Raw genomic sequence first — 55,727 nt, 5'->3', positions numbered from 1 at the left:
CGCATGAGCACCCCCACCGCACGCGGAGGAACGCTTCCCGTCGCACCGCCGGCATCGATGAGGGCGAGCGTGCTCATCCGGCCGGAACACATCGAGACGCAGAACCGACCGGTCCCGGTCCCGCGCTCGGATGAGGTCCTCGTACGCGTCTCCGCCGTGGGGGTCTGCGGATCCGACGTGCACTTCTATCGGGACGGCCATCTCGGGGACTGGAAGGCGAGCGATCCCCTCGTGCTCGGGCACGAGTCGGGCGGGACCATCGTCGCCGTGGGCGACGCGACCGATCCGGGGCGCGTCGGCGAGAGGGTGTCGATCGAACCGCAGCATCCTTCACCCTCCTCGCCCGAGACGCTGCGCGGTGACTACAACCTCGACCCGCACATGAGGTTCTACGCCGTGCCCGGAACCGACGGCGCCTTCCGGGAGTATGTGACGATCCAGAGCCACTTCGCGCACCGCATCCCCGACTCGGTCAGCGATCACGCGGCCGCTCTGATGGAACCGCTGTCGGTAGCGATCGCCACGGCACGGAAGGCGTGCTTCTCCCCCGGGGCGCGCGTCCTGATCGCCGGTTCGGGTCCGATCGGCATCGCCCTGGTTCAGGTCGCGCGCGCGTTCGGCGTCACCGAGGTGATCGTGTCGGATCTCGCACCGGAGCGGCGCCAGACGGCGCTCCGCTTCGGTGCGCACGTGGTCCTCGATCCACGCGCAACGCCTCCGCCCGAGGTGTCGACCGTTGACGCCTTCGTCGACGCGTCCGGTGCCGATTCCGCCGTGCGCGAGGGCATCACGGCGGTACGGCCCGGGGGAAGGGTCGTCCTGGTGGGCATGGGCCTTTCCGAGATGCCCCTGCCGATCACGATCATCCAGAACCGGGAGCTGATCGTCACCGGGGTCTTCCGCTATGCCAACACCTGGCCAACCGCGATCGCGCTCGTCGCCGGAGGACACGTCGACCTGGATGCGATGGTCACCGCAACCTTCGGCCTCAGCGAGGTCGCGCGTGCCCTGGAATCTACCGCGGACCCCTCGACGATCAAGGCCATCGTGGAACCCACCCGCCCCTGACCGCTGCACACCCACCCGACCTGAGCCTGCGACCGCGCCAGGCCGTCACCATCCCGCCACGCACCCCACCCCTCCCGATGTCGGAGAATCGGCCCGAGGTCGGAGAATCGACGCCTCATCCTCCGACATCGGCGCGAATCTCCGACGAAGGTGAGCTGCATCGACGCGAGAAAGCGATTTCTTGTAGGGTGGGAGCATGCGCGATGACGGGCTGAATGGCCCGCCTCCCCTGGCTCTCCGTCTCCGGCGACCGCATCGTCGACGACACCGGACGGACCGTGCGGCTGACCGGCGTCGGCCTCGGCGGGTGGATGAACATGGAGAACTTCATCACGGGCTATCCCGGCAACGAGGAGAACATCCGTCGCGTGATGCGCGAGCGCATGGGCGCGGACGCCTATGAGGCATTCTTCGACAGCTTCTACACGGCCTTCTTCGACGACGCCGACGCGGCGTTCATCGCTTCGGTGGGGATGAACTCCGTGCGCATCCCGGTGAACTACCGGCACTTCGAGGATGACGCGCGTCCGTTCGAGCTCAAGGAGGAAGGGTTCGCGCGACTCGACCGGGTTGTCTCCTCCCTCGCCCGCCACGGCGTGTACTCGATCATCGACCTTCATGCCCTGCCGGGTCGGCAGAACCAGCACTGGCACAGCGACAACCCGACCCACATCGCGGAGTTCTGGAATCACCCTCACTTCCAGGACCGGGTCGTGCACCTGTGGGAGGCCCTCGCCGACCGGTACAAGGACCGGCCGGAGGTCGCGGGCTACAACCCGATCAACGAGCCGTCCGACCCGACCGGTGTCGCCCTCCCGGCCTTCTACGATCGCCTCGAGCGGGCCATTCGCGCCATCGATCAGCGCCACATCCTCTTCCTCGACGGCAACAAGTACTCCACCGATTTCTCGTTCCTCGACGACCGCACCGATCCACTCCCGAACGCCGTCTACACCGCTCACGACTACGCCCTCCCCGGCATCACGAGCGCCACCCAGTACCCCGGGATCACGCGCGGCGAGTACTTCGATCGGGATGTGGTCGAGCAGACCTTCCTGCGCCGGACCGAGTACATGCGCCGCACGGGCACACCGATCTGGATCGGCGAGTTCGGTCCCGTGTACTCAGACGACAGGTCACAGGATCCGTGGCGCCTTCAGCTGCTGCGCGACCAGCTCGACATCTATCGCGATCACGGGGCGAGCTGGGCCCTGTGGACCTACAAGGACATCGGGCTGCAAGGACTCCGCTACGCGGACTCCTCGTCGGACTACATGGTCCGCACCGCTGATGTGCGCGCGAAGAAGGCGCGACTCGGTGCAGACTCGTGGGGCGGATCGGATGCCGGGGTCCGCGACGTGCTCGACCCGATCGACGCCCTCTTCGACCGCGAGTTCCCCGACTTCGCGCCCTGGCCCTGGGGCCGTCAGCCGCACGTCGCGGTGCTCGTGCGACACATCCTCTTCGCGGAGCCGCTCGCCGAAGAGTTCGGCGCCGTCTTCGCCGACGTCGATCCGACGCAGGCCGCCGATCTCGCGCGCGCGTTCGCCTTCACGCAGACGGTCGAGCGCAGCGGGCTGACCGATCTGCTGCGCGAACACCTCGCGGAGTGAGCGGCAGCTCAGCGTCGCGGCGTGACCACGCCGGGGCCCGATGCCCGTGACTGCTCGGGCGAGAGCGAGAGCCGGTCGTTCGGACGGAGCGTGACGATCGCGCTCATCCCCTGCAGGCGCACCCGGCCGGTCACGACACCGGTGGATACGTTGACCATCTCGAAGGCTTCCTTCGCGGGCATCCACACCAACCGCAGCCCGCGTGGGAAGCTCGCCCATTCCGCGCCGTTGCGATGGAGCACCACAGCGGCGTCGTCTCCGGCCAGCTCGAAGGTGTCGCCGCCGACGGCGCGCGAGGCGGCGACCGCCGTCGGGGCGAGACCGTGCTCGATCCGCGTGGGGATCAATCCCGAGAACCACACCTCTCCGTCAGGTCGGACAAGGACCCCGAACCAACGCTCGACCGCATCCAGAAGCCAGAGGATCGCGGGCGAGTAAGACGAGGTGTATCCCGCATCGCCGGACCACGGGTCGAGGCACTGGGGGAACCGGTCCGCGCGTGCCAGCGCCTCCAGAATCCGGCCCGACACCAGCCCGAGCTCGGCGTGATGCCCGTGCCGCTCGAACGCGTGCGGGGCACGGATCTGGGTGAGGAAGTTCACCGGCCCACCCCAGGAGTTGCGGGTGAAGTCGTGGTCGAAGCGCGGATCGGACAGCGCGAGCGACGTGAAGCCGTAGTGCGCAAGGAATCCGCGCGTGTTCATGAGGTGCCGACGGAGCGAGGTCTCGAACGCCTCATCCTCGCCGGCCTCGCTCGCCCAGACGCGCAGCAGCACGTCGGAGAGGACTCGGACGTGCTCGCCATCGCGGTCGCGGTCGTAGAATGTGGCGTCCTCGGCGTTCCAGCACTCCGACCAGAGCGCCCGATACGACTCGTCCGACCGGGTCGACCAGGCGCTGCCGTCCTCCCCGAGCTCCTCGGCCATGAGCGCGAGATAGCGACGTTGGCAGGCCACGTTCGCCGTGAGGTCCGGCGCGACGACGGGCACCACCGGAGACTCCGGATCGACCCGCGAGGCCTCGCCGCCGAAGCACCGGTCGGGAGCGAACCAGAAGCGCGGTGAGAGATCGTGCCCGGTGTCGAAGGTGCAGAACGCCTCCACTCCGCCGGTGCCGAGCGTGTCTCGATGGCGGGCGAGCCACGCGTCGTTTCGCACCATCGCGTCGAACATGCGTCGAAGGAAGAGACCGTCGCGACCCGTCAGGAGGTAGTGATGCCACACGCTGCGCGCAAGGGGAGTCACGATCTGGATCTGGCTGAACGCCGTCCCGTCGGCGGTGACCTTGTACGGGATGAGCCCGTCGTCGCGCTGCCCCGTTGCGAACTGCTCGAACGTGCTCTGCGCGACCTCCGGCGCGAACCGCGCCAGAACTTCCGCACTGATCGAACCCGTGCTCTCGATCCAGCTGCCCGGATACGGGCCGCCCTCGCGGAGCACCGCCGGTCCCCCCTCGACGAGCGGCCCGATGCACCCGTCGAGCTCGACGACCGCCTGTCGCCATCGCTCCTCGAGGACACCGCCCACTGCGGCGAAGCCGATCCCCTGTGCGGTCAGATCCGCGGCGAGGCCGGGCGCCTGATCGATCGATTCGCGCCGGCGTAGGCGCGCGAGCGCGGTTTCGCGTGGTGTCATCACGCACTCCCCTCGACGAGGGGTGGGCGGCCCCAGAGGACCGCCCACCGATGCGTACGTTCCGGCCGAGCCGGCGTCAGTCCTCCAGGTCTGCCGAGAGCTTGGCGACCCAGTCCTCAGCGGCTTCCTGGGGCGTCATCCGATCGAACAGCACCTCGGATTCGGCATCCTGGCTGTACTTGTTCATGTTCGCACCGCCGGCCGGCTGCGGCGGGGCCACGGTGCCGGAGTCCAGGGTCAGCTCGACGTACTCGGCCGCATCCTTCGAGGGCCCCTCGAGCAGGGGCGTGACGATCTCGGCCATCTCCGGATTGAAGGGCACGCCGCGCGTGTCGAGAATGAGCTCGGCGGAGGACGGCTCGTTCAAGAACCAGCTGACCAGCATGGCCGCGGCTTCGGGGTGCTCGGTCTGCGCATTGATCGACCAGAACGCCGAGGGCAGGAGGGCGACTCCGCTCGAGCCGGTGTCCGACGGCGGAGGAAGCACCAGGGTCTCGCCGGCGCCGGAGTAGGCACCCGCGAGGTTGCTGTACCCGAACGTGATGGCAGCCTGCCCCAGCGTGTAGAGCTGCTGGTCCGGGGGAAGCGCCCAGTTGGCGGTCACGATCGTGGGGTCCGGCAGCCCGCCACCGTCGAGGAGCTCGAGCTCCTTCTCGTACCAGCCGGCAATGTCGTCGGCGTCGACGGCGAGGTTGCCCTCCCAGTCGTAGAGGCCGAGCTCGGTCTCCTGTCCGGCGTAGGTGCCGATGATGTCCTGGACGCGCAGATCGACGCCGTAGATCGGCTGCCCCTGGTCATTCGTCAGACCAGCGGACCCGACGGTGTTGGCGATCTCGATGAAGTCGTCCCAGGTCCAGGATGCATCGGGCACCTCGATGCCGGCCTGCTCGAGGATGTCGACGTTGACGAACGCCGCCGTCGCGTTTCCACCGGTGGGAAGCCCGTACAGGGTGCCGTCGACGATCGCGTTCGTCGTGGACACCTCGGGATACTTGTCCACCTCGACGATGTCGGCGACCGTTCCCATGTCCAGCAGCGCGCCCACCTCGCCGTACTCCTGCGGCTTGGCGCCGCCGAGCGCGAAGACGTCCGGGGCCGTCGTCCCCCCGCCGCCGAAGTCGGTCGCAAGGCGGTTGAAGAGGTCGTCAGGGCTGCCGACGGGCGTCTGCTCGACGGTGATGTTCGGATACTCCGCCATGAAGTTCCCGATCACCTCGTCGAAGAGCGCGGCGCGATCGTCGTCACCCCACCACGAGATCTCCAGGGTGATCTCCTCGTCGGGATCGAACTCGCCGCCTCCGCCGCCGTCATCGGACGCCGAGCAGCCGGCAAGGAGGAGAGCACCGCAGGCCGCTCCCGCGGCGAGCTGTGCAGGAACCGTGTGTCGTCTACGCATCTTCGCGCCTCGTTTCCGTTCGGGTGGACCATTCCACCGAGTGCTGTGCCCCGAATCACCCGCAAACGCGGGAGCCTCGAGAAATCGTTTTCACGCAAATTAGCATCTTGGACAACAAAGAGTCAACGGAATCTCGGGGATGTTTCCGATCGTCGTTTGACAAAACCGCATCGCGGCCCGTAGAAAGGCCTCCGAACGGTGAAACCGCTTTCTCCATCGAAGTCGATGGAACTCTTCACAGCCGAAGGAGGTCGACGTGAGCAGTCTCGGTGAACTGCGCGACATCGCGCGCAGCACCCGGCGCCACCGGAACGAGACGGGTCTGCCCCACCCGAAGGAGAAACGCGACAACCTCGCCGCGTACATCTTCCTGTCGCCCTGGCTGATCGGCCTGACCGTCTTCACCCTCGGGCCGATGCTCTGGTCGCTGTGGTTCTCCTTCACGGACTACAACCTGCTGCAGTCGCCCATCCAGAGCCCGCCCGACTTCATCGGTCTCGAGAACTACACGAAGATGATCCAGGACCCCGAGTTCTGGAACTCCTTCCGCGTGACGGTCACCTACGTGCTCGCCGGCGTGCCGTTGCAGCTCGGACTCGCCCTTGCTCTGGCGCTCTTGCTCGACAAGGGGCTGCGCGGACTGTCGTTCTACCGTTCGATCTTCTACCTGCCGAGCCTCCTGGGGGGATCGGTCGCAATCGCCATCCTGTGGCGCCAGGTCTTCGGCAAGGACGGCCTGGTGAACGCGTTCCTGGCGATCTTCGGTATCGACGCTCCCGGGTGGATCGGCCACCCGGACTACGCGCTGTGGACGATCATCATCCTGCACATCTGGACGTTCGGGTCGCCGATGGTGATCTTCCTGGCGGGTCTGCGGCAGATCCCGGACATGTACTACGAGGCGGCTTCGGTCGACGGCGCATCCCGCCCGCAGCGCTTCTTCCGCATCACCCTTCCGCTCCTCACACCGATCATCTTCTTCAACCTCGTGCTGCAGGTGATCTTCGCCTTCCAGACGTTCACGCAGGCGTACGTCGTCTCCGGCGGGACCGGCGGCCCGGCCGACTCGACGATGCTGTACACCCTGCTGCTGTATCGCGTCGGCTTCCTCGAGTACGACATGGGCTACGCCTCGGCGATGGCATGGTTCCTCCTGGTCGTGATCGCGGCCTTCACCGCATTCAACTTCTGGCTCTCGAAATTCTGGGTGTTCTACGATGACTGAAACCGAGCTGATCACGACCGGCCGCACCGACCGCTCCCGTTCGCCGCGCGTGCGCGACTCCTCGTCCTTCCGCTCCCGACGCCTGGTGTCGGCGATCTTCAAACACGTCGGCCTCATCGTGCTGTCGATCACAATGATCTACCCGCTGCTGTGGCTGGTGGCATCGAGCTTCAAGCCGAACGACGACATCTTCCGCGACCTGACGATCTTCCCCACCGACATCACGTTCGAGAACTACACGAACGGGTGGAACGACCTTCAGTTCCCGTTCGGCATCTTCCTGGTCAACTCGACCGTGATCGCCCTGGGTGCGATCATCGGAAACCTGATCTCGTGCTCGCTGGCCGCGTACGCCTTCGCCCGTCTGCGGTTCGTCGGCCGCACGCTCCTGTTCGCCATCATGCTCGCCACGATCATGCTGCCCTTCCAGGTGGTGCTCGTTCCGCAGTTCACGATCTTCAAGGAGCTCGGCTGGCTCAACACCTTCCTGCCGCTGATCGTGCCGAAGTTCCTCGCCGTCGACGCCTTCTTCATCTTCCTGATGGTGCAGTTCATCCGCGCTCTTCCCAACGAGATCTTCGAAGCCGCCCGTCTGGACGGCGCCGGTCACGCCCGCCAGTTCCTGCAGATCACCCTCCCGCTCATGGTGCCGGCTCTGGCGACCGCGACGATCTTCACGTTCATCTGGACCTGGAGCGACTTCTTCTCACCGCTGATCTATCTCCGGCTCCCCGAGACCTTCCCGGCGTCGGTCGCGCTGAAGGGCTTCATCGACGCGCAGTCGACCTCGGATTACGGATCGATGTTCGCCATGTCCGTCGTCTCTCTGGTTCCCCTGTTCATCGTGTTCCTCGTCGGTCAGCGCTACCTGATCAAGGGATTCGCGACATCCGGAATCAAGTAGTCTCCCATTCAGCGTGCCGAAGGATGGTGCCCCGTGAGCAATGACCGACTCGCCGTGACGATCACCGACGTCGCCCGACGGGCCGGGGTGTCTCCCGCGACCGTGTCCCGCGTGTTCAACGACCAGTTCCGGGGGAACGTCGAGACGGCGCACCGCGTCCGGTCGGCCGCGACCGAACTCAGCTACACCCCGAATCACCTGGCGCGCAGTTTCGCCCGCGGCAAGACGAGCGCGGTCGGCTTTCTCGTTCCCGACCTGGCCAACCCGGTGTTTCAGGCGGTGCTCACCGGCCTCAGCCTCGCTGCCGGAGACGACGGCTATCGCGTGCTGGTGGCCGACTCCGCGGAATCCATCGACGACGAGCCGCTGCTCGCGGGGGAGATCCGTCGCCGATGCGACGCGTTGGTGCTGTGCGCGCCTCGCATGGAAGACGACACCCTCGCGCAGACCGTGCGGGATCTGGCCCCGGTCGTGCTGACGAACCGGTCCAATACCGTCATCGACGCGCCGACGCTGTCAGCGGACTCGCGGACCGGGTTCGAGAACATCGCGCGCCACCTCTACACCCTGGGCCACCGCCGCCTGGCCTACATCGAGGGCCCCGAGGGTTCCGCGAACCACAATCGCCTTCGCGGCCTGGAGGATTTCGTGCGCAGCGTCGAGGGCGTTTCCCTGCAGCGCGTTCCCGGCGGAGCAACCAGCACGAGCGGGATGGATGCGGTCGACGCGCTCGTGAAAACCCGCGCGACGGCCGCCATCGCGTTCAACGACCTCGTCGGCCTCGGCGTCGTCCACGGCCTGGGCGAACGTGGTCTGCGGGTACCCGACGACATCTCGGTGACGGGCTTCGACGACATCCCGTTCGCCCGCTTCATGACCCCGACCCTCACCACCGCATCCGTGCCCCACGAGATCCTCGGCGGACTGGCCTGGAGCCGGCTCCACGCGCTGATCGAAGGACGCACGCCCGAACACAACGTGGTCTTCCAACCGCGTCTGGAGGCGCGTCGCTCCACCGCCGCTCCCCCGTCGGCGTGATCCGCGCATCCACCCGCCCCTCTACCCCGCGCCTCCCCTCCCGCAGCCCGACCCATCCGTAGCCCCGCGCCTCCCGCCACCCACGCCGAGGTCGGAGAATCGGCCTGAGGTCGGAGGATCGACGCCCGAATTCTCCGACATCGGCACGAATCTCCGACGTCCGCGAGGTCAGCCGACGCCCTTGGCGCGGAGGGCCTGCTCGAAGCCGGCAACCGATCCGCCGACCGCGTCGAGCTCGTGCGCATCCAGAAGCAGAGTGAGGCCGTTTTCAGCTCGCCTGAAGACCGCGGGCGCGCCGTACTCGGCGACCGCGGCGGCGACGTCGTCGTCCATCTCGTTCAGGTGACGCAGGTCGATGGACACGTCCAATCGCTCGACCATCGCATCCCACTCGGGCTTGCGCCGCCATGTGTGCGTGATGTCGCAGAGTGCACAGTGCGCGGTGCCGAGCATGTGCCCGATCACATACCGCAGCTCCCCGAGCGGACCACCGTCGGCCCGGTAGACGCCGACGAGCATCCCGCCTCTCGGATTCGCGTCGTGGTCCACTCCCCGATCATCACCCGGATGTCGGAGCATCGACCCGATGTCGGAGAATCCGCGCTGAATCCTCCGACATCGACGCCGATTTCCGACATCGGGGCGGGCGCGCGGCGCCGACGCCCGCACGCGACGGTGCCGGATGCGGTCAGGACTCGCGGGTGATCGTCACCTTCACGTGCAGCTGGCTCTTGAACGGGCCGGCATAGACGCCGCGGAGCGGGGGGACGTCGTTGTAGTCCCGACCCCGGCCCACGAGCACGTGCCGGTCGCCGATCTCGATGTTGTTGGTCGGGTCGAACCCCTGCCACTGGTCGGCGTACCACTCCACCCACGCGTGAGACTCACCCGTCACCGGCTCGCCGACGTCGGCGTTCGGCCGCGGGTGCAGGTAGCCCGACACGTATCGGGCGGGGATCCCGACCGAGCGCAGTGCCCCGAGGGTGATGTGCGCGATGTCCTGGCACACGCCCTTGCGCGCCTCCCAGGCCTCGCTCGCGGTCGAGAGCACGCTCGTGATGCCGCTCATGTACTCGACGGCGTCACCGACGGCCACCGCGATCGCGTGCGCCGCCTCGCTCGGATTCTCGTGCTGCTGGGCGATGCCCTCGGCGAGCCTCGCCACCTCGGGATGCGGCATCGTGCGTCGCGTCTGCGTGAGCTGCTCGACGGTCTCGATGGAACGGCTCGTGGACCGCTTCAGGTCGTCCCACGTGATGTCGGGATGCTCGATCGGCCGCTCGCGCACCTCGACGAGCGACCGAGCGGTGATGGTGAGCGCACCGTGCGGCGACAGCACGTCGAACGCCGCGACACGCGTTCCGAAGTAATCGACGTACTGGTTGACCGAGGTCGACGGATCGATGTCGAGCGACGAACTGAGCACGAACTGGCTGTCGGTCGATCCCGGCAGCATGCGCGCTTCGTTGTACGACGCCGAGACATCGCCCGGGTAGGAGAAGCCGGTCTCGTGTTCGATGCGGAGTCTCTTCATGACGTCTCCCCGATCCAGCTCGGCTCGGCGTGCGTCGGGAAGAAGCGACTGCGGATCGCCTCGGACGCCTCGCGGGTCACCCGCTGCACACGATCCATGTGCAGCGGCAGCTCACTCAGGATCTCGCTCACCGGCCGGTACTCCAGGTCGTTCCGGATGCGCCCCAGCGCGCGCAGCACCGGGTTGGAATGCCCGACCCGGTCAGCACGCGGATCGATCGCGCTCATGCACTCCTCGGCCTGCTGGATGGAGAAGATGATCGAGCGGGGAAACAGGCGGTCCAGCAGCAGGAACTCGGCCGCGTTGCTGGCACTCGGCATGCCGCGGTACGTGCGGAGGTACGCCTCGTACGCGCCGCACGAGCGCAGGATGGTCGTCCACGACGGACCGGATGCTTCGGTCAGCGAGCGGGTGGCGAGCATCCGGGCGGTCATGTCGGTGCGCTCGATGCTGCGGCCCAGCGTGAAGAACTGCCACGCTTCGTCTCGGCTGGTCGACGAGTCGACGCTCCCGACGGCCAGCGACGCGCGCTCACGCACCCACTGGAAGAAGTCGTGGGCCTTGTCGGTCTGCAGCCGACGCGGCATGCGGGAGTTGGTGGTGTTCAGCGTCTCCCACAGCTCGCTCGAGACGATCTCGCGGGCACGGCGGGCGTTCTCGCGCGCGGCGCCTAGCGAGTAGGCCACCGAGGCGGGGTTCATCCGGTCGATCGCGAGACGCTGCAGCACATCGTCGCGGGTGACGGGAGTCGTCGTGTCGGACGGCAGAGACCCCATGACGTTCAGCAGCGACCGGCACGCGGTGTCCTCGTCGATCCAGGGATCCTCCAGCAGCAGCTGCAGGTGCACCTCGAGGATGCGCGCCGTGCCGTCGCTGCGCTCGATGTACCGCCCGATCCAGAACAGTGATTCTGCGATGCGACTCAGCATCGGACGTCACCTCCGTCGCGCGTATCGTCTCGTCGCTGCCCTCCTCGCCCGACGACCGGACCCCCGCCAGCCCCGGTCGTTGAGCGAGCGGAGCGAGACGAAACGCTCGTCTGCTGCTGCTGCTCGGCCTGTTCGGTGCGCGAACGCGGGCGATCCTGCGGAGCCGTGTCGGGCTCGTCGTGGTCTTCGTAGATGATCGGGATCGACTGCGTCACGGCGGCCTGGTCGGCGACCAGTCCGCCCATGCCGCTGCCCTGCCCGTACTCGACGTGAGCCGGAGCCGAACCGCCGACGACCCACGTGTCCTTCGATCCGCCGCCCTGGCTGGAGTTGACCACGAGCTGTCCCTCGGGGAGGGCGACGCGCGTCAGGCCTCCCGGAAGCACCCAGATGTCCTCGCCGTCGTTGACCGCGAACGGACGCAGGTCGGCGTGACGCGGGCGCATCCCGTCTTCGACGAGGGTCGGGATGGTCGACAGCATCACGACAGGCTGGGCGATCCATCCGCGCGGATCCGCTCGCAACCGCGTGCGGAGCGTGTCGAGTTCGCTCGGCGAGGCGTCGGGTCCGACGACGAGGCCCTTGCCGCCCGATCCGTCGACCGGCTTCACGACGAGTTCGTCGAGCCTGTCGAGCACCTCCTCGAGAGCGTCGGGCTCCTCGAGCCGCCACGTGTCGACGTTCTTGAGGATGGGCTCCTCCGCCAGGTAGTAGCGCACCAGGTCGGGCACGTAGGTGTAGAGCAGCTTGTCGTCGGCGACGCCGTTGCCGACGGCGTTGGCGATCGTGACATTGCCCAGCCGCGCCGCGAGCATGAGGCCGGGTGCGCCCAGCATCGAGTCGGCGCGGAACTGCAGCGGATCGAGGAAGTCGTCGTCGACCCGGCGGTAGATCACGTCGACGCGCTTCGGGCCGCGGGTGGTGCGCATGAACACCTTGCCGCCCATGCACAGCAGGTCGCGCCCCTCGACGAGTTCGACGCCCATGAGGCGGGCGAGCAGCGTGTGCTCGAAGTACGCCGAGTTGTACACACCCGGGGTGAGCACGACGACGTTGGGCTCCTCCACTCCGGGTGGGGCGGATGCGCGCAGCGCCGCCAGCAGCTTGTTCGGGTAGTCGCCGACCGGCCGCACCCGCATCGACACGAACAGCTCGGGAAGGGTCTGGGCCATCACGCGACGGTTCGAGATGACGTAGCTGACGCCCGAGGGCACGCGCACGTTGTCTTCGAGCACGCGCATCTCACCGTGCTCGTCGCGGATCAGGTCGATGCCCGACACCTGGATGCGCACGCCGTTCGCGGAGTGGATGCCCGCCGCCTGCCGGTAGAAGTACTGCGACGAGGCGATGAGACCGGCCGGCAGCACACCGTCGCGCACGCAGTGCTGGTGCCCGTACGCGTCATCGAGGAACGCTTCGAGCGCGCGCACGCGCTGCTTGATGCCAGCCTCGGTCTTCGACCACTCGTCGTAGTCGATCACGCGCGGGACCGCATCCAGCGGGAACGGACGCTCTTCCCCGGCGAAGTCGAAGGTCACGCCCTGCGCGAGATAGGAGGTGGCGAGCGACTCGGTGCGCCCGCGAAGCTCCTCCTGGGTCATCTGCGCGAGCGCGTGGTGCAGCTCGCGGTAGGCGTCGCGCGATCGGGAGGGCGGACCGGAGGTGGTCACGTCGCCGAACATCTCGTCGAACGCCGGAACCCCCGAGGGCGTCCGCCGGGGCGTCTGGGTGGACCCGTAGCCGTCGAAGAGATCTCCCATGGGCTTCACCCTAGCCCGCGGCGTGTTGCCGCGTTGTTTCCCCCGGGGGCTTGACGACGGCCTCGCGTGCTGACAGGCGACCGGACCGGCCGTCACGGGATCGTCACCGATTCACACCATCACCCCGTCACCCCGCGGCGTAGCCTGAACGGGTGACGACCGAGTCGAGGCTGACACGCGGTGCGGGGTGGGCCGCAGCTCTGGGCGGCGTGGCCGCCGCGAGCGCCGGGGCCGGCGCCGCGGAACTCGCCGCGGCACTCGTCGCCCCGTCGTCGAGCCCCTTCGCGGTCGTCGGCGGCGCCCTGATCGACGCCGCCCCCGCCTGGGCGAAAGACCTCGCGATCGACTGGTTCGGCCCGGCCGACAAGGTCGCCCTCACCGTGGGCATCGCCCTCGTGCTCGCGGTCGTGGCGGCGTGGGCGGGGTGGGCGGAGCTCCGGCGCCCGCCCGCCGGAGCGGTCATCGCGGTCGCCCTCGGTGCGGTCGCGGCGATCACCGCCCTTCTCAGCGACACGGGCGACCCGCTGCCTTTCCTCCCCGGCATCCTGGCCGGTGCCGTCGCCGGCGGCACGCTGCACGTGCTGGTCGGGATGCTGCGCCCGAAGCCGCCGCGCAGAGGCGCCGACACCGCCCCCGAGCTGCCGAATCGCCGGGCCTTCTTCGCCTGGACGGCCGTCGCCGCGGTCGGCGGGGCCCTCGCCGTCGCGGCGGGCAACGCCGCACGGGCCGGATCCCGTGCGATCACGACGGTGCGCGATGCCCTCGTCCTCCCGTCACCGGCGACGACTGCTCCCCCGGTACCTGCCGGGGCGGAGCTCGGCATCGACGGCCTCGCGCCGGCGGTGACCCCGAACGCGGAGTTCTACCGCATCGACACCGCCATCATCGTGCCGTCGATCGATCCCGCGGACTGGGAGCTGCGCATCCACGGCCTGGTGGAGGAGGAGGTCGTGCTCACGTGGGACGAGCTGCTCGCCCTGCCGCTGGTGGAGACGACGGTGACACTGTCGTGCGTGTCGAACGAGGTCGGCGGATCGCTCATCGGCAATGCCCGGTGGCTGGGCTACCCCATCCGCGAGCTGCTCGCGCGGGCGAAGCCCACCGGCGACGCCGACATGGTGCTCTCGCGCTCGTCGGACGGTTTCACCGCCGGCACGCCCCTGGAGGCCCTCACCGACGACCGCGACGCGATCCTCGCGGTCGCGATGAACGACGAGCCGCTGCCGCCGGAACACGGGTTCCCGGTGCGCATGGTGGTGCCGGGCCTGTACGGCTACGTGTCGGCGACGAAGTGGGTCGTCGACCTCGAGGTCACCCGGTTCGACGAGGCGACTGCCTACTGGACGGATCGCGGCTGGTCCGAGCGCGGGCCGATCAAGCTGCAGTCCCGCATCGACGTTCCGCGGCGCGGCCGGCAGCTCTCCGCCGGCGAGACGGTCATCGCCGGAATGGCCTGGCAGCCCCACACCGGCGTCGACGGCGTCGAGGTGCAGATCGACGACGGCGACTGGCAGCCCGCGACGCTCGCCGCCGCGTTCTCCGACGACACGTGGGTGCAGTGGAGTCTGCCGTGGAGCGCCGAGCCCGGCGAGCACACCCTGCGGTGCCGCGCCATCAGCGCCGATGGCCAGACCCAGACCTCGGAGTCGGCGCCACCGGCCCCGGACGGGGCCACGGGCTGGCACGAGGTCCCGGTGTCGGTGGCGTAGTCCCAGCGGGCGGCGCGGTGTCGGCGGGTGATGGGGTTGTCGTCGGTCGCGTCAGGCGGCGAGCACGACCTTCAGCTGCTCGATCGCCCAGTCCAGCTCGGTCGCGCGGATCGTCAGCGGCGGGGCGATGCGGATCGTCGACCCGTGCGTGTCCTTGACCAGCACACCCCGCCCGAGCAGGCGCTCGGCCACCTCGCGGCCGCTGCCGACGCTCGGGTCGATGTCGACGCCGGCCCAGAGGCCCGCCACGCGCACGGCGGTGACACCGTTCCCGACCAGCCCCTGCAGCTTCGCCTCGAGGTGCTCGCCGAGCGCCTTGGCGCGCGTCTGGAACTCCCCCGAGGCGAGCATCTCGACCACGCGGGCGCCGACGGCGGCGGCGAGCGGGTTGCCCCCGAAGGTCGAGCCGTGCTCGCCGGGCTTGATGACCCCGAGCACGTCGCGGTCGGCGACGACCGCCGAGACGGGCAGGATGCCGCCGCCGAGCGCCTTGCCGAGCAGGTAGACGTCGGGCACGACGCCCTCGCGGTCGCACGCGAAGGTCTCGCCGACGCGACCGAGACCGGACTGGATCTCATCCGCGATGAAGAGCACGTTCTTCTCGGTGCAGATCTCACGCACGCGGGTGAGGAACCCTTCCGGCGGGATGACGACGCCGGCCTCGCCCTGGATGGGCTCGATGAGGACGGCCGCGGTGTTCTCATCGATCGCCGCCGCGATCGCCTCGGCGTCGCCGAAGGGCACCTGCACGAAGCCGGGACCGTACGGACCGAACGCGTCGTGCGCATCCGGGTCGTCGCTGAAGCCCACGATGGTCGTGGTGCGCCCGTGGAAGTTGCCGCCCGCGACGACGATGCGGGCGGCATCCGTCTTGACGCCCTTCACCCGGTACGCCCACGCGCGGGCGACCTTGATTCCCGTCTCGACGGCCTCGGCGCCGGTGTTCATGGGCAGCACGAGGTCTTTCCGGCACAGCTTCGCCAGGCCCGACGAGAACTCGACGAGCTGATCGTTGTGGTAGGCGCGGCTCGTGAGGGTCAGGCGCTGCAGCTGCTCCTGCGCGACGGCGACGAGCGCCGGGTGCAGGTGTCCGAAGTTCAGCGCGGAGTACGCCGAGAGCAGGTCGAGGTAACGCTTGCCTTCGACGTCGGTGACCCACACGCCTTCGCCGCGCGAGATCACGACCGGCAGCGGGTTGTAGTTGTGGGCGAGGTGCTCGTCCTCCGCGCCGATGACGCGGATGGTGGCGGTGTCGAGGCTGGGCGAGGTGGCGGGGGTCATACCGGCGTTTCCTTGGATCGCAGTTCGAGGGTGCAGCACTTGATGCCGCCGCCGCCGAGCAGCAGCTCGGACAGGTCGACGAGCACCGGGTGATAGCCGCGTTCGCGCAGCTGGGTCTCGAAGCCCTTCGCGCGCGGCGAGATGATGACGTTCCGGCCGTCGGAGGCAGAGTTGAGACCGAAGACAGCGCCGTCCTCGTCGGACACGCGGATCGCATCCGGATACCGCTCGGCGAGGATCGCGCGACTGGGCTCGTCGAAGGCGCCCGGCAGGTACGCGATGTTCGCGTGGTCGACGCCGCCGGGGCCCTGCACCGGGTCGAGCACGGCGATCGCGGTGTCGAGGTGGTAGAAGCGCGGGTCGACCAGGTTGAGCGAGACGACCTCGCGGCCGAAGACCTCGCCGACCTCGCCGTGGCTGTCGCCGGTCGAGCGGAAGCCGGTGCCGGCGAGGATGGTGTCGCCGACGAGCAGGAAATCGCCCTCGCCCTCGTTGACCTCGCGCGGCGCGACGACCTCGAACCCGTTCTGCCCGAACCAGTCCATGAAGGCCGGCCCCTCGGGCACGCGCTCATCGAAGCGGAACTTCGCCCCGTAGGCGACGCCGTCGATCACGAATCCGCCGTTGGCCGTGTAGACCATGTCGGGCAGACCCTCGAGCGGATCGATCAGCTCGACCTCGTGACCCAGCTCGATGTAGGTGTCGTACAGCGCCTGCCACTGCCGCACGGCCTTGGCCGTGTCGGTGGGCTTCGCCGGCTCCATCCAGGGGTTGATGGTGTAGCTGACGGTGAAGTGCTCCGGGCGGCACATCAGGTACCGGCGGTGCTGCGCGACGCGCTCGGTGGCGGGGGCGCTGGACGAATCGGTGTGGTGCGTGGACATTTTCGCTCCTCAGTGAAGGGGGCGGCGGACGCTGTCCAGAGGCCCGGCGGTCTCGTCCCCGCCGTGGATCGCACGAGGAGAAGCGGCGGCCCGGGCACGCCGGAGTCCATTGTGGCACGATGCGCGCTCGGTCGGAGATTCACGCCGACGTCGCGCCGGACGGGCGCATCCGGCACGCGCCGTCGTCGGAGATTCGCGCCGATGTCGGAGGATCTGCGCCGAATCCTCCGACATCCGGCCGATTCTCCGACATCGGCGGGGCGGGGGCCGGGGGGCGGGGGCCGGGTGGGCCGGGGCGGGTGAGGATGCGGTCAGAGGCCGAGGGCGGCGAGGTAGGCGTTGCCGAAGCGGCGGCCGGGGTCGAGGCGGTCCCGCAGCGCGGTGAAGTCCCGCCAGCGGGGGTAGCGGGTGGCGAGGGTCGCGGCATCCATCGCGAAGACCTTGCCCCAGTGCGGGCGCGCCGAGTCCGGCAGCGCCTCCTCGATGAGCGGCAGCACCGCACCGACGGCATCCGGGTCGAGGCGCCACGTGAAGTGCAGACCGACGGTGTCGCGGGCGTACGCGGGACTCAGCCACAGGTCGTCGGCCGCCATCGTGCGCACCTCGCACACCTGCAGCGCCGGGGCGATCCGCGGCGCGAGGCGGCGAAGCGCATCGATCGCCGCAGGGGCGTCGGCGCGATCGACGAGGTACTCGCTCTGCAGCTCGTCGCCCGCCGACGGAGTGAACTCGAGGCGGAAGTGCGGCAACCGCGCGAACCACGGACCGGGTTCGCCGCCCTGCACGGTGCACGGGGCGGGGTCGATGCCCGGCAGCGGATGCCGCGGCCCGTCGGCCTCGCGCCCGCCGAGCGCGCGCAGCGCGTCGTGATCAGCGCGCCCCGGGCGGGCCTTCACCCACACCTGGTCGATCGCGTCGGCGTCCTGCCACGTCGTGAACATGCTCACACTGTCGCCGGCGCCGGTCACGGCGGAGATCTCCGGCAGCACGTCGTCCCACCGGACGCCTTCGAACACCGTCTGCGCGATCTCGTACGCCGGCTCGACCTCGAGGGTCAGGTGGGTGACCACGCCGAGTGCCCCGAGCCCCACGACGGCACCGGCGAAGTCGGCGTCGCCGCGGCGCAGCGCGAGGGTCTCCCCCTCGGCGGTCACGAGTTCCACCGCCGTCACCTGGGTGCCCAGAGTGCCGATCCGGTCGCCGGACCCGTGCGTCCCGGTCTGCACCGCACCGGCGACGGAGATGTGCGGCAGCGAGGCGAGGTTGGCGAGTGCCACACCGGCGGCGTCGAGGGCCGGCACGAGGTCGCCGTGGCGGAGACCGGCCGGCACGCGCGCGAGGCCGGCGGCCGCATCCACCTCGACCTCGCCCGGCAGGTGCGCGAGCGAGACGAGCACGCCCTCGGTGTCGGCGATGTCGGTGAAGGAGTGGCGGCTGCCGAGGGCCCGCACGCGGGGCTCCTCCACGACGATGGCAGCGAGCTCGTCGAGGCTTCGGGGTTCAGCGATGCGCCGCGCCCGGTAGGTGACGTTGCCGGCCCAGTTGCGCTCGCTCATCCCCTCATTCCAGCATGCCGCCCAGCCGCGGCGCCGCCGTTTCGAAACCGCCCCGTCGGAGATCCGCGCCGATGTCGGAGAATCTGCGCCGAATCCTCCGACATCGGGCCGATTCTCCGACATCCGGGCGGCCGGCACGGGGTCCGCGAGGCCGCCTCAGACCGAGATCCTTCACCCCGCGGGTCAGATCACCGCGTCGGACCACGGGTCGGGGTTGCCGAACCGGTGGGCGGTGATCGAGACGGCCTGCTCGTGCAGGAAGGGCAGCAGCTCGATGCGACCGGCCGTGGTGACCTCCGAGTCGTACACGGCGAGATCGGGATCGCCGCCCGTCCCCTCGGCGAGCGCGCGGTGCAGCGGCGGCAGGGAGTCGCGGGTTCCGACCAGCCGCGCCCGAGGGGGTCGGTTCGGCAGGGTCATCCGCCCGATCCACTCCGCATCGCTCTCGACGTAGACGGTCACGCCGTGGTCGTCGAGCGTGCGCCGCACTTCGGCCGGCAGCCCCACCGGCGCACTGACGGTGATCGACGAACCGGAGCGGATGCCGGCGACGATCACGCGCAGCAGCGCCTGCCAGGTCGCGTCGCCCGCCGCCCGCACCGCGACGTCGACCGGGCGATAGCGGAACAGGTTCCGCTCGATGCCGAGCCCCGACACGTCGCGCACCTGGCCGAACTCCCGACTCCACACCACCGCATCCGACAGCGCACCCCGACGCAGCCAGTCGAAGGCGTCGTACGACAGCGACGGCTGGGCGGATTCGATGACGGCGGTGATGCGGGAGTCGAGCCCCTTCAGGTGGAGCGTCTGCGAGCCGGCCCCACCGGGGGTCGGCCGCCACGAGCCGAGCCCGATGAGGTAGTTCGGTCCGCCCGCCTTCGCTCCCGGCCCGACCGACGAGCGCTTCCACCCGCCGAAGGGCTGACGCTGCACGATCGCACCCGTGATGCCGCGGTTGACGTAGAGATTGCCGGCCTGCACGCCGTCGAGCCACCGGGCGAGGTCGTCGGGGCTCTGCGTGTGCAGGCCCGCTGTCAGGCCGTACGCGACGGCGTTCTGGAGGTCGATGGCCTCCTCGAGCGACGCGGCGTGCATGATGCCGAGCACGGGCCCGAAGAACTCCTCGAGATGCATGCGCGATCCCGGCTGCACCCCGACGCGCACTCCCGGCGTCCACAGACGACCGTCGTATGCGGGTCCGGCGTCGAGCAGGGTCGGCTCCACGAGCCACTGCTCGCCGTCGTCGAGGGTCGAAAGCGCCCACTCCAGCTTGCCCTGCGGCTTCTCGATGACCGGGCCCACCTCGGCGAGCGGATCCGTCGGCGGCGCGACACGCAGCGATCGCACCGCGTCGACGAGCTGCCGGGAGAACCGCCTCGACCGCCCGACCGGGCCGACGAGGATGGCCAGCGACGCCGCCGAGCACTTCTGACCGGCATGACCGAAGGCGCTCTTGACGAGGTCGGATGCGGCGAGGTCGAGGTCGGCGGAGGGGGTGACGATCAGGGCGTTCTTGCCGCTCGTCTCGGCCAGCAGCGGCAGATCGGGGCGCCACGAGCGGAACAGCGCGGCGGTGTCCCACGAGCCGGTGAGGATGACGCGGTCGACGTCGGGGTGGGCGATGAGTCGTCGGCCGAGGTCGGCCTCGTCGATGTCGACGAACGCGAGCACGTCACGGGGTACTCCGGCGGACCACAGCGCTTCGGCGACGACCGCCGCGCAGCGCCGCGACGGCGGCGCGGGCTTGAATACGACGCCCGACCCGGCGGCGAGCGAGGCCAGCACGCCGCCCGCGGGGATCGCGATCGGGAAGTTCCACGGCGGGGCGACGACGGTGACGCTCGACGGCAGGAACAGCGCGCCGCCGACGCGGTCGAGCTCGCGCGCGGTCGCCGCGTAGTAGTTCGCGAAGTCGACCGCTTCGCTGACCTCGACATCGGCCTCGGCGAACACCTTCCCCGTCTCCGAGGCGGCGACCTCGATGAGCTCCCCCCTCCGCGCCTCCAGGGCGCGCGCGGCGGCCTGGAGCACGGTCGCCCGCTCGGAGGCCGGGCGCGCACCCCACGCGCGCGCCGCATCCCGCACGCGCTGCACGGCGCGATCGAGGTCGGCCTCGTCGTTCACACGGGATGCCGCGACGACTCTCTCCCCCGCGGTCGAGGTCGCGACGCGGGCGAGGATGTCGGCCGCCCACGCCCGGTTGGCTGCGAGCGCCGGGTCGGAATCCGGCGTGTTGACGAACCCTGGCGCGCCGGCCGCGGGCGCCAGCGTGCGACGTTCGCGCTCGGAGAAGACGGCGGTGTCGACGAACGCCTCGCCGCCGAACCGTACGGCGTCGCCGAACGAGCCGAACGGCGTCGCGTCGGTGTCGCCGTCGTCACCGGAAGAACGCGCGATGCCGAGGACGGCCTGCGTCAGCCCGCTCTCGGCGGGCGTGCCGGTGTGCGCCTGCTCCGGTTCGCGCAGCACGGCGCGGGCCCCGCCCGCGACGGCGCGCGCGTCGTCGGCGCCGGACGGGGCGGCGCGATCCTGCCCGCGGTTCGGCCCGGTCGGCAGCGACGGGTCGGCGGCCCGAGCCACCGATGCGAGGAAGCGGTCGCGCTCGCGGTCGAACAGCTCGGAGTCGTCGGCGATCTCGAACGCCGCCGACAGGAAGTTCTCGCTCGACGCGTTCTCCTCCAGCCGCCGCACCAGGTAGCTGATCGCGACGTCGAACTCGTCAGGACGCACCACCGGCACGTAGAGCAGCACGTGCCCCACCTCCTGGGCGACCGCGGCCACCTGCCCCTGTGCCATGCCCAGCAGCATCTCCACCTCGAGGTCGCCGGAGACGCCGCGCTCGCCGGCGAGCAGCCACGCGTAGGCGATGTGGAACAGGTTGTGCCCGGCGACCCCGAGACGCACGGCGGCGGTGTTCTCCGGCCGCAGCGCGTGATCGAGGCACCGCACGTAGTTCGCGTCGGTGTCGACCTTCGCGTCGTAGGTGGCGAGCTCCCACCCGTGCAGCACCGCGTCGACGCGCTCCATCGCGAGATTCGCGCCCTTCACCAGCCGCACCTTGATGCGCGCGCCCCCGGCGGCCACGCGCTGCCGGGCCCACGCGGTGAGCTGCTGCAGCGCCGGCAGCGCATCCGGCAGGTAGGTCTGCAGCACGATGCCGGCCTCGAGACCGGCCAGGCGGGGGTCTTCGAGGATGCGCGTGAAGACGGCGATGGTCAGGTCGAGGTCGCGGTACTCCTCCATGTCGAGATTGATGAAGGTGTCGTCGGAGGCCGCCGACAGGTAGAGGGGCAGGAGGCGTTCGACGACCGCGTCGACGACCTCGTCGAAGGCCCACATCGAGATGTGGCTCGCGATGGCGGAGACCTTGACCGAGACGTAGTCGACGTCGGGTCGACGGATGAGGTCGTGGATGCCGTCGAGCCGCCGTTTCGCCTCGGCCTCGCCGAGAACGGCCTCGCCGAGCAGATTCAGGTTGAGCCGCGCCCCGGATTCGCGCAGCCGCTCGATGGCCGGACCGAACTTGTCGGGGCGCGCATCCACCACCAGGTGCCCCACCATCTCCCGCAGCACCCGGCGCGCGATCGGCACGACCGGCGCGGGCAGCACCGGGGCGACGGCACCGCCGACCCGCACGGCGCCGCGCAGGTACCACGGCAGGAACTCGGGCACGAGCGGCGCGATGCGGTTGAGGCGCGAGGCGGCCGCACCCAGGCTCTCCGGGCGCATGACGCCGTCGACGAAGCCCATCGTGAACGGCAGCCCGTTGGCGTCCTTGAGCACCCCCGCGAGCCGCTGGGCGGCCGGGTCGGTCTCGACCTGCGCGGATTCGCGCGTCCAGCGCTTGGCGAGCGCGACGGCGCGGGCGGTGAGACTGTCCGAAGACACTCGCGACGGGGAGGGCTGGGACATACGCGAAGCCTACGTCGGCGCACCCGCGGAGCCGAGGAGCGATCCGGGCGATTCAGCCCCAGATGCTGGGGGCCTCGCGACGGGTCGAGGGAAGGGCTGAGGCGGACGCCCAGTCATGGATCCACGCGTCCACGTCGGGGATGCCCTCGGGGCGGCCGACCGCGCCGAACAGCTCCTCGTGGGAGAGGGTGCCGCCGCTGCGCTTCATCATGCGGGCGCGGATGACGGCACGGGCATAGACCTCGCCGTCGACCACCGCGCGATGCTCGAGGTACACCGCCCGGTCGTCGTGCCCGATGAGCCGCGACTCGACGTCGAATCGCTGCCACAGGTTCAGCGACTTGCGGAAGGTCACTGTCTCCGATGACACGACGGCGTACCAGCCGTGCCGGCGCATCGCTCCGAGCAGCCCGGTGCGGGTGAGCAGGTCCCACCGCCCGAGGTCGAACAGTGACAGGTACCGGCCGTTGTTCATGTGCTGCAGGATGTCGATGTCGGTCGGCAGGGTCGTCAGGCGGATGCGGCCGACCGCCGTCGGCGACACGGCCCCCTCGCGGCGCATGCGCCGGCGTGCGAGCAGGATCGTCAGCAGGGTGCGCCACCACACATTCACGAGCGCCGATGGTAGCGATTCACGACATCACGCGCGATCCGATTGTCGGAACGGCACAAATCTCTCGCGCGGCGCGCATCCGGCTCTCGCGCGGCGCGCATCCGTTCCTGCGCGCGGCGCGCATCCGTTCCCGTGCTCGTCGCCCGGCGTTCACCGGCGGATTTCCGGCCGGGCGCGGCCGAGCGTAGAGTCACCGCATGGAAGCCGAACTGCAGACCGACATCGTCGTCCGTCCGGTCCGGGACGTGGATGCCGTCGACCTCGGTCGAGTGCACGCGACCTGCTGGCACGAGACCTATGACCACCTCATCAGCAAGGCCGCGCTGGAGAAGGTGTCGCCACGACGCCTGGCGGAACTCTGGACCCACTGGGCCGTGCAGGGCGACGACTTCCGGATGTTCGCCGCACTGGTCGAGGGCGAGATCGTCGGGTTCGCCGGATCCGGTCCCGCCCGCGACAAGGATGCCGTGCGCAACCGCGAGCTGTACTTCATCTACCTGCTCGACGCGTGGCACGGCACCGGCATCGGCCAGAAGCTCTTCGACGCGGTCGTGCCCCCCGACGAGGAGATCTACCTGTGGGTCGCCGAGGACAACCCGCGCGCCCACCGCTTCTACACCCGCAACGGCTTCACGCTCGACGGCGCGACCCACACCGAGCCCTTCCTCGGTGAGACGCTGACCGAAGTGCGCTTCGTGCGCTGACCGGCGTGCTGCAGGCGTGGGCCCTCGAGGGCATCCCTGAAGTCTCACCCGGTGACGATCTCGTCGCGCTGATCGGCGATGCGCTCGAGCGCGGCGTTCCGCTGGCCGACGGCGACATCGTCGTGGTGACCTCGAAGATCGTGTCCAAGGCCGAGGGCCGCATCCTGCATGCCGACGACCGCGAAGACGCCATCACCGAGCAGACCGTGCGGCTGGTCGCCTCGCGCACGAGCCCGACCGGACACGTGACGCGCATCGTGGAGAATCCCCTCGGCATCGTCTCGGCCGCCGCCGGAGTGGATGCCTCCAACACCCCCGATGGCACGGTGCTGCTGCTGCCCGCGGACCCCGACGCCTCGGCCCGCGCGATCGCGTCCGGCCTGCGAGAGCGCAGCGGGGCCCGCATCGGCGTGCTCGTGACCGACACGCTCGGCCGCGCGTGGCGCGAGGGTCAGACCGACCACGCGATCGGCGCCGCCGGCGTGCACGTGTTCGAAGACCTGCGCGGGCACACCGACACCGAGGGCCGACCCCTCGTGGTGACGATGCCGTGCGTCGCCGACGAGATCGCGGGTGCCGCCGACCTCGTCAAGGGCAAGGCCGCGGGGCTGCCCGTCGCCGTCGTCCGAGGGCGCGCCGACCTCGTCGGCGACCTCGACCTGCCCGGCGCCCGCACGATCGTGCGCCCCGCCGAGCGCGACATGTTCCGGCAGGGCGCCGACGAGGCCTACGCCGAGGGGTACGCCGCCGGCCGCGCCGCGCGCGCCTGAGCGCGGCCCTCAGCTGCCGTCACCCTGGGGCCCGCGCCCCCCTGAGGCCCGCGCCACCTCAAGGCCACCGCGCGCGCCTCAAACCGTGTGCGCCTCAAGAGGAGATCCCGCTCCGAGAGGACGCTTCGTTGCGGATCCGTCCTCTCCAACCAGGTTCTCCTCTTGAGCGCCGGACCGGATCCGGGCGCGGGCAGGATGCGGCCGCGGGTCCCAGGCCCCGAGGCCCCGAGGCCCCGAGGCCCCGAGGCCGCAGCGTGCGCCTCAAACCGCGTGCGCCTCAGGAGGAGATCCCGCTCCGAGAGGACGCTTCGCTGCGGATCCGTCCTCTCCAGCCGGGATATCCTCTCCGGCCGCGCCGCGCGCCTGAGCGTCGCCCTCAGCTGCCGGGGATGAGGCGGAGGTCGCCGGCGGAGACGTCTCCGGAGATGCGGTGGGCGGCGTCGGGCGAGGTCTGCAGCCGGTTGGTCACCTCACCGGCCGACACGTCGACGTCGACGGCATAGACGTCGTCGGGGACGACCAGGCGAAGGGATCCGGCGCTCACCGACACCTGCAGGGCGTCGGGGGCGCTCCCGCCGAGTCGCGCGACGATCTCCCCGGCGCTGACGTCGAAGCGCCCGTCGGCCACGTCCGACACGTCGAGCTCGATCTTGCCGGCGCTCACGTCGGCGACGACGCCGTCGGCGGTGCCGTCGAGGTCGATCTCCCCGGCGCTGACCGACAGGTCGACCTCGCCCCAGTCGGCGTCCGCGACGATGCGTCCCGCGGCGAGGTCCAGCGCCGCATCCATTCCGGCCCCTTCGAGTCGCTCGGGCAGCACCAGCACGGCGCTGCCGTTGCCGCCGAAGAGCCACGGGATGCCGAAGAACTCGTCCGGGGTCGAGACGGCGAGGCGGTCGCCGTCGCGCTCGAGCCGCCATTGGTCGGCGGCGGCGGCGCGCGACACGTCGAGGCGCGCCTCGTCGACGTCGGCGAATTCGATGCGCAGCTCGGCGGCGGTGACGTCGACGTCGAGGGTGCGCACGCCGACCGCGTCCGCGGTGTGCGATGCATCGTCCACCATCGCCGCTCCGACGGCGCGGAACGTCGTCGCGACCAGCGCCCCGACGATCACGACCACACCGAACGCGATCGTGAGGATCGCGATGACGGTCGACGACGCGCGCGTGCGCGACGGCGGCGCGGTCGGCGCAGGCGCGGACGGCTGCTGGGGCGGAGGGGTGAGGGTGTCGGTCATGACGGTTCTCCTGTCTGCGTGGCGCCGGTGACGGGGCCGCCGTGCTCGAGGTGGGCGAGCACGGCCAGGACGCGCCGGTTCCCCGATTCGTCCTGTTCGAGGTCGAGCTTCTGGAAGACGGCGGTGATGTGCTTCTCGACGCTGCCCTCGCTGACGAAGAGGGTGCGCGCGATCGCGTGATTGGACTTCCCCTCCGCGATGAGGGCGAGAACGCTCGCCTCCCGGTCGGTGAGGCGGCTCATCCGTTCGTCGAGGGCGCGGCGCGACAGCAGCTGCGCGACGACCTCGGGGTCGAGGATGGTGCCGCCGGCACCGATCCGCTCGACGCTCTCGACGAACTCGCCCACGTCGGCGACGCGGTCCTTCAGGAGGTAGCCGAGGGCTCCTCCCTTGCCGGCGATGAGGTCGCTGGCGTACCGCTCCTCGACGTACTGCGAAAGCACGAGCACCGGCAGCTGCGGGTCGGCGGCGCGAAGCCGCAGGGCGGCGCGGATGCCCTCGTCGGTGCGCGTCGGCGGCAGCCGCACGTCGAGGATGCACAGGTCGGGCGAGACCTCGACGACGGTGTCGTCGAGCCGCGTCGCGTCGGGAAGGGCGGCGACCACCTCGTGGCCGGCGTCGGCGAGCATGCGCACCAGGCCCTCCCGCAGCAGTGCGGAGTCTTCGCAGATCAGGATGCGCATGGCACCGTCACCTCCACCGTCGTCGGGCCCCCGCCGGGACTGTCGAGGCGGAACGTGCCGCCGACGCCGAGCACGCGATTGGCGATGCCGTCGAGTCCGCCGCCGGCGACGACGCGGGCACCGCCCACGCCGTTGTCTTCGATGCGGGCCCAGAGCGTGCCCTCCTCGCGCATCCGCACGAGCACGCGCGCTTCGGTCCCCCGAGAGTGCTTGGCGGCGTTGGTGAGCGACTCGGCGATGACGAAGTACACCGCGGCCTCGGCCGCCGGACCGCACCGGCCGGGAACGCGCACGTCGAGTGTGACCGGCACCGGCGAGCGGGCGGCGAGCGCCGACAGGGCGGCGTCGAGTCCGCGGTCGTCGAGGACCGAGGTGTGGATGCCACGGGCGAGCTGGCGCAGCTCGGTGATCGCGGCCTTCGTCGAGGTGTGCGCCTCGGCGATCAGCTCCTTGGCGGCCTGCGGATCGACGTCGACCTTCTGCTGGGCGAGGCCCAGCGTCATCCCGACCGAGACCAGTCTCGGCTGCACGCCGTCGTGGAGATCGCGCTCGATCCGGGTGCGCTCCACCTCGGCCGATCGCACCGCGCCGGCACGCTGCTCCTGGGAGAGTCGCGCCTCGTGGGCGAGCTGGGCTTCGCGGGAGGGGACGAGGATCGCCCGGCCGAGCACACCGTGCAGGATGGCGAGTCCCACGAGGGCGGCGGACGCGGCGAGCGCCCCGACGATGCCCACGGGCACGGCGAGAGCCGACCCCACGTCGAGGCCGATGCCGAACAGGCGCACGGTCTCGCCCGCGTACAGCGGTGCGAAGGCGCCGGCGATGCCGACGATGACGGCCGTGAGGAGCGGGACGACGAGAAGTCCGAGGACCGTCGAGACCGCGATGCTGGCAATGCCGCGCCACACGATCGGGTCGGTGAACTGCGCCCAGACCATGCGGAGGAATCCGCCGAATCCGGGGCGCGAAGAGCGGCGGACGCGGACCGGCGGCAGCTCCAGACCGTAGAGGCCGTCGACGCGGGCGTACTCGAGCCACGCGGTCGCGTACATCGCGTAGACGAGCACGTAGAGCAGCAGCAGGCCGACGCCGAGAAGGGGCACCAGGCCCAGTCCGACCCCCAGCAGGGTGAACAGCACGGTGAAGACGGCGGGACCGATCACGCCGAGCGCGGCGAGTTGCGCGAGCGATCCGGCGATCATCGCCGGAGCGGCCGGCCGGCGTCCGGGTGGGGAGTCGGGAGTGGTCATGTCGACAACGGTACGACCGGCCCCCGGCGGCGCGCGTCCGAGGGATCCGGAGATCCGACCGGGGGTTATCCCCCGTTCGCGGCTCCGCTCAGCGGCCTGACACCGACCCGAACAGGCGCGCGATGGGCGCAAGCACGAGCGGGCGTGCGGCGACCCAGGCGGCAGCAATCACCACGAGCGAGGCGGCGAAGATCCAGAAACCGGTCCAGTTGTCGGCGTAGGCGTTCGGATCGGCCGAGCCCTGCGCGGCGTACATGTGGTTGAGGTTGCGCAGCGCCCCGGTGGCGAAGACCAGCACGACGTGCACGAAGATGAACGCGACGAAGAAGAGCATCACCGGGAAGTGCAACGCGCGCGCCCACTCCACCGGATACACCCGGTTGAGCGTCTTGGCGTTCTTCGGCCACACCCCCGACATGCGCACGCCCGTGGCGATCGCCAGCGGTGCCGCGATGAAGACGACGCTGAAGTACGCCAGCTGCTGCAGGCTGTTGTAGTTCACCCACCCGTTCTCGGTGGGCCAGTCGAGCGTGAGGTACTGGATGCCGGCCGACAGCGCGTTGGGGAACACCTCCCACGAGGTCGGGACGAGCCGCATCCATTGACCCGTGAGGAACAGCAGCACCACGAACACGACGCCGTTGGCGATCCAGAGGATGTCGAGCGACTGGTGGAACCACAGGTTGAGGCTGATCTTGCGCTTGCGGTTCTTTCGCGGGGACCAGAACGCCGTCGGCCGCTTCTCGGTGCGCACGCGCAACCCGGTGCGGATGATCAGCAGGATGAAGAACGTGTTGAGGAAGTGCTGCCATCCGAGCCACGCGGGCAGACCCACCGGCGCGCCCTCCGGCAGGTGGTACTCGCCGGGGAACGCGGTGAGGAACGCCTGCAGCGGCTCGGTGCTCGCGAGCCACCGCATCGCCAGCACGAGCATCGCGGCCGCGTAGACCACGGCGATGCCACCGACGACCACCGCCCCGATCCACTGCAGGGGCGTGAAGGGACCCATGCGACGGGGTTCGGATGCGGGCGGCGCCGTCCGCGGCGCCCGCCCGTTCCACACCGTGCGCGTGAACGGCAGGGGCTGCGAGAGGTCGGCCCGCGCCGCCACGGCGGTGGCCGGCGTTTCGGGTGCACCTCCGGGTCTCGGCGTGGCATCCGTCTCGGGCGCCACCGCGGCGGGGGCCGGCCGGACGGGTGCCGGGGGCCACGGCTCCCCACCGCGAACCCGCGGCAGCCCGCGGCGGACAGCCCCGCCACCCACCGACTTCCCCTGTTCCGCAGTCGGGCTATCCCGTTCCGCAGTCACTTTCTGTGGGTCAAGCGCGCCCACACCCGCAGCTTCTGACTGCGGAGCGGCGGGCGCGGCAGGCGCGGCAGGCGCGGCGGGCTCGGTCGGCCGGGCCGTCGGCGCGACCGGTTCCGCCGCCGTGGTCTGCGGACCCAAAGCCGCCGCGCCAGCCGATGCCGCGGCGGAAGCGGAGGCGGGCGGCCACGGGTCGCCGCCCTTCACCCTCGGCAGGCCGCGGCGCAGCGTCGACGCCGCCGCGGACCCCACATCCCGCTCCGCAGTCACATTCGACGCATCCACACCCGAAACACCCGCAGAAACCGACTGCGGAACAGAACCGTGCACCCCCACATCCCGCTCCGCAGTCACATTCGACGCATCCACACCCGAAACACCCGCAGAAACCGACTGCGGAACGGGGGCGTCGGCGGGCGGCACCGCATTTACGGACGGAACGGGGGCGTCGACGGGCGGCCACGGCTCTCCGCTCGGCCGCCGCGGCAGCCCCTGCCGCACGGTGCGCGCGTAGGTCGCCATCCGCGCTACTTCCGCTTCGCCTCGAGCGCCGCGATCAGCTGCGGCACGATGGTGAAGAGGTCGCCGACGACGCCGAAGTCGGCGATGTCGAAGATCGGGGCGTCGCCGTCCTTGTTGATCGCGACGATCGTCTTGGCCGTCTGCATCCCGGCTTTGTGCTGGATCGCGCCGGAGATGCCGAGGGCGATGTACAGCTGCGGCGACACCGAGACGCCGGTCTGCCCGACCTGGAACGACGCCGGCACGTATCCCGCGTCGACCGCGGCCCGAGAGGCGCCGACGGCGGCGCCGAGGGCGTCGGCGAGCTGCTCGACGAGGGCGAACTTCTCTTCGGAGCCGAGCCCGCGGCCACCCGAGACGACCTTGGCCGCGCCGCGCAGCTCCGGTCGCGACGACGAGACGGCGGCCTCGGCGACGGCGCCCACGGTCGCGGCCTTCCGGCCCGACGGAGCGACCTCGAGCGTCTCGATGACCGGATCGGCGACGGCATCGGCGCGCGCCTCGATCGAGCCCTGGCGCACGGTGATGATGGGTGCCCCCCACGTGACGGACGCATCCACGTCGTACGACCCGCCGTACACCGAGTGGTGCGCGATCACGCCTTCGTCGTCGCGCGAGACACCGACGGCGTCGACGCACAGGCCGGATCGACGCCGGGCGGCGAGGCGCCCGGCGGCCTCGCGCCCTTCGATCGAGTGGGCCGTCAGGACCGCATCCGGGTCGACCAGCTCGACGGCCGCCGCCAGCGCGTCGACGGCCGGAACGGTGAGTCCCTCGCCCGCCGGGGCGACCAGCACCGTGCCGGCTCCGAGCGCCGCGGCATCGTGCGCCAGCTTCTCCGCGCCGACGAGGACGGCGATCGGCGTGCCGACCTGCGACGCGGCTCCGATCAGACCCGCGGCCGACTTCGTCAGCTCGCCCGCGGGCGTCGCCTCGAGGAGCACCAGCACCGCATCCTTCGCGTATTCCGCCATGTCGTCGCTCCTATGCCAGCCGGTTCTCGACGAGGAAGTCCGCGAGCTTCTCGCCGGCGTCACCCTCGTCGACGATCTTGACCCCCGCCGCCCGGGGCGGCTTCTCGGCGATGCCGATCATGATCGATCGCGACCACCGCGCGTCGAGCGGGTCGATGTCGAGATCCGCGAGGGTCAGCGTCTCGAAGGGCTTCTTCTTCGCGGCCATGATCCCCTTGAAATTGGCCATGCGCGGGTCGGGCAGCGCCTCGGTGATCGAGATCACCGCCGGGAGCGCCGCGGAGACCTCCATGGTCCCCGCGTCGCTCGCGCGCACACCTGCGACCTCCCCGTCGCCGATCCGCACACTCGTCAGCGCGGTCGCGGCGGGGATGTCGAGCAATTCGGCGATCATCGCCGGCAACACGCCGCCGGTGCCGTCGGTGGAGAGATTGCCGGTGATCGCGAGATCGAATCCGATGCGGTCCAGGGCTGCGGCGAGCACCTGCGAGGTGAGGCCGAGGTCGGCGCCGACGAGGCCCTCGTCGACGACCTGCACCGCGGATGCCGCCCCCATCGCGAGACCTCGGCGCAGCGACGTCGTCGCCGCCTCCGGCGCCATCGACAGCAGCACGACCTCGGCGTCGCCCGACGCGTCGGCATGGGCGAGAGCGACCTCGAGCGCCCGTTCACCGATCTCGTCGAGAACGCGGTCCCCGGCGTCGCGCTGCGCGAGGCCGGTCTCGAGATCGAGCACGCGGTCACCGTAGGTATCCGGGACCTCCTTGACCAGGACGACGATCTTCATCAGGCTCCGCTCCTTCGTCGTGTCGAGTCTATGCGCGTGCCACCGGCCGGGCCCGCTGGGCTAGCGTGGAGGCGACGACCCGGAGGTGGAGGATGGCCCGACAGCGCCCCCTGCCCATCGACCCGCTCGCCGAGGCGAAGCGCCAGTGGGTGGCTCACGGCTGGACGGATGCCGCCACCGGCATGTCGGTGGTCACCTCGGTGATCCGCGCGCAGCAGATCCTCATGGCCCGCATCGACGCGGCGCTGAAGCCGTTCGGCCTGTCGTTCGCGCGGTACGAGATGCTGCGGCTGCTCGCCTTCACGCGCGACGGGCGCATGCCGATGGCCAGCGCGATCGCCCGCCTGCAGGTGCATCCCACGAGCGTCACGAACACGGTGGACCGGCTCGTGCGCGCCGAGCTCGCCGCCCGCGAGCCGCACCCGGTCGACGGACGCGCGGCGATGCTCGTGCTCACCGACGCCGGCCGCGACGTGGTCGAGCGCGCGACGGTGGCGCTGAACGCCGAGGTGTTCGAGAACGTCGGTCTCGACGACGGCGACGCCGAAGAGCTCGCCGGCATCATCGCGCGGATGCGCAAGGACGCCGGCGACTTCACCGACCCGCGTCCGGTGCCCGACCCGCTCTGAGCTCCCGCGCATCCAGACCCGGGCGGGCGTCCGAGACCCGGGCGCACGCACCCCGGTCTCGGCGGTGCGCCCGGGCCTGGCGGATGAGCGGGTCGGCATCAGCGGTGGGTGAAGTGCGGCGGGCGCTTCTCGCGGAAGGCGGCCATGCCCTCCTTCTGGTCGGCGGTGTCGAAGAGCGCGGCGAAGGCCTGCCTCTCGTAGCGCAGCCCCTCCGCCAGCGACGACTCCTGCGCGGCGGCGAGGGCGGCCTTGGCGGCGTACAGCGACGGCAGCGACTTCTCGGCGATCGTCGACGCGGTCTTCTCCGCCTCCTCGATCAGGTCGGCGGCCGGCACGACACGTGAGACGAGACCGGAACGCTCGGCCTCGGCAGCATCCATCATGCGTCCGGTGAGGATGAGCTCGGCCGCCTTGTACGGGCCGATCGCGCGCAGCAGGCGCTGCGTGCCGCCCATGCCGGGGATGACGCCGAGGTTGATCTCGGGCTGACCGAATCTCGCGGTGTCGGCGGCCAGGATGACATCGCACATCATGGCGAGCTCGCAACCGCCGCCGAGGGCGTATCCCGAGACGGCGGCGATCACCGGCGTGCGCACCGCCGCGAAGCGCGCCCACTGGCCGAAGTGATCGTCCATCGTCATCTCGAGGCCCGACTTGTCGGCCATCTCCTTGATGTCGGCGCCGGCCGCGAACGCCTTCTCCGACCCGGTCAGCACGATCGCGCCGATGCGCTCGTCGGCGTCGAAGCGGGTGGCGGCGTCGACGACCTCGCGCATCACCGTCGTATTGAGCGCGTTGAGCGCATCGGGACGGTGGAGGGTGATCCAGCCGACGCGGCCGCGCGTGTCGGAACGGATGGTCTCGTAGTCGATCATGCGGTGCTCCTCGGATCGTCGGACGGGGCGCGGACGCTCTCGATGATGCCCGAGAAGTCGCGCCCGGCCCCACCGCCGTCGACGAATTCACGGTAGATCGTGCGGGCGAGCATGCCCATCCGCGCGTCGACGCCGGTGAGCTCGACGGCCTTCTCGGCGAGACCGAGATCCTTGTCCATGAGGGCGCCGGCGAACCCCGGTTCGAAGCCGCGGTTCGCGGGGCTCGACGGAACGGGCCCGGGCACCGGGCAGTTGGTGGTCAGCGCCCAGCACTGCCCCGACGCGTGAGCGGCGACGTCGAACAGCGCCTGGTGCGACAGACCGAGGCGCTCCCCCAGCACGAACGCCTCGGCCACCACGATCTGCGACGCCGCGAGGATCATGTTGTTGCACACCTTCGCCGCCTGCCCGAGACCCGGTCCGCCGCAGTGCACGACGCGCGCACCCATCACCTCCAGCAGCGGCCGTGCCGCGTCGACGTCGGCGCGCGCACCGCCGACCATGAACGTGAGCGTCGCGTTCTCGGCGCCGACCACCCCGCCCGAGACGGGCGCGTCCACGCTGCGGAGCCCCGCGGCCTCGGCGAGAGCATGCGCGGCGCGGGCCTCGTCGACGGCGATCGTGGAGCAGTCGACGAAGAGGATGCCGCCGGGGGCGGCGGCCAGCAGCCCCGGCCGCCCCGCACCGCCGCGGTAGGCGTCGATGACCTGGTGACCGGCGGCGAACATCGTGATGACGACCTCGGCGTCGGCAACCGCATCCGTCGCCGCGTTGACGACGCGCAGGCCGGCGGCCCGCGCCGCCTCCCGCGCGCCGGGCACCACGTCGAACCCGACGACGTCGTGCCCGGCGCCGACGAGGTTGCGGGCCATCGGCAGGCCCATGTGGCCGAGACCGAGGAACGCGACCCTCATCGCGAGGCCCCGATCAGCTCGCGTCCGATGATGACGCGCATGATCTCGTTCGTGCCCTCGAGGATCTGGTGCACCCGCAGGTCGCGCACGATCTTCTCGATGCCGTAGTCGTGCAGATAGCCGTACCCGCCGTGCAGCTGCAGGGCGTCGTTCGCGACGCGGAATCCGACGTCGGTGGCGAACCTCTTGGCCATCGCGCACTGCATCGACGCGTCGTCGGATCGCTCATCGAGCGCCGCCGCCGCATCGCGCACCATGCCGCGCGCGGCCCGCAGATCAGTGGCCATGTCTGCGAGCGCGAAGACGACAGCCTGCTTCTCGGCGAGCGGCTCGCCGAAGGTGAAGCGCTCCTGCACGTAGCGCGTCGCGCGGTCGAGGGCGGAGCGGGCACCGCCGATCGAACACGCGGCGATGCTCACCCGTCCTCCGTCGAGCGCGGACATCGCGATCCGGAACCCCTCGCCTTCCTCGCCGAGCATGGCCGAGGCGGGCACGCGCACCTCATCGAGGATGACCTGCGCCGTCGGCTGGGCGTTCCACCCCATCTTCTTCTCGCGAGCGCCGTAGGCCATGCCCTCCGCGTCGGCGGGGACGAGGAAGGCGCTGATGCCGCGCGCGCCGGGTTCGCCGGTGCGCGCCATCACCACGTACACGGATGCGACGCCGCCGCCCGAGATGAACTGCTTCACACCCGTGAGCACGTACTCGTCGCCGGAGCGGATCGCGCTGGTGGTGATGGCGGCGGCGTCCGACCCCGCCCCGGGTTCGGTGAGGCAGTACCCGCCGAAGTCGGCCATCGCCGTCAGACGCCGCAGCCACTGCTCGCGCTGCGCGCCCGACCCGTAGGTGTCGATCATCCACGCCACCATGTTGTGGATGCTGATGTAGGCCGCGACCGCCGGGTCCGCCGCCGCGAGCTCCTCGAAGATCAGCACGGCGTCGGAGCGAGACAGCGCGGAGCCGCCGGCGTCCTCGCGCACGGTGATCCCGCCGAGTCCGAGCTCGCCCGCGCGGTGCAGCACGTCTCGCGGGAAGTGCTTGCGCTCGTCCCACTCCAGAGCGTGCGGAGCGATCTCGGCGGCGGCGAAGTCCCGCACCGCATCGACGATGGCGGCGCGCTCCTCCGCTGTGCTCATCGACGGCGTACTCATCGACCCCGTCCCCACCGACGGCGTGCTCATCGACATGCGATCTCCTTCGATCTCATCGGTTTCGCTCACGAACAACGGCGCGCGCAGAGCATCTCGACTATTTTAGCTGGACATCCATCTATTTCCCAGGCCTTCCGATGATCATCGAGCAGTTGCACTCCGCCGCGGGAACGCCGATCAGGCTCGCTCGCGTTCGCCGATCGTTCACCCGGCGGCTACCGCAGCCCAATAGACCTGACGGGTATCCCTGCACACCCGACACCCGTCAGGACGGTCATGCCCTCAGCCACGTTCAGACGCGCGGTCGCCGTTGCCACCACGGCAGCAGCAACCTGTGCGCTCGCCTTCGTCCCGATCACCGCGGCCGGCGCCGCCGTGATCGATCCTCCCGTCACCGACACCAGCGAGAGCGCCACGCTCGAGCTGACGCCGATCGGCACGTACGAGACCGGCATCTTCGACGCTTCCGCCGCCGAGATCGTCCACTCCTACGGCGACCGCCTGTTCGTCGTGAACGCGCAGGCCGGCACGGTCGAGGCTCTCGACGCCGCCAACCCGTCGGTGCCGACGAAGATGTTCGACATCTCCAGCGCGGGCGTCGCCAACTCGCTCGCCGTGCGGGAGGACGGCCTCGGGGTGATCGCGTTCGAGGACGAGGACAAGACGGCGCCCGGACGCCTGGTGTTCTTCGATGCGGACTTCGTGCCGGACGGCGACGCCTCGCCGATCCTCGGAGAGGTCACCGTGGGCGCCCTCCCCGACATGGTCACCATCTCGGAAGACGGCACCTACGCGGTCGTCGCGAACGAGGGCGAGCCCGCCGACGACTTCTCGGTCGACCCGGAGGGTTCGATCGGCGTCGTCACGCTGCCCGCCGAGAAGGCGGCGCCGGCACAGGACGCCGTCCGCACCGCGGGATTCGACGCCTTCGAGGGGGAGAACCTTCCCGCCGACGTGCGCGTGTTCGGTCCCGACGTGGCCGCGCCCGATCAGGGCGAGACGGCGCTCGAGGCGAACCGCGTCAGCCGCAACCTCGAGCCCGAGTACGTCGCGATCGCCGACGGCACCGCCTACGCCGCTCTGCAGGAGGCCAACGCTGTCGCCGTCGTCGACCTGGCCTCGGCGACGGTCACCGACATCTGGCCTCTCGGCTTCAAGGACTACTCGGTGGAAACGCTCGACGCGAGCGACCGCGACCCCGAGGACGCGCCGACCTACAACCAGGCCTCCTACGAGGGGCTCTACGGCGTCTACATGCCCGACGGCATCGAGGCGTACGAGGTGGGCGGACAGACCTACCTCGTCACCGCGAACGAGGGCGACAGCCGCGAGTGGGGCGAGTTCATCGACGCCGTGCGCGCGAAGGACCTCGGCGACGTCGACGAGACCGACGCACCGGCCGTCTGCGAGACCATCCCACTCGCCGGGATGCTCGAGGACGAAGACCTCGGTCGCCTGAACGTCCTGACCGACATGGGCCTGAACGACGAGGGCACCTGCTTCGACGAGCTCTATACGCTCGGCGGACGCTCCTTCTCCATCTGGACCACCGACGGCGAGCTCGTTTTCGACTCCGGCAGCGACTTCGAGGAGGTCACCGCCGCAGCGGCCCCCGAGTTCTTCAACTCCAACCACACCGAGTCGAACCTCGAGGGGCGCAGCGAGGACAAGGGCCCGGAGCCGGAGAACCTCGCGATCGGCACCGTGGGCGACCGCACGTACGCCTTCATCGGCCTCGAGCGGGTCGGCGGCGTGATGACCTACGACATCACCGACCCGGCGAACGCGACCTACATGAGCTACCTCAACAACCGCGACTTCTCCGTCTCGGTGGAGGATGCGATCGACGACTACGATCCCGAGAACGCCGACCACCGGGCGACGCTCTCGAGCGCCGGCGACCTCGGTCCGGAGGGTCTGGAGTTCATTCCGGCCTCCCAGTCGCCGATCGGCGAGCCGCTGCTGGCAGTCGGCAACGAGGTGTCCGGCACCACGACCATCTACGCGATGGGGAACCCGAACGTCACCGAGATCGACGTCCTGACGATCAACGACTTCCACGGGCGCCTCGAGGCGGGCACGTCGGGCGAAGCCGGCGCCGGCGTTCTCGCGGGCATCGTCGAGGACTTCGAGGCCCGCAACCCGAACACCCTGTTCGTCTCGGCCGGTGACAACATCGGCGCATCGACCTTCACGTCGTTCTCGCAGCAGGACAACCCGACGATCGACGCGCTCCTCGAGGCGGGCCTGGATGTCGGCGCTGTCGGCAACCACGAGTTCGACCGCGGGTTCGCCGACCTCAGCGACCGGGTGATCCCCCGATTCGGCGGGAACACCGACGACACCGTCACCGAGGAGGAGATCGCGGCGGGGCTGCCCTACAACCTGGGCGCGAACGTCTACGACAGCGAGACCGGCCTGCCGGTGCTTCCGGAGTACGCGATCAAGACGGTCGACGGGGTCGACATCGGGTTCATCGGAACCGTCACGCCGGACACCGCCACCATGGTCGACCCGGCCGGGATCGAGGGGATCGAGTTCGGTGACGAGCTCGAGGCGGCCAACCGCGTCGCCGCGCAGATCGCCGACGAGACCGACGTGCTGATCCTGCTCACCCACTCCGGTGCGGCCACGAGCGACTGCGAGGCCCTCGCGGCCGACCAGGCAGGCTTCGGCTCGCTCGCCACCGGCGCCTCGGCCGACATCGACGCGATCGTCTCGGCGCACACGCACCAGACCTACGCGTGCGACGTCGCCGTCGAGGGGACCGACGGCGACACCCGCCCGGTCATCCAGGCCTTCGAGTACGGCAAGGCGATGGGCCTGCTGAACATCGACTGGGACACCCAGGCCGAGGAGCTGATCTCCATCCAGGCATCCACGTTCCTCACCGCCGGACTCGCCGAGCCCGACGCCGAGGTGCAGGCGATCGTCGACGCGGCGGTCGCCGAGGCCGACGAGGTCGGCTCCGTGCCCGTCGGAGAGATCAGCGCCGACATCCTTCGCGGCGGCACACCGTCGGGAGCGGACCGCGGCGTGGAGTCGTCGATGGGCAACTGGGTCGCCGACGTGTACCTCTGGGCCACGTCCAACCCGTCCTACGCCGGCACCCCCGCCGAGATCGCCCTGATGAACCCGGGCGGCCTGCGCGCCGACCTCGCCTACGCGCCTGACGGCGTCATCACCTACAAGGAAGCGGCCGAGGTCCAGCCCTTCGCGAACACCCTCGTGACGATGACCCTGACGGGCGCGCAGATCGAGGAGATCCTCGAAGACCAGTGGAAGGCCGAGGGCGACCGCCCGAAGCTGCACCTCGGCGTCTCCGAAGGATTCACCTACGAGTACACCGAGTCCGACCCGCGCTCCGGCGACATCACCGAGATGTTCTACGAGGGCGAGCCGATCGCAGCCGATGACACCTTCACCGTCGTCACGAACTCCTTCGTCGCCAACGGCGGAGACGGGTTCCCGACGTTCACCGAGGGCACCGACCGCACCGACACCGGGCAGGTCGACCTCACGGCCACCGTCGCCTACTTCGAGGCGTTCGACGTCGTCGACCCGGCGCCGCTCGGTCGCGCGATGGTCGCCGGTTCGGAGAACCCCGGGGGCGAGACCCCCGGGGGCGAGAACCCCGGCACCGGCAACCCCGCTCCCGAGCCGACCGACCCGGGCGGGGAGCTCCCGGGCACCGGCGAGCAGACCGGTGGGGACTGGGCCGAGGTGACGCTCAGCAACGACGGCCGGGTCGAGCAGGGCGGAACCCTGACCGTCACGCTGACGGGCCTCGAGGCCGGCCAGCAGGTCGCCGCCACCCTGTTCAGCGACCCCATCGAGGTCACCGGCATCCCGGCGGCGAGCACGGATGGCAGCATCCGCTTCTCGGTCGAGATCCCGGCGGACTTCGAGCTCGGTGCGCACCGCCTGGTGATCACCACCGACGGTGAGGACCCGATCGAGATCGGTGTCGACGTCGTCGAGGAAGGCGCCCTGGCCGCCACCGGCGCGGAGCTGCCGTGGGGCATCGCCCTGGGCGGCGCGTTCCTCCTCGTCGCCGGCGGTGTCGCCTTCGCGATCCGTCGTCGTCAGACCGCGTAACCCGCATCCCTCCGACGGCCCTCGATCCCCACAAGGGGTCGAGGGCCGTCGCCGTCTCCCCCGCTGTCTCCGCCGCCTCCGCCGCTGCGGGGTCAGAGGCGTTCGAGGATCGTGGCGTTCGCGAGACCGCCGCCCTCGCACATGGTCTGCAGGCCGTAGCGCCCGCCGCACTGCTCGAGCGCATCGACCAGGGTCGCCATCAGCCGGGTCCCGGATGCGCCGACGGCGTGCCCGAGGGCGATCGCTCCGCCCCACGGGTTCACGATCTCGGGATCGACGTCGAACTCGCGCTGCCACGCGAGCGGCACCGAGGCGAAGGCTTCGTTCACCTCGAACACGTCGATGTCATCCACAGCCAGGCCGCTGCGGTCGAGGATGCGGCGGGTCGCCGGGATCGGTCCGGTCAGCATGAGCAGCGGATCGTCGCCGACGACCGCGAACGAGTGGAAGCGGGCGCGCGGCGTAAGGCCGAGGGCCGCGGCCGTCTCCTCCGCCATGATGAGCACGGCCGACGCGGCATCCGTCAACGGCGAGGAGGAGCCGGCGGTGATGCGCCACTCGACCCGCGGAAAGCGCGCCGCGAGCTCGTCGGTGCGGAACGCCGGTGACAGCCCGGCGAGCGCGTGCACCGTCGTGCCCTCGCGCACCGTCTCATCGAACGCGACCGCGTCGGATCCGCCCGCGAGCACGGGGGTCACCTGGCGATCGAACCACCCGCGCCGCCAGGCCTCGGCCGCGCGCCGGTGGGACTCCGCGGCGAAAGCGTCGAGCTCGTCACGCATGATCTCCCAGCGGTCCGCGATGAGCTCCGCCGACACCCCCTGGTTCACCAGCCCCTCGGGGTAGCGGCGACGGATGCCGTCCGGCACACTGCCGCCGGCGGTCGACGATCCGAGCGGCACCCGGCTCATCGATTCGACACCGCCCGCGATGACGACGTCGTAGGCGCCCGCGATCACCCCCTGCGCGGCGAAGTGCGCGGCCTGCTGGCTCGACCCGCACTGACGATCGATCGTCGTGGCCGGAACCCTCTCGTCGAATCCGGCGGACAGCACGGCCTGGCGCGCGATGTTCATCGCCTGATCGCCGAGCTGGCTGACGCATCCCAGGATGACGTCATCGACCTGCGCGGACTCGAGTCCGTTGCGTTCGAGAAGCGCGGTGAGCACGATACCGGCGAGGTCGGCGGGGTGGACCCCGCTCAGCGCCCCGCCGGGCTTTCCCCGGCCCGACGGTGTGCGGACGGCGTCGACGATGACGGCGGATCGCATGTCGCGATCCTCTCACGCCGCGTCGCCGCGGGACAGATCAGCCCGCGGCCTCCTCGGGGCGCTCGGCGACGTCGACGGCGGCGGTGTCGGGCACGTACCCGGCCACGTGTCGTTCATCCGGCCCGCTGTAGTCGGACAGGGGACGGATGAGCGCATTCGAGGCCTGCTGCTCCATGATGTGCGCCGTCCAGCCCACGACGCGCGCGGCGACGAACAGCGGCGTGAAGGTGGGGGTGTCGAAGCCCATGAGGTTGTAAGCGGGCCCAGACGGGTAGTCGAGGTTCGGGTAGATGCCCTTGCGCTCGATGAACTCCGCCTCGAGGGCGTCGTAGAGCGCGGCGACCTCCGGGCGGTCGTAGTGCGACACGAGGGAGTCGAGAGCGGCCTTCATGGTCGGCACGCGGGAGTCGCCCCGCTTGTAGACGCGGTGGCCGAAGCCCATGATCTTGCGCTTGCCGGCGAGGGCGTCATCCAGCCACGGCGAGACGTTTCCGGCGTCGCCGATCTCGTCGAACACGTGCAGCACCGCCTCGTTCGCGCCGCCGTGCAGCGGGCCCTTGAGGGCGCCGACCGCGCCGGTCACGGCGGAGTACAGGTCGCTCAGGGTCGACGCGATCACCCGCGCGGTGAAGGTGGACGCGTTGAACGAATGCTCGGCGTAGAGGATCATCGACCGGTTGAACGCGTCGACGACGACGTCATCCGGCACCTCGCCGAAGGTCATCCAGAGGAAGTTCGCCGCGTAATCGAGGTCGTCACGCGGGGCGATGAGGCCTTCGCCCCGACGACGACGCTGACCGTAGGCGACGATGGCCGGCAGCACGGCGAACAGCCGGATGCTGCGGACGAGGTTCTCCTCGGCGCTGCCGGAGGCATCCATCACCGAGCCGAGACCGGCGAGATCCTGCGCGCCGATCACGCTCACGGCGGTGCGCACCTCGTCCATCGGGTGCGCGTCGAGCGGCACGAGGTCGATCGCCGCTCGGACGTCGTCGGCGAGCTCCCGGTGCGCGCGTTCGGTGGAGCGGAGCTCGGCGAGCTGGTCGGCCGTGGGGAGCTCCCCGTTCCACAGCAGGAACGCGACCGCCTCGAACGGCTGCGTGGCGGCGAGCTCCTGCACCGGGTAGCCGCGATAGAGGAGGCTGTTGGTCTCGGGGTTCACCTTCGAGATGGCGGTCTCGTCGGCGACCACGCCCACGAGTCCCTTGCGGATGTCTGTCACGGTCACTCCTTCGTGTCGTCCCTGCGGGCTGCGTGTCCCACTTTCTGTCGGCATGAAGGCCTATGGCAGCGGGAAGTGGGACATGGTGTGGCTGATCAGGGGGATGGGCGGTAGGTGAAGATGTCCTGGTCGAAGCGGTTGTACCCCTCGTAGTCGATCAGGTCGTAGAGATCGGCGCGGTGCTGCATGCGACCCAGCTGCGAGGTCAGATGCCCCTCGTCGACCAGCGTATCGAGAGCATCGGATGCCGCACCCATCGCCATCCGCAGCAATGACACCGGCCAGATGACCATGTTCACCCCGACGGAGGCGAGCTGGTCGACCGAGAAGAGGTCGGACTTTCCGAACTCGGTCATGTTCGCCAGGATCGGCACGTCCACGGCCTCCCGCATCGCCGCGAACTCCTCCAGCGTGCGCATCGCCTCGGGAAAGATCGCGTCGGCGCCGGCCTCGACGAGCGCGCGAGCGCGGTCGGTGGCGGCATCCAGCCCCTCGACGGCGCGGATGTCGGTGCGCGCCATGATGAGAAAATTGGGATCGCGCCGCGCGTCGACGGCCGCGCGGATGCGCTTGATCGCCGTGTCGTCATCGACGACGCTCTTGCCGTCGAGGTGTCCGCAGCGCTTCGGATTGACCTGATCCTCGATGTGCGTTCCGGAAAGGCCCGCGTCTTCGAGGGTCTGGATCGTGCGGGCGACGTTCATCGGCTCGCCGAATCCGGTGTCGGCGTCGATGATCGCCGGCAGCTCGGTCATGCGGGCGATCTGCGCGCCGCGCGCGGCCACCTCGGTGAGGGTCGTGAGGCCGATGTCGGGGAGGCCGAGGTCGGCGGAGAGCACGGCGCCGGAGATGTACACGCCCTCGAAGCCCTTGCGCTCGATCAGGCGCGCGCTCAGCGGGTTGAAGGCCCCGGGGAACCGGAGGAGCTCACCCGAGGCGAGGCGTTCCCGGAACAGGCGGCGCTTCTCGTGCGGCGGCGTCTGCGCGTACAGCATCAGAAGAGGCCCTTCGGGGCGGGTGCGGTGGCGAGCACCCCGAGCTTGGCGACGATCGACAGCTGCCGCACCTCGTCGGCGGTCAGCTCCGGAAGGCGCTGCACCAGCTCGAGGAAGCGCTCGATCTCCGCCTCCTCGAGCACCGGCTCGGCGAGCGTACGGAACTTGGCGATGTAGTCCTCGCGGGCGAACGGCCGCGCGCCGAGGGGGTGGGCGTCGGCGACGGCGATCTCGTCCTCGACCGTCGAGCCGTCGGCGAGCGTGATGACCACGCGCCCGCCGAAGGCCTTCTCGGCCGGGTCGATCGAATGGTAGCGCCGTGTCCACTCCTCGTCTTCGGCGGTCGTGACCTTGTGCCACAGCGCCACGGTGTCTTCCCGGCCCGCACGCTCCGGCGTGTAGGAGTCGACGTGGTGCCAGCCGCCGTCCTGCAGGGCGACGGCGAAGATGTACGGAATCGAGTGGTCCAGCGTCTCGCGCGAGGCCGTCGGATCGTACTTCTGCGGATCGTTCGCCCCCGAGCCGATCACGTAATGCGTGTGGTGCGAGGTGTGCAGCACGATCGCCTCGACGTTCGCGGGGTCCGCGAGCTCCGGGCGCTCGCCGTGCAGCTTGCGCGCCAGATCGATCCACGCCTGCGCCTGGTACTCGGCCGAGTGCTCCTTGGTGTACGACTCCAGGATGGCGCGCTTGGGCTCGCCCTCGCCCGGCAGCGGCACGTCGTACGAGGCATCAGGGCCGTCGAGCATCCAGGCGATGACCCCGTCCTCCCCCTCGTAGATCGGGGAGGGGGATGTCTCGCCGCGCATCGCACGGTCGACGGCCTCGATCGCCATCTTGCCGGCGAACGCGGGCGCGTGCGCCTTCCACGTCGAGATCTCGCCCTTGCGCGACTGACGCGTGGCGGTGGTGGTGTGCAGCGCCTGTCCGACGGCCTGGTGGATCGTGTCGACATCGAGGCCGAGCAGCGTTCCGATTCCCGCAGCAGCCGACGGGCCGAGGTGTGCGACGTGATCGATCTTGTGCTTGTGCAGGCAGATCGCCTTCACGAGGTCGATCTGGATCTCGTATCCCGTCGCGAGGCCCCGCACGAGCGCCGCCCCATCGGCGCCGACGTGCTGGGCGACGGCGAGGATCGGCGGGATGTTGTCACCGGGATGCGAGTAGTCCGCGGCCAGGAAGGTGTCGTGGTAGTCCAGCTCGCGCACGGCGACCCCGTTCGCCCACGCCGCCCATTCTGGGCTCGAGCGGCGCTCGAGCGCGCATCCGAAGATCGTCGCGCCCGCGCCGCTGATGGAGACCGCGTGATCGAGCGCCTGCTGGCGCGCGGCCGAGACCGGGCGACGGCTGAGCGAGGCCGCCGCGACGGCGGCGTTGTCGATGATGCGGTTGATGATCATGTCGCGCGTCTCGTCGTCGACCTCGACGGGGTCGGCGGCGACCTGTGCGATGTGCCACGCGAGCTGTCCGTCGCGCGCCAGGTTCTCGTCGCTGCGGTGGACACGGGTGTGGTGCAAGACGCTCATGGGACGAGCCTTTCAGAAACGGTGGCGGGAAGGGAGCCGAGGATGCCCTCGAGCGCGTTGTGGAGGTGCACGTGCGTCGCGTGAGCGGCCAGGTCGGCGTCGCGCTGCGCGATCGCCGAGGCGATCAGTCGGTGCTCGGTCACCGACGCGCGTACCCGGTCCGGGCGATCGCGGGCCAGCCGTCGCACGCGCACGAGGTGGGTGCGCACCGTTCGCAGCGCAGAGGTGAGGTGATCGTTCGCGACGGCGGCGTCGAGGGCCCGGTCGAAGTCGCCGATGAGGCGCGTGTAGGCGTCGGGGTCGGCGTGCGCGTCGATGTCGGCGAAGGCGCCTGCCAGGTCGGCGAAGACCCGTGGTTCACCGCGTTCGGCGGCCAGCCGCGCCGCCTGCTCCTCCAGCGCCCGTCGCACCTCGAACAGGGCGCGGATGTCGTCGGCGTCGACGCCGGCGACCACCGTGACCCGGGGCGACTGCTGGGTCACCAGCCCGTCGGCGGCCAGTCGCGCCAGCGCCTCGCGCATCGGGGTGCGGGATACGCCCAGCCTCGCCGCCTGCTCGGTCTCGCCGAGGACGGCGCCGGGCGCGAGCGCGCCGGATTGGATGTCGTCGAGCAGCGCGCCGTAGGCACGGTCGCTCGCGCGCACCCGCACTCCGTCGTCACTCCCCTGCATCCCCTCAGTGTATGCACTGAAGCGCCATCGAGGGCCGAAGTCGACGAGAGAACGGCCTTGTGTATACCGATGACGCGCCAGGGATCACCGCGAACGGACGACGGTGCGGCGCGGTCGCGGCCCCGAGGTAGCGTGGGGAGAGTGACTGAACCCTCTCCCTATGTCGTCGCCACCGACGGGGCCTGCAAGGGCAACCCCGGCCCCGCGGGATGGGCGTGGGTCGGCGAAGACGGGCACTGGGCGGCGGGAGCGATCCCCGCCGGCACCAACAACATCGGCGAGCTCACCGGACTGCTCAAGGCCATCGAAGACCACGCCGACGTCGCTCACCTCGTCGTGCAGGCCGACTCGCGGTATGCGATCGACACCTATCAGAAGTGGATGGACGGCCACCGCCGCCGCGGCTGGAAGACCTCGACGGGTGCCCCCACGAAGAACGTCGACCTGCTCGAGCAGCTCATCCGCGCCCGCGATGCGCGGCGCGCGGCCGGACTCCCCGACGTCGTGCTCGAGCACGTGCGCGGCCACTCGGGGCACGTGCTGAACGCGTGGGCGGACGAGCGGGCGGTGCGCGCGTCCGAGCACGCCGCGAAGGGCACGGCGAGCGCGTGGTCCTCGCTCGGGTCCCACGATCGCATCGACGTCTCGACCGCCCCGAAGAACGGTCGCTGACCGCTCCGCATCCGCGACAAACGCGCTCTCAGGCGCCGGCGTCCGCCAGCCGGTCGAGGAGCGCGTCGAGGGCGGGGCGCTGACCCTTCACGAGCCGCTCCCGCGCCACATCCGCACCGACCCACTCGACCCGGTCGACCTCGGGGAAACGCTGCGTGCGCCCCGAACGCGGCGGCCACTCCATCTCGAACTCCCCGAAGCCGTCGCTCGGGGCGGCGAACCCGTCTCCGTCGGCGACGAACACGGTCACGCGCTTTCCCGACGAGTACGGGAACGTGCCGAGTTCGGCGGCGGGAGCATCGGGCGGATCGACGCCGAGCTCCTCTCGGAACTCCCTCGCCGCCGCATCCCACGCACTCTCGGCGTCCGGGTCGAACTCGCCCTTCGGGATGCTCCACGCGGCGGCCTCCTTCGCCGACCAGAACGGACCGCCCATGTGGGCGATCAGCACCTCGACGGCGGATGCACCGGCATCCGTTCCGTCGGCGGAACGACGAAGGCGGTACAGGAGGAGTCCGGCACTGTGCACCGTCATCTCCCGCACCGCCCTCGATCGGTCCGGCTCAGACCAGGCGCTTCTTGGGCGAGGTCTCGTACGTGATCTCGGCGTCGTCCTCGACGACACCGTTCAGCGCCTCGTCGATGGCCGACATCACGCCCTCGTCGAGGGTGACGCCGGAGGCCTTGACGTTGTCGGCGATCTGCTCGGGACGCGACGCGCCGACGAGGGCCGCGGCGACGTTGTCGTTCTGCAGCACCCACGCGATCGAGAGCTGCCCCATGCTGAGCCCGAGGTCGTCGGCGATGGGCTTCAGCTTCTGCACCGCGGTGAGCGTGTCGTCGTTCAGGAAGCGCTTGATGAAGTTCGCGCCGCTCTTCTCGTCGGTCGCGCGCGAACCCGCCGGCACCGGTTGGCCGGGCAGGTACTTGCCGGTCAGCACGCCCTGCGCCATCGGCGACCACACGATCTGCGAGATGCCGAGCGCGCGCGAGGTCGGCACGACCTTGCCCTCGATCACGCGCCACAGAGCCGAGTACTGCGGCTGGTTCGAGATGAGCTGAACGCCGAGCTCCTTCGCCAGCGCGTGGCCCTCGCGCAGCTGCTCCGCCGTCCACTCGGAGACGCCGATGTACAGCGCCTTGCCCTGACGGACGACGTCGGCGAAGGCCTGGAAGGTCTCCTCGATGGGCGTCTCGTCATCGAAGCGGTGCGCCTGATAGAGGTCGACGTAGTCGGTGCCGAGGCGCTGCAGCGAGGCGTCGATCGACTCGAAGATGTGCTTGCGGCTCAGGCCGGTGTCGTTCGGCCCCTTCGGACCGGTCGGGAAGTAGACCTTGGTGAAGATCTCGAGGGATGCGCGCCGCTGACCCTTGATGGCCTCGCCGAGAACGCTCTCGGCGGCGCCGTCGGCGTAGACGTCGGCGGTGTCGAAGGTGGTGATGCCCGCATCGAGAGCGGCGTGGACCGTCTTCACGGCGGCGTCGTTCTCGACCTGTGAACCGTGGGTGACCCAGTTGCCGTAGGTGATCTCGGAGACCTTGAGGCCGCTGTTGCCCAGGTAGCGATAGTTGACCATGGGCACCACGCTACCGGCGCCCGAGGACACTCCGGCGGGGTTCGCCACCGGCGTCATCCGCCGTCGCGTCGGCGCAGCGCGCGGCGCAGACTGCGCACGAGCAGAAGGAGCCCGCCGAGCCCCACGAGACTGCCGAGGAAGGGGAAGGCGCCGACGTTGCCGGTGAGCATCGGACCGTCGCCGGACACGGTCAGACTGATGCCGACGGCCAGCAGCGCCACCCCGACGACGGTCACGAGGAAGCGGTTCAGCTGCTCCTCGAGCCACCCGCGCTCGCCGGACCCCTCGAGGGAGCGCAGCCGCACGGAGAAGGTGCCGTCCTCGAGCGAGCGGGTGACGTTCTCGAGCCGCCGCGGCAGGCGCCGGAGCTCCTCGCCCGCGAGCATGAGGTGCGCCTGCGCGCCGAGGGCGGCGTTCTTCGGATCGAACGTCGCCCGCGCGAAGTGCGGTGCGCGCTCCAGCGCGTGCCCGACCATGTCGTAGTCCGGCACGAGGCGCCGGAGCGTCCCCTCCAGCGACGACAGCGTGCGCAGCACGAGCAGCAGCGACGGCGGGATGGACAGGCGATGGCGGCGCAGCACGTCCACGAGCGCACGGAAGATGTTCTCGTCGACCTGGGCGTTCTGCATACGGGTGAGGATGACGCCGATGTCGTGCTGCAGCGCCACGTGGTCGACGGCCCCGGTCTCGGGCGCGCACATGAGCAGGATGACGTTCGTGGCGGCGACGTCGTCATCCGCCGACAGGGCCAGCAGCAGCGGGATGAGCATGCGGCGCAGGCTCCGCTCGCTCACGCCGACGGCACCGAAATCGATGAGCGCGACGGTGCCGTCGTCCTGCAGGATGAGGTTCCCCGGATGCAGGTCGGCGTGGAAGACCCCGCGCACCGCGATCTGCTCGAACACCGACTCGAGCACGCCGTCGGCGAGCCGGCGCGCCTCGTCGGGATCGAGGGAGCCGGTCGCGATGCGGCTGAACGGCGTGCCGGTTATGCGCTGCTGCACGATCATGCGGCTCGTGCACCACGGCTCGTACAGGATCGGCACGGCGAGGGTCATGGACGACGATCGCGCGATCGCGCCGCGCAGCATCTCGGTATTGGCCGCCTCGACCCGGTAGTCGAGCTCGTCGCTCAGCGCGCGGGAGAACTCCGCCGCGAGAGCGACCGCCCCGTAGTCGCGGGCCCAGTCGGTGCGCGCCTCGGCGGTGCGCGCCAGCCGCTCGAGGATGTCGAGATCCGTCGTCACCTGCGCTCGGGCGCGCGGGCGCTGGATCTTCACGACGACCTCGTCGCCGGGTTCTTCGCCGTCGCCGCGCAGTCGCGCGGTGTGAACCTGGGCGACCGACGCCGCCGCCAGCGGCTGCGGGTCGATCGAGGCGAAGACCTCGTCGATCGGCCGGCCGAGCTCGGCCGTGATCGCCGCCTCCGCCTCGGCCCACGGGATGGGCGTGGAATCCATCTGCAGGGTGGACAGCGCATCCACCAGGTCACGAGGCAGCACGTCTTCCCGCGAGGACAGCACCTGCCCGAGCTTGACGAAGGTGACACCCGCCTCGTTCAGCGCGGCGATTAGCGCCGAGGCGAGCTCGTCATCTCCGCCGTGCCGGTTCTGGAACGCGCCGAGCCCGTGGCGCGAGGCGATCGCGAGGATCTGCGCGTAGCGGCGGGCGCGATCTCGCCGGCGGAAGGCATCCCTGATCGCCGACACCGGATTGCGCACCCGGTGCGACGGCCACAGGAACTCGAGCGTCACGATGACCACGACGACGATCGCGAAGATCCAGCCCGCGACGAGCGCGAGGAAGGCCAGCGCGATCGGGCCGCTCACCGTCACGTCGTCGTCGAGGTCGAGCACGTCGGTCTCGCGCATCGCCCACGTCGCCAGCGGTAGGCACGCGAGGAAGACGATCAGCGCGGTGAGGGATGCTCGGATCCACCCGACCTGCCCGTCGAGCAGACGGCGGCTCACCCAGGCGGCCGCGACCGTGAAGATCAGCGTGATCAGGACGAATGCGACCCAGGCCCACATGAGGCCAGTGTGTCAGCCGACGGCGGCGGCCGCTTGGTCTTCTTCCGTGGCGACCAGCTGACCGCAGGCCCCGTCGATCTCCTTGCCGCGGGTGTCGCGCAGGGTGGTGGGGATGCCGGCGGCGTTCAGGCGCCGCACGAATTCCGCCTGCACCGGCTTCTCCGACGACGTCCAGACCGAGCCGGGCGTGGGGTTCAGCGGGATCGGGTTCACGTGCACCCATCCGCGGCCTCGCGCATTGAGCTTCTCGGCGAGCAGATCGGCGCGCCAGGCATGGTCGTTCATGTCCTTGATGAGCGCGTACTCGATCGAGACGCGGCGCCCCGTGGCGTCGAAGTAGGCCCGGGCGGCATCCAGAGCCTCGTCGACCTTCCAGCGGGAGTTCACCGGGATGAGCTCGTCGCGCAGCTGGTCGTCGGGCGCGTGGAGCGAGAGGGCGAAGGTGACCGGGATCTCCTCCTTCGCGAGCTTCGTGATCGCCGGCACCAGGCCCACGGTCGAGACCGTGATGCCGCGCGCGCTCATGCCGAGCCCGTGCTTCTGATCGGTCATCACCCGCACCGCCTGCATGAGGCGGGCGTAGTTCGCCAGCGGCTCGCCCATCCCCATGAAGACGATGTTGGTGACCCGCTCGTCGGGATGCTCCGGCTCGCCGAGCTCACCGGCGCGGATGAGGGCGTTGGCGCGAACGACCTGATCGACGATCTCGGCGGCGGACATGTTGCGTGTGAGCCCGGCCTGGCCGGTGGCGCAGAACGGGCAGTTCATGCCGCATCCGGCCTGGCTCGACACGCACAGCGTGATGCGGCCCGGGTAGCGCATCAGCACCGACTCGACGAGGGCGCCGTCGTGCAGCTTCCACAGGAACTTGATCGTGTCGCCGCGGTCGGTGGTCAGGCGCCGCACCTCGCTCAGGAGCGGCGGCAGCATCCCGGTGACGAATTCCTCGCGGTTCGCCGCCGGCAGGTCGGTCATCCGGTCAGGGTCGGCGGTGTAGTGCGTGAAGTAGTGCTTCTCGAGCTGCGCGGCGCGGAACCCGGGCAGTCCGAGCTCCTTCACCTTCTCCACGCGCTGCTCGGCGGTGAGGTCGGCCAGGTGCACCGGCGGCTTGCCGCGCTTGGGGCTGGCGAACTGCAGCAGCGGACGCCCCTCGGCGTCCTTCTTCTGCGACCACCCCTCGGTCTTCGGGCGCACCTGCCGCACGGCTGCGGCCTCGGGCGGCGTCGTGGATCGCACGGGCGGCTGTTCGGGCATGTTCCGAGGGTAGGGGACGCACCTGCACGCTGTCTGTCCACCTCTCACCCGCGCGCGGTGAATTCGACAGGAGAATCTGGGCGGCAGCCGCCGATTTCGGCCCGTCTCCGGCCGCGGGGCGACGGATCTCCTGTGTTGTTCACGGCGAGCGCCTCGCCCGGCCCGGGTAGGGTCGAGGGGGCCTCGCCGCGGGGCCGGGCGGGAGAACGATGAGCACGGGGCGAATCGCCTTCCTCGATGTCGACGGCACGATCCTCGACCACGGCCGCACCGTCGCCGCCTCGACCGTCGACGCCGTACGCGCCGCCCGCGCGGCGGGACATCTCGTGTATCTGTGCACGGGGCGGTCGGCCGGCGACATCCATCCCGACGTCGCCGCGATCGGCTTCGACGGCGCGATCACGAACGGCGGCTCCTATGCCACCAGCGGCGACGACGTCGTGGTCGCTCGCCCCATGCCACGGGATGCAGTCGATCGTCTGCAGACGTGGTTCACCGAGGCCGGCGTTCCGTACTTCCTGCAGACGAACGACGGCGTGTACGCCTCGGCGCGCGTGCGTGAGATGATCGCCGCCTTCGTCTCGCGGTGGCAGAGCGCGCACTCGGGCGACGAGCCGCAGACGTCACCCCAGCGACCGCCGCGATTCGGCGACCTCGCCGAGGTCGATCTCGGCACCATCGCGAAGGCGGTCTTCGTGAGCGACGATCCCGACACCGTCGACCGGGCGACCGCGGCGCTCGGCGACCGCTTCCACGTGGTGGCCGGAAGCATGCCGCTGCCGGGTGGCACCAACGGGGAGATCGGGATGCTCGGCGTCACCAAGGGCTCCGCCATCGAGGCGGTGCTCGAGCACCTCGGCCTCAGCCGCGGCGACGCGATCGGCGTCGGCGACAGTTGGAACGACGTCGAGATGTTCCAGGTGTGCGGCACCGGCATCGCGATGGGGAACGCGCCCGACGCGCTGAAGGCCCTCGCCGACGATGTGACGACGAGCGTGTCCGCCGACGGTGTGGCGAACGCCTTCCGTCGCCACGGCCTCATCTGACGCGGGCCCGCGCGCCGCGCGCATCCGCCCCGCCCGCACCGCCCACGCCGCGCCGCCCGCACCGCCCCGCGCCGCCGCTCGCCCGCGACGCCCCGCCCGTGCCGCGCCGCCCGCACCGCCCCGCATCACACCGAGAAACGCCGTTCGCCGCGAGAAACCACGCGTCGCGGCGTTTCTCGCGCGGTTCGGCGTTTATCGGCAGCTTCCGACCCGCGAGCGCAACCCCACGACCTACCGTCCGCCGGGGCCGTAGCGTCGAGACCGTGACCGACGTGCGAGAGATCCGGCCCGCCGACGCCGGAGAAGTCCTGACCCTGCAGCGCGCCGCCTTCGTGCAGGAGGCCCTGATCTACGGCGACCCGGATATGCCTCCGCTGACGCAGAGCCTCGAGGAGCTCGAACACGAGCTGACCGAGAACCTGGGCTGCGTCGCGGTCGACGGGTCGCGGATCGTGGGTGCCGTGCGCGCCCGTGTGGATGGCGGCCTGCTGCTCATCGGGCGGATCTCCATCGCTCCCGACCAGCAGGGGAACGGGATCGGAACAGCGCTGCTGACGGCGGTCGAGCGCCGTGGCCGGGCAGCCGGCGCCAGCGAGGCGGAGCTGTTCACCGGCTCGCTCAGCGAGGCGAATCTGCGCCTGTACGAACGCGAGGGCTATCGCGAGAGGCAGCGCGTCGACGAGGGCGACGGCATCGCCCAGGTCTTCCTCCGCAAGCCTCTCGTCTGACTCCGTCGACGCCGCACACCCCGAACCGAGAAACACCGAACGCGCCGAGAAACCACGCATCGCCGCGTTTCTCGCGAGGTTCGGCGTTTGTCGGCACGGTCGAGAGCGGATGCGCTGGGCGCGGGTCAGAGGAAGATGTCGGGGAAGAGCTCGTCGTCGGGGGTGCCGGGCGTCGCGGCGTAGCCGGAGAGATCGGTCACGCCGGCCGCGCGCAGCACGTCTTCGACGATGAGCGTCTGCCCCGTATACGCCCGCGAGGGCTGGCACAGCACCTCGTAGGCGGCGTCGGCGTAGATCTCCGGCGTGCGACTGACCTTCATCATGCGCTCGCCGCCGAGGGCGAACTGCACCGCGGCGGTCGCGATCGTCGTCGCCGGCCACAGCGTGTTGGCCGCGACGCCGTCGTCGGCGAATTCCGCCGCCATGCCGAGCGTCGCCATCGTCATGCCGAACTTCGCCATCGAGTACCCGGTGTGGGCGCCGAGCCAGCGGGGCGTGGTGTTCAGCGGCGGCGACAGCGACAGGATGTGGGGGTTGGCGGCATCCTTCAGCATCGGCAGCGCCGCGCGCGAGAGCATGAAGGTGCCGCGCACGTTGACGTCCTGCATCAGGTCGTACTTCTTGGCCGACAGGTCGAGCGACCCGGACAGGTCGATGACGCTGGCGTTGTTGACGACGATGTCGATGCCGCCGAACTCCCCCTGCGTCTTCAGCACGGCCTCGGTGATGTCGTCGTCGTTCCGCACGTCGCCGACCAGCGGCAGCGCCCGCCCGCCGGCGGCCTCGATCTGCTCGGCCGCGGTGTGCACGGTGCCCTCGAGCTTGGGATGCGGGGTGTCGGTCTTGGCCAGCAGCGCGACGTTCGCGCCGTCGCGAGCGGCACGCACGGCGATCGCGAGGCCGATGCCGCGGCTGCCGCCCGACATCAGGATGGTCTTGCCGGCAAGCGGTGCGTCGGTCATCGTGCGGTCCCTTCGGTGGCGGGGCGGGTGGCCGAGCGGGCGGATGCGGCGAACGCGGCCACCCGTTCCCGGGAGTCGTCGGTGGCGAAGGACGCGCCGATCGTGCGGGCTTCGTCGTCGAGGTTGGCGGCGAGATCGCGGTGGGCGCCCACGCGGACGAGCCGCTTGGCCTGACCGAACGCGGCGGTCGCCCCCGACATCCAGAACCGGCCGACCTCGGCGACGCGATCGGCGAGCGCCTCGGGGGCGACGACCTCGGCCACGAGCCCCCAGTCCAGCGCGGTGGCCGCATCGACCGTGCGATCCTGCAACAGCAGCTGGAGGGCGCGGCGCTGACCGATCGCCGCCGGAAGCAGCGTCGAGACGCCGAGGTCGGGAGTCAGGCCGATGTTGGCGTACTTGCTGACGAAGGTCGCCTTCTCGCTGGCGACGACGTAGTCGGCGGTGAGCATGAGGCCGAGTCCGCCGCCGGCGACCGCGCCCTGCACGGCGGCGACGATGGGCTTGTCGCTGTGAGCGAGGGTGCGGATGCCGTCGTGGATCACGTGGGCGGTCTCGGTGACCTGCTCCCCCGTCGCGCCGGAGGTCGCCATCATGATCACGTCACCGCCGGCGCAGAAGGCGGGGCCGGTCGCATCCAGGATGATCGCCTCGACCGCTGGATCCTCGGTGACCTGGTGGGCGAGATCGCGCCAGCGGGTGCCCATCTCGAAGTCCATGGCGTTCAGCCGCGTCGGACGGTTGAAGGTCAGCCGGGCGACGCCCTGCTCGACCGACATGAGGATCGATTCGCTCATCGTTCTCCTTGTATACGTGCGGATGCCGACGCGGCCGGCGGCTCAGCGCGGCGCCATGCGGATCGCGCCGTCGAGGCGGATGGTCTCGCCGTTGAGGTATCCGTTGTCGACGATGGACATCACCATCGCGGCGTACTCGTCGGGGCGGCCGAGCCGCTGCGGGTAGGGCACCTGCTGGCCGAGGGAGTCCTGCGCGGCCTGGGGGAGCCCGGCGAGCATCGGGGTCTCCATGATGCCCGGTGCGATCGTGCACACGCGGATGCCGTAGCGGGCGAGCTCGCGGGCGATCGGCAGGGTCATGGCGTGCACGCCGCCCTTGCTGGCGGCATAGGCGGGCTGGCCGATCTGGCCGTCGAAGGCGGCGACGCTGGCCGTGCCTACGATGACGCCGCGGTCTCCGGATGCGGTCGGCTCGGTCTTCGCGATGACCGCCGACGCCTGCGCGATCACGTTGTAGGTGCCGATGAGGTTGATGCGGATGATCCGCTCGAACGCGTCGAGGGGCGTCGGTGAGCCGTCGCGGTCGAGCACCTTGGCCGGCGGCGCGATGCCCGCGCAGTTGACCACGACCCGGAGCGGGGCGGCTTCGGTTGCGGTGCGGACGGCCGCGGCGACCTGGTCGGCGTCGGTCACGTCGGCCGCGGCGAACGTGCCGCCGAGGCCCGCCGCGACATCGGCGCCGGGCGACGAGGGCAGATCGACGATCGTGACGGCCGCACCCGCCGCGGCGAGACGCTTCGCCGTGGCGAGCCCGAGTCCGCTCGCACCCCCGGTGACGAGGGCGGAGGCGTGCGTGAGCTCCATCGGTTCTCCTTCGAACGGATGCCGGCGGCAAACACCACCGGCGACATCGAGTTCCAGCCTACGTGAGACGCCGTCTCACCGCCGCGCGCGGTCATCCCCAGGCTAGCCCCCGCGTCCGGGCCACCGCATCCATCGCGCCTGCCGCACCCCCGCACCCGGCCGGCCCGGCCGCATCCGTCGCCCCGCCCCGCCCGCCCGCCCCGCCCGCGGTTCGCCGAGAAACCAGTTCCGCCGCGAGACACCACGCATCGCGGCGTTTCTCGCGCCGAACGGTGTTTCTCGCACGCCGGAGGCGGAGGATGGTCGCGTGTCGATTCCGGATGCCGGCGAGCCGGTGCCGCCGCGCGTGCGCGATCTCGCCGGCGACGTCGCGCTCACACCGGTGTGGCGCAATGGGATCGGCGGCGTGACGTTCCGGACGGATGACGGCAGGTACCTCAAGTACGGCCCGCGCAACGAGGAGTCCTCGATGGCCGAGGAAGCCGAACGGCTCGCGTGGGCGGGCGGATCCGTGCCGGTGCCGAGGGTTCTGGAGGTCGGCAGCGACGAGGATCACGAGTGGCTCGTCACGGTCGCGCTTGCCGGCGAGAGCGCGGTGGCGCCCCGGTGGACGATCGACTCCGGTCGCTGCGAGGTCGCCGTCCGGGCCATCGGCCGTGGCTTGCGGGCTTTCCACGACGCTCTTCCGGTCGACTCCTGCCCGTTCGACTGGAGTGTGGATGCCCGCGTGGCGAACGCGGCGCGGCGCGGCATCCGTCTGCCCGCTGCTCTGCGGAAGGCGCCCCGGATCGATCGAGTAGTCGTGTGCCACGGCGATGCGTGCAGCCCCAATACGATCCTCGACCTCGAGGGCCGGATCACCGGACACGTGGATCTCGGTGCCCTCGGCGTCGCCGACCGCTGGGCCGACATCGCTGTCGCCGCGATGAGCACGGAGTGGAACTACGGTCCCGGTTGGGAGGCGACGCTCCTCGACGCCTATGGCGTCGCGCCCGATCCCGAGCGTCAGGAGTATTACCGGTCGCTCTGGAACGCGACCTGACCGGCCCTCGCACCCAACGAACCCGGCGAGAAACCACTTCCGGCGCGAGAAACCGCGCAATGCGGTGTTTCTCGCGGCGATCGGCGTTTCTCGGCGGGGCGGATGCGCGCGGCGGGGGCCGCGGCGGGGGCCGCGGGGGGATGCGCGCGGGGCCGGCGGGCGGATGCGCGCGAC

The 55,727-nt window shown here is 70.5% G+C and carries 46 protein-coding genes; 14 read left to right on the top strand and 32 right to left on the bottom strand.

Annotated features, from left to right (window positions below):
* Window positions 1–3 precede the first annotated feature (3 nt).
* Together B3S45_RS05425 and B3S45_RS05420 are read left to right on the top strand one after the other, a co-directional pair.
* Window positions 4–1,068, top strand: a complete 1,065-nt coding sequence (locus B3S45_RS05425; RefSeq protein WP_286717819.1) for an NAD(P)-dependent alcohol dehydrogenase — start codon at window positions 4–6, stop codon at window positions 1,066–1,068.
* 215 nt (window positions 1,069–1,283) lie between these two features.
* Window positions 1,284–2,681 (top strand): glycoside hydrolase family 5 protein, encoded by a 1,398-nt coding sequence (locus B3S45_RS05420; protein WP_286717813.1) that lies wholly within the window; start codon window positions 1,284–1,286, stop codon window positions 2,679–2,681.
* An 8-nt stretch (window positions 2,682–2,689) separates the two neighbouring features.
* Here the strand turns inward: B3S45_RS05420 and B3S45_RS05415 are convergent, their stop codons facing one another.
* Entirely contained in the window at window positions 2,690–4,315 is a 1,626-nt protein-coding gene (locus tag B3S45_RS05415; RefSeq protein ID WP_071045025.1) for an MGH1-like glycoside hydrolase domain-containing protein, read from the bottom strand.
* Window positions 4,316–4,391: 76 nt separating this feature from the next.
* A complete protein-coding gene (locus B3S45_RS05410; RefSeq protein ID WP_286717812.1) occupies window positions 4,392–5,711 on the bottom strand; it encodes an ABC transporter substrate-binding protein in 1,320 nt (439 codons plus the stop codon).
* A gap of 283 nt (window positions 5,712–5,994) precedes the next feature.
* Here B3S45_RS05410 and B3S45_RS05405 point away from each other — a divergent pair, with 283 nt between their 5' ends.
* The 3 genes from B3S45_RS05405 to B3S45_RS05395 are packed head-to-tail and all read left to right on the top strand — an operon-like array spanning window position 5,995 to window position 8,878.
* Window positions 5,995–6,936, top strand: a complete 942-nt coding sequence (locus B3S45_RS05405; protein ID WP_071045048.1) for a carbohydrate ABC transporter permease — start codon at window positions 5,995–5,997, stop codon at window positions 6,934–6,936.
* The gene (locus B3S45_RS05400; protein WP_286717810.1) at window positions 6,929–7,840 is read left to right on the top strand and encodes a carbohydrate ABC transporter permease; all 912 of its coding nucleotides are present in this window, start codon (window positions 6,929–6,931) and stop codon (window positions 7,838–7,840) included. Before B3S45_RS05405 ends, B3S45_RS05400 begins: the two co-directional genes overlap by 8 nt.
* A 33-nt stretch (window positions 7,841–7,873) precedes the next feature.
* A complete protein-coding gene (locus B3S45_RS05395; RefSeq protein WP_071045028.1) occupies window positions 7,874–8,878 on the top strand; it encodes a LacI family DNA-binding transcriptional regulator in 1,005 nt (334 codons plus the stop codon).
* 168 nt (window positions 8,879–9,046) lie between these two features.
* Here the strand turns inward: B3S45_RS05395 and B3S45_RS05390 are convergent, their stop codons facing one another.
* From B3S45_RS05390 to B3S45_RS05375, 4 genes are all read right to left on the bottom strand, one after another.
* Window positions 9,047–9,427: a hypothetical protein gene (locus B3S45_RS05390; protein ID WP_071045029.1), complete on the bottom strand. Its 381-nt coding sequence runs from the start codon at window positions 9,425–9,427 to the stop codon at window positions 9,047–9,049.
* A 139-nt stretch (window positions 9,428–9,566) separates the two neighbouring features.
* Window positions 9,567–10,412 (bottom strand): transglutaminase family protein, encoded by an 846-nt coding sequence (locus B3S45_RS05385; RefSeq protein ID WP_071045030.1) that lies wholly within the window; start codon window positions 10,410–10,412, stop codon window positions 9,567–9,569.
* On the bottom strand, window positions 10,409–11,341 hold the full coding sequence (locus B3S45_RS05380; RefSeq protein ID WP_071045031.1) for an alpha-E domain-containing protein: 933 nt from the start codon (window positions 11,339–11,341) through the stop codon (window positions 10,409–10,411). The genes B3S45_RS05385 and B3S45_RS05380 overlap by 4 nt, the downstream gene beginning before the upstream one ends.
* Window positions 11,335–13,101, bottom strand: coding sequence for a circularly permuted type 2 ATP-grasp protein (locus B3S45_RS05375; RefSeq protein WP_286717809.1), 1,767 nt, complete (start codon window positions 13,099–13,101; stop codon window positions 11,335–11,337). Before B3S45_RS05375 ends, B3S45_RS05380 begins: the two co-directional genes overlap by 7 nt.
* 152 nt (window positions 13,102–13,253) lie before the next feature.
* Between B3S45_RS05375 and B3S45_RS05370 the strand changes: the two genes are divergently transcribed.
* On the top strand, window positions 13,254–14,810 hold the full coding sequence (locus tag B3S45_RS05370; RefSeq protein ID WP_286717808.1) for a molybdopterin-dependent oxidoreductase: 1,557 nt from the start codon (window positions 13,254–13,256) through the stop codon (window positions 14,808–14,810).
* 51 nt (window positions 14,811–14,861) lie between these two features.
* Here the strand turns inward: B3S45_RS05370 and rocD are convergent, their stop codons facing one another.
* From rocD to B3S45_RS05345, 5 genes are all read right to left on the bottom strand, one after another.
* Entirely contained in the window at window positions 14,862–16,091 is a 1,230-nt protein-coding gene (rocD, locus tag B3S45_RS05365) for an ornithine--oxo-acid transaminase (RefSeq protein WP_071045032.1), read from the bottom strand.
* Window positions 16,088–16,975 carry a dimethylargininase gene (gene ddaH / locus B3S45_RS05360; protein ID WP_071045033.1) on the bottom strand — a complete coding sequence of 296 codons (888 nt, stop codon included), beginning with the start codon at window positions 16,973–16,975 and terminating at the stop codon, window positions 16,088–16,090. The genes rocD and ddaH overlap by 4 nt, the downstream gene beginning before the upstream one ends.
* Window positions 16,976–17,286: 311 nt before the next feature.
* The gene (locus tag B3S45_RS05355; RefSeq protein WP_286717804.1) at window positions 17,287–18,531 is read right to left on the bottom strand and encodes an FAD-binding protein; all 1,245 of its coding nucleotides are present in this window, start codon (window positions 18,529–18,531) and stop codon (window positions 17,287–17,289) included.
* Window positions 18,532–18,714: 183 nt separating this feature from the next.
* Window positions 18,715–22,443: a proline dehydrogenase family protein gene (locus tag B3S45_RS05350; RefSeq protein WP_286717802.1), complete on the bottom strand. Its 3,729-nt coding sequence runs from the start codon at window positions 22,441–22,443 to the stop codon at window positions 18,715–18,717.
* 52 nt (window positions 22,444–22,495) lie between these two features.
* The gene (locus tag B3S45_RS05345) at window positions 22,496–23,056 is read right to left on the bottom strand and encodes a thioesterase family protein (RefSeq protein ID WP_071045964.1); all 561 of its coding nucleotides are present in this window, start codon (window positions 23,054–23,056) and stop codon (window positions 22,496–22,498) included.
* Window positions 23,057–23,253: 197 nt separating this feature from the next.
* Here B3S45_RS05345 and B3S45_RS05340 point away from each other — a divergent pair, with 197 nt between their 5' ends.
* Both B3S45_RS05340 and cofE read left to right on the top strand, forming a co-directional pair.
* Window positions 23,254–23,760, top strand: coding sequence for a GNAT family N-acetyltransferase (locus tag B3S45_RS05340; RefSeq protein ID WP_286717800.1), 507 nt, complete (start codon window positions 23,254–23,256; stop codon window positions 23,758–23,760).
* Between the two features lie 5 nt (window positions 23,761–23,765).
* On the top strand, window positions 23,766–24,530 hold the full coding sequence (gene cofE / locus B3S45_RS05335; RefSeq protein ID WP_071045969.1) for a coenzyme F420-0:L-glutamate ligase: 765 nt from the start codon (window positions 23,766–23,768) through the stop codon (window positions 24,528–24,530).
* Window positions 24,531–24,906: 376 nt separating this feature from the next.
* Here cofE and B3S45_RS05330 read toward each other — a convergent pair whose 3' ends face one another.
* The 6 genes from B3S45_RS05330 to B3S45_RS05305 form a co-directional block, all read right to left on the bottom strand.
* Window positions 24,907–25,767 carry a hypothetical protein gene (locus B3S45_RS05330; protein WP_286717797.1) on the bottom strand — a complete coding sequence of 287 codons (861 nt, stop codon included), beginning with the start codon at window positions 25,765–25,767 and terminating at the stop codon, window positions 24,907–24,909.
* Entirely contained in the window at window positions 25,764–26,450 is a 687-nt protein-coding gene (locus tag B3S45_RS05325) for a response regulator (RefSeq protein WP_286717795.1), read from the bottom strand. Before B3S45_RS05325 ends, B3S45_RS05330 begins: the two co-directional genes overlap by 4 nt.
* Window positions 26,438–27,700 carry a sensor histidine kinase gene (locus B3S45_RS05320; RefSeq protein ID WP_286717793.1) on the bottom strand — a complete coding sequence of 421 codons (1,263 nt, stop codon included), beginning with the start codon at window positions 27,698–27,700 and terminating at the stop codon, window positions 26,438–26,440. Before B3S45_RS05320 ends, B3S45_RS05325 begins: the two co-directional genes overlap by 13 nt.
* 88 nt (window positions 27,701–27,788) lie before the next feature.
* Entirely contained in the window at window positions 27,789–28,709 is a 921-nt protein-coding gene (locus B3S45_RS05315) for a cytochrome b/b6 domain-containing protein (protein WP_286717791.1), read from the bottom strand.
* An 824-nt stretch (window positions 28,710–29,533) separates the two neighbouring features.
* The gene (locus B3S45_RS05310) at window positions 29,534–30,502 is read right to left on the bottom strand and encodes an electron transfer flavoprotein subunit alpha/FixB family protein (RefSeq protein ID WP_286717790.1); all 969 of its coding nucleotides are present in this window, start codon (window positions 30,500–30,502) and stop codon (window positions 29,534–29,536) included.
* Window positions 30,503–30,512: 10 nt separating this feature from the next.
* Entirely contained in the window at window positions 30,513–31,289 is a 777-nt protein-coding gene (locus tag B3S45_RS05305) for an electron transfer flavoprotein subunit beta/FixA family protein (RefSeq protein ID WP_286717788.1), read from the bottom strand.
* Between the two features lie 92 nt (window positions 31,290–31,381).
* Here B3S45_RS05305 and B3S45_RS05300 point away from each other — a divergent pair, with 92 nt between their 5' ends.
* Complete coding sequence (locus B3S45_RS05300; RefSeq protein ID WP_071045981.1) at window positions 31,382–31,918, top strand: MarR family winged helix-turn-helix transcriptional regulator; 537 nt, start codon at window positions 31,382–31,384, stop codon at window positions 31,916–31,918.
* Window positions 31,919–32,016: 98 nt separating this feature from the next.
* Here the strand turns inward: B3S45_RS05300 and B3S45_RS05295 are convergent, their stop codons facing one another.
* From B3S45_RS05295 to B3S45_RS05285, 3 genes are read right to left on the bottom strand one after another with little or no spacing between them, the layout of a single operon-like run.
* Window positions 32,017–32,793, bottom strand: coding sequence for an enoyl-CoA hydratase (locus B3S45_RS05295; protein ID WP_286717786.1), 777 nt, complete (start codon window positions 32,791–32,793; stop codon window positions 32,017–32,019).
* Complete coding sequence (mmsB, locus tag B3S45_RS05290) at window positions 32,790–33,707, bottom strand: 3-hydroxyisobutyrate dehydrogenase (protein ID WP_286717784.1); 918 nt, start codon at window positions 33,705–33,707, stop codon at window positions 32,790–32,792. The genes B3S45_RS05295 and mmsB overlap by 4 nt, the downstream gene beginning before the upstream one ends.
* The gene (locus B3S45_RS05285; protein WP_286717817.1) at window positions 33,704–34,888 is read right to left on the bottom strand and encodes an acyl-CoA dehydrogenase family protein; all 1,185 of its coding nucleotides are present in this window, start codon (window positions 34,886–34,888) and stop codon (window positions 33,704–33,706) included. Before B3S45_RS05285 ends, mmsB begins: the two co-directional genes overlap by 4 nt.
* 246 nt (window positions 34,889–35,134) lie before the next feature.
* Between B3S45_RS05285 and B3S45_RS05280 the strand changes: the two genes are divergently transcribed.
* A complete protein-coding gene (locus B3S45_RS05280) occupies window positions 35,135–38,956 on the top strand; it encodes a choice-of-anchor I family protein (RefSeq protein WP_286717783.1) in 3,822 nt (1,273 codons plus the stop codon).
* 92 nt (window positions 38,957–39,048) lie between these two features.
* Here the strand turns inward: B3S45_RS05280 and B3S45_RS05275 are convergent, their stop codons facing one another.
* Genes B3S45_RS05275 through B3S45_RS05255 form a run of 5 tightly spaced genes read right to left on the bottom strand, consistent with a single transcriptional unit; the run spans window position 39,049 to window position 44,614 of the window.
* Window positions 39,049–40,227 (bottom strand): thiolase family protein, encoded by a 1,179-nt coding sequence (locus B3S45_RS05275; protein WP_286717781.1) that lies wholly within the window; start codon window positions 40,225–40,227, stop codon window positions 39,049–39,051.
* Window positions 40,228–40,264: 37 nt separating this feature from the next.
* The gene (locus B3S45_RS05270) at window positions 40,265–41,503 is read right to left on the bottom strand and encodes a bifunctional 2-methylcitrate synthase/citrate synthase (protein ID WP_414683073.1); all 1,239 of its coding nucleotides are present in this window, start codon (window positions 41,501–41,503) and stop codon (window positions 40,265–40,267) included.
* A 41-nt stretch (window positions 41,504–41,544) separates the two neighbouring features.
* Window positions 41,545–42,444, bottom strand: a complete 900-nt coding sequence (gene prpB, locus B3S45_RS05265; RefSeq protein ID WP_286717777.1) for a methylisocitrate lyase — start codon at window positions 42,442–42,444, stop codon at window positions 41,545–41,547.
* Window positions 42,444–43,970: an MmgE/PrpD family protein gene (locus B3S45_RS05260; protein WP_286717776.1), complete on the bottom strand. Its 1,527-nt coding sequence runs from the start codon at window positions 43,968–43,970 to the stop codon at window positions 42,444–42,446. Before B3S45_RS05260 ends, prpB begins: the two co-directional genes overlap by 1 nt.
* On the bottom strand, window positions 43,967–44,614 hold the full coding sequence (locus B3S45_RS05255) for a GntR family transcriptional regulator (protein WP_286717815.1): 648 nt from the start codon (window positions 44,612–44,614) through the stop codon (window positions 43,967–43,969). Before B3S45_RS05255 ends, B3S45_RS05260 begins: the two co-directional genes overlap by 4 nt.
* A gap of 168 nt (window positions 44,615–44,782) precedes the next feature.
* On the opposite strand from B3S45_RS05255, the gene B3S45_RS05250 reads away from it, so the two are divergent.
* Window positions 44,783–45,313, top strand: coding sequence for a ribonuclease H family protein (locus tag B3S45_RS05250; protein ID WP_071045995.1), 531 nt, complete (start codon window positions 44,783–44,785; stop codon window positions 45,311–45,313).
* Window positions 45,314–45,341: 28 nt separating this feature from the next.
* Here B3S45_RS05250 and B3S45_RS05245 read toward each other — a convergent pair whose 3' ends face one another.
* From B3S45_RS05245 to rlmN, 4 genes are read right to left on the bottom strand one after another with little or no spacing between them, the layout of a single operon-like run.
* Entirely contained in the window at window positions 45,342–45,848 is a 507-nt protein-coding gene (locus B3S45_RS05245) for an NUDIX domain-containing protein (RefSeq protein WP_286717773.1), read from the bottom strand.
* Between the two features lie 28 nt (window positions 45,849–45,876).
* Window positions 45,877–46,890 carry an aldo/keto reductase family protein gene (locus B3S45_RS05240; RefSeq protein ID WP_286717771.1) on the bottom strand — a complete coding sequence of 338 codons (1,014 nt, stop codon included), beginning with the start codon at window positions 46,888–46,890 and terminating at the stop codon, window positions 45,877–45,879.
* A gap of 53 nt (window positions 46,891–46,943) precedes the next feature.
* Window positions 46,944–48,920: an ABC1 kinase family protein gene (locus tag B3S45_RS05235; protein ID WP_286717769.1), complete on the bottom strand. Its 1,977-nt coding sequence runs from the start codon at window positions 48,918–48,920 to the stop codon at window positions 46,944–46,946.
* Between the two features lie 12 nt (window positions 48,921–48,932).
* The gene (rlmN, locus tag B3S45_RS05230) at window positions 48,933–50,174 is read right to left on the bottom strand and encodes a 23S rRNA (adenine(2503)-C(2))-methyltransferase RlmN (RefSeq protein WP_286717767.1); all 1,242 of its coding nucleotides are present in this window, start codon (window positions 50,172–50,174) and stop codon (window positions 48,933–48,935) included.
* A 209-nt stretch (window positions 50,175–50,383) separates the two neighbouring features.
* Here rlmN and B3S45_RS05225 point away from each other — a divergent pair, with 209 nt between their 5' ends.
* Together B3S45_RS05225 and B3S45_RS05220 are read left to right on the top strand one after the other, a co-directional pair.
* A complete protein-coding gene (locus B3S45_RS05225) occupies window positions 50,384–51,220 on the top strand; it encodes a Cof-type HAD-IIB family hydrolase (RefSeq protein WP_286717766.1) in 837 nt (278 codons plus the stop codon).
* A gap of 263 nt (window positions 51,221–51,483) precedes the next feature.
* The gene (locus tag B3S45_RS05220) at window positions 51,484–51,948 is read left to right on the top strand and encodes a GNAT family N-acetyltransferase (RefSeq protein WP_286717764.1); all 465 of its coding nucleotides are present in this window, start codon (window positions 51,484–51,486) and stop codon (window positions 51,946–51,948) included.
* Between the two features lie 125 nt (window positions 51,949–52,073).
* Here the strand turns inward: B3S45_RS05220 and B3S45_RS05215 are convergent, their stop codons facing one another.
* From B3S45_RS05215 to B3S45_RS05205, 3 genes are read right to left on the bottom strand one after another with little or no spacing between them, the layout of a single operon-like run.
* Complete coding sequence (locus B3S45_RS05215) at window positions 52,074–52,910, bottom strand: SDR family oxidoreductase (protein WP_286717762.1); 837 nt, start codon at window positions 52,908–52,910, stop codon at window positions 52,074–52,076.
* Window positions 52,907–53,707 carry an enoyl-CoA hydratase/isomerase family protein gene (locus B3S45_RS05210; protein ID WP_286717760.1) on the bottom strand — a complete coding sequence of 267 codons (801 nt, stop codon included), beginning with the start codon at window positions 53,705–53,707 and terminating at the stop codon, window positions 52,907–52,909. The genes B3S45_RS05215 and B3S45_RS05210 overlap by 4 nt, the downstream gene beginning before the upstream one ends.
* 42 nt (window positions 53,708–53,749) lie before the next feature.
* The gene (locus tag B3S45_RS05205; RefSeq protein WP_286717759.1) at window positions 53,750–54,511 is read right to left on the bottom strand and encodes an SDR family NAD(P)-dependent oxidoreductase; all 762 of its coding nucleotides are present in this window, start codon (window positions 54,509–54,511) and stop codon (window positions 53,750–53,752) included.
* 307 nt (window positions 54,512–54,818) lie between these two features.
* Between B3S45_RS05205 and B3S45_RS05200 the strand changes: the two genes are divergently transcribed.
* The gene (locus tag B3S45_RS05200) at window positions 54,819–55,553 is read left to right on the top strand and encodes an aminoglycoside 3'-phosphotransferase (protein WP_286717758.1); all 735 of its coding nucleotides are present in this window, start codon (window positions 54,819–54,821) and stop codon (window positions 55,551–55,553) included.
* Window positions 55,554–55,727 lie beyond the last annotated feature (174 nt).

This window comes from Microbacterium sp. UBA1612 (genome assembly GCF_002321605.1).
GTDB classification, from domain to species: Bacteria; Actinomycetota; Actinomycetes; order Actinomycetales; family Microbacteriaceae; genus Microbacterium; species Microbacterium luteum.
This window is presented reverse-complemented; position numbering and strand designations above follow the sequence as displayed.

What these genes read in the sequence shown, in the direction of transcription:
- ddaH (WP_071045033.1), bottom strand. Translation starts at nt 16,975, where the DNA reads ATGTCCACGCACCACACCGATTCGTCCAGCGCCCCCGCCACCGAGCGC.
- rocD (WP_071045032.1), bottom strand. Translation starts at nt 16,091, where the DNA reads ATGACCCCCGCCACCTCGCCCAGCCTCGACACCGCCACCATCCGCGTC.
- B3S45_RS05425 (WP_286717819.1), top strand. Translation starts at nt 4, where the DNA reads ATGAGCACCCCCACCGCACGCGGAGGAACGCTTCCCGTCGCACCGCCG.
- B3S45_RS05240 (WP_286717771.1), bottom strand. Translation starts at nt 46,890, where the DNA reads ATGGTCAACTATCGCTACCTGGGCAACAGCGGCCTCAAGGTCTCCGAG.
- B3S45_RS05205 (WP_286717759.1), bottom strand. Translation starts at nt 54,511, where the DNA reads ATGGAGCTCACGCACGCCTCCGCCCTCGTCACCGGGGGTGCGAGCGGA.
- B3S45_RS05385 (WP_071045030.1), bottom strand. Translation starts at nt 10,412, where the DNA reads ATGAAGAGACTCCGCATCGAACACGAGACCGGCTTCTCCTACCCGGGC.
- rlmN (WP_286717767.1), bottom strand. Translation starts at nt 50,174, where the DNA reads ATGCCCGAACAGCCGCCCGTGCGATCCACGACGCCGCCCGAGGCCGCA.
- B3S45_RS05330 (WP_286717797.1), bottom strand. Translation starts at nt 25,767, where the DNA reads ATGACCGACACCCTCACCCCTCCGCCCCAGCAGCCGTCCGCGCCTGCG.
- B3S45_RS05315 (WP_286717791.1), bottom strand. Translation starts at nt 28,709, where the DNA reads ATGGGTCCCTTCACGCCCCTGCAGTGGATCGGGGCGGTGGTCGTCGGT.
- B3S45_RS05215 (WP_286717762.1), bottom strand. Translation starts at nt 52,910, where the DNA reads ATGACCGACGCACCGCTTGCCGGCAAGACCATCCTGATGTCGGGCGGC.
- B3S45_RS05375 (WP_286717809.1), bottom strand. Translation starts at nt 13,101, where the DNA reads ATGGGAGATCTCTTCGACGGCTACGGGTCCACCCAGACGCCCCGGCGG.
- B3S45_RS05310 (WP_286717790.1), bottom strand. Translation starts at nt 30,502, where the DNA reads ATGGCGGAATACGCGAAGGATGCGGTGCTGGTGCTCCTCGAGGCGACG.
- B3S45_RS05280 (WP_286717783.1), top strand. Translation starts at nt 35,135, where the DNA reads ATGCCCTCAGCCACGTTCAGACGCGCGGTCGCCGTTGCCACCACGGCA.
- B3S45_RS05260 (WP_286717776.1), bottom strand. Translation starts at nt 43,970, where the DNA reads ATGAGCGTCTTGCACCACACCCGTGTCCACCGCAGCGACGAGAACCTG.
- B3S45_RS05350 (WP_286717802.1), bottom strand. Translation starts at nt 22,443, where the DNA reads ATGTCCCAGCCCTCCCCGTCGCGAGTGTCTTCGGACAGTCTCACCGCC.
- B3S45_RS05420 (WP_286717813.1), top strand. Translation starts at nt 1,284, where the DNA reads ATGGCCCGCCTCCCCTGGCTCTCCGTCTCCGGCGACCGCATCGTCGAC.
- B3S45_RS05300 (WP_071045981.1), top strand. Translation starts at nt 31,382, where the DNA reads ATGGCCCGACAGCGCCCCCTGCCCATCGACCCGCTCGCCGAGGCGAAG.
- B3S45_RS05235 (WP_286717769.1), bottom strand. Translation starts at nt 48,920, where the DNA reads ATGTGGGCCTGGGTCGCATTCGTCCTGATCACGCTGATCTTCACGGTC.
- B3S45_RS05225 (WP_286717766.1), top strand. Translation starts at nt 50,384, where the DNA reads ATGAGCACGGGGCGAATCGCCTTCCTCGATGTCGACGGCACGATCCTC.
- B3S45_RS05245 (WP_286717773.1), bottom strand. Translation starts at nt 45,848, where the DNA reads ATGACGGTGCACAGTGCCGGACTCCTCCTGTACCGCCTTCGTCGTTCC.
- B3S45_RS05340 (WP_286717800.1), top strand. Translation starts at nt 23,254, where the DNA reads ATGGAAGCCGAACTGCAGACCGACATCGTCGTCCGTCCGGTCCGGGAC.
- B3S45_RS05305 (WP_286717788.1), bottom strand. Translation starts at nt 31,289, where the DNA reads ATGAAGATCGTCGTCCTGGTCAAGGAGGTCCCGGATACCTACGGTGAC.
- B3S45_RS05320 (WP_286717793.1), bottom strand. Translation starts at nt 27,700, where the DNA reads ATGACCACTCCCGACTCCCCACCCGGACGCCGGCCGGCCGCTCCGGCG.
- B3S45_RS05270 (WP_414683073.1), bottom strand. Translation starts at nt 41,503, where the DNA reads ATGCCGACAGAAAGTGGGACACGCAGCCCGCAGGGACGACACGAAGGA.
- B3S45_RS05400 (WP_286717810.1), top strand. Translation starts at nt 6,929, where the DNA reads ATGACTGAAACCGAGCTGATCACGACCGGCCGCACCGACCGCTCCCGT.
- B3S45_RS05210 (WP_286717760.1), bottom strand. Translation starts at nt 53,707, where the DNA reads ATGAGCGAATCGATCCTCATGTCGGTCGAGCAGGGCGTCGCCCGGCTG.
- B3S45_RS05325 (WP_286717795.1), bottom strand. Translation starts at nt 26,450, where the DNA reads ATGCGCATCCTGATCTGCGAAGACTCCGCACTGCTGCGGGAGGGCCTG.
- prpB (WP_286717777.1), bottom strand. Translation starts at nt 42,444, where the DNA reads ATGCTGTACGCGCAGACGCCGCCGCACGAGAAGCGCCGCCTGTTCCGG.
- B3S45_RS05295 (WP_286717786.1), bottom strand. Translation starts at nt 32,793, where the DNA reads ATGATCGACTACGAGACCATCCGTTCCGACACGCGCGGCCGCGTCGGC.
- B3S45_RS05415 (WP_071045025.1), bottom strand. Translation starts at nt 4,315, where the DNA reads ATGACACCACGCGAAACCGCGCTCGCGCGCCTACGCCGGCGCGAATCG.
- B3S45_RS05410 (WP_286717812.1), bottom strand. Translation starts at nt 5,711, where the DNA reads ATGCGTAGACGACACACGGTTCCTGCACAGCTCGCCGCGGGAGCGGCC.
- B3S45_RS05355 (WP_286717804.1), bottom strand. Translation starts at nt 18,531, where the DNA reads ATGAGCGAGCGCAACTGGGCCGGCAACGTCACCTACCGGGCGCGGCGC.
- mmsB (WP_286717784.1), bottom strand. Translation starts at nt 33,707, where the DNA reads ATGAGGGTCGCGTTCCTCGGTCTCGGCCACATGGGCCTGCCGATGGCC.
- B3S45_RS05380 (WP_071045031.1), bottom strand. Translation starts at nt 11,341, where the DNA reads ATGCTGAGTCGCATCGCAGAATCACTGTTCTGGATCGGGCGGTACATC.
- B3S45_RS05275 (WP_286717781.1), bottom strand. Translation starts at nt 40,227, where the DNA reads ATGCGATCCGCCGTCATCGTCGACGCCGTCCGCACACCGTCGGGCCGG.
- B3S45_RS05285 (WP_286717817.1), bottom strand. Translation starts at nt 34,888, where the DNA reads ATGAGCACGCCGTCGGTGGGGACGGGGTCGATGAGTACGCCGTCGATG.